The following is a 57,671-nucleotide window of genomic DNA, read 5'->3' as shown; positions in this document are numbered from 1 at the left end:
CAAACAGCTGAGCCTGTTTGACTGGATCTGGGCGGCGGCCCTGCTGTTTGGTGCCGGCTATGCCTGGAACAAATATTCCGCGCTGATGGACAACTACGAGGTCGGCATTCTCTTCGGTACGTCCATCGCCCTGATCGCGCTGGGCTGGTACTGGAAAGCGACCCGGCACCTGATGATTGCCATTGCCGCTATCAGCCTGTTCGCGGTGAGTCTGTATGGTAACGATCTCGGTCAGGCCGAGCAGAACTTCTTTCTTAAATTTCTGATCTCCAGTCAGTCGGCGACCATGTGGATGAGCGCGCTGTTTGTGATGGCCACCGTGACCTATTATGTCTACCTGGCCAAACCCAACGATTTTATCGGCAAGGTGGCCACCTCCATGGTCTGGGTCGCCACCACCATGGGCTTTGTCGGCCTGATGGTGCGCTGGCGCGAATCCTATCTCATCAGCCATGACGTCGGTCATATTCCGGTCAGCAATCTGTACGAAGTCTTTATCCTGTTTGCGATCATTACCGCCCTGATTTACCTGTTTTACGAGGCGCGCACCCGCGCCAAGGGCATGGGGGCCTTTGCCCTGACGATCATCTCCGCCTCGATTGCATTCCTGCTCTGGTACCACTTTGAAAAAGGCGCACACGAGATCGAGCCACTGGTGCCGGCCCTGCAAAGTTACTGGATGAAGATTCACGTGCCGGCCAACTTCGTCGGCTACGGCGCCTTTGCGCTGGCCGCGATGCTCGGTGTGGCCTATCTGCTGGTGGAGCGGGCGCAAAACCGCAATCCGCAGAGCGGGTTTGTGGCGCGCATGCCGAGTCTGGACATGCTCGATGACATCATGCACAAGACTATTGCGCTGGGCTTTGCCTTCTTTACCGTGGCGACGGTACTGGGTGCCATGTGGGCGGCCGAGGCCTGGGGTGGTTACTGGTCCTGGGACCCGAAAGAAACCTGGGCCCTGATCGTCTGGCTGAATTACGCCGCCTGGCTGCACCTGCGCCTGACCAAGGGCTGGCGCGGTGCCCCCCTGGCCTGGTGGGCGATCATCGGCCTGTTCGTCACCACCTTCGCCTTCCTGGGTGTGAATATGTTCCTCTCCGGCCTGCACTCCTACGGCGAGCTGTGAGGAGCCATTGTTCGAAGTTTCTAGATCGCAAAGGCGCAAAGAACGCAAAGGAAATAATTTGATGATTTCTTGTGAGGCTCAGGCCCCGGGCCAGGGCTCCAGTTTGCGCGCAAATCGCGTCGTTCAGGTCTGGAGCCCAACACAAAGAAAATAATAGTTTTTCTTGGCGTCCTCCGCGTCTTTGCGTCCTTTGCGTTCCTTCCACCAACCTGGAGAAGAGGCTAGCGGATGGGTCCGTTGCCGTACATGTACTGGTTGAAGCTGGCAATATCCATACTTAGTCTGCGGAACAGGTGGTCCAGGCTGATGATGGTGTGTTCGACGAGGTTGACGGCGATGAAGGGGTGCTCAACTCGCAGCCGGTTGTACATGATGCGGGTCAGTTTGAGCAGGCGGGTATCGCCGACGCTGGCGCGAATCCGGGCGGAGCGCGCCTGGCGGTCGAAAAACGACATTTCCCCCATCACCTCGCCTTCCTTCAGGCGACCGATTTCCACGTCCTTGCCGTGATCTTCGAAAAACAGGACGACTTCACCCTTTATAATAAAGAACAGGGCCTCGCCGATCTCGCCGATATCGGCGATCACCTCATTCTTTTTGAAGAAGACCGGCTCGGTGAATTCCATCAGAGTCTGGACCTCGTTCAGCGTGAGTGATTCGCACAGGTGTTGCTGGTTCAGGAAGTCGGCAATGTCGATTTGTTTGGCAGCTTTTCTGGTTGGCATGGCTATCTCCTCAGTGTGCAGGGCGTAGCTTATCGGATGCCGGGACGAGGGGGAATCGGGGGGCGTGGCTTGCTTCGAGCAGTGAGTTTGAATAGTCTGAGAATAACCGAATATCAGGAGTCATTGATGAAGACGATTTTGCGTATATTGGCCCCACTGCTAGCGCTGGCGGTGCTGTTCCCGGCCCCGGTCCAGGCGGAGTATGCCGAGGGCATTGAATACCGGCGCATTACGCCGGCTGTCGAAAAGCTGACCGATAAGCCCCGCGAAGTGGTCGAGCTGTTCTGGTACGGCTGTCCCCATTGTTACCGTTTTGAGCCGAAACTGGAAACCTGGGTCGAGAACAAACCGGACGATGTTGGCTTCGAACGCGTGCCGGCGGTCTTCGTTCATCCGCAGACTGGCCGCCCGAATCCGAAGTGGGCGTTGCATGCCAAACTGTTTTATACCGCGGAATTACTGGAGATCCGGGACAAGATTCATGCCCCCCTGTTCAAGCGTATCCACGCCGGCGGTAAGCATATCCATACCAGTGATCAGGCCGAGGCCTTTTTTGCCGAGTTCGGCGTTGACGCGGAGACGTTCCGCAACACGATCAATTCCTTTGCCGTCGACGGCAAGCTGCGCCGCGCCATTGAACTGACCAAGCGTTATGGCGCCGAGGGTGTTCCGGCGCTGGTCATCGATGGTCGCTATATTACCGACGGCCCCATGTCAGGCGGGCACGATGCCATGCTGGGCGTGGTGCAGCAGCTGCTCGCAACGGATCCCGAATAATCTGTCTACAGGCATATCAACAGCATTGACCAGCAGGAGATGAATGAATGAAAGCCGCCGAACTTTTCGTGCGCTGCCTCGAAAATGAAGAAGTGGAATATATCTTTGGCATCCCCGGGGAAGAGAACCTGGATGTGATGGATGCCCTGCTGGATTCGGATATTGAGTTTGTCACCACCCGGCATGAGCAGGGCGCGGCGTTCATGGCTGATGTCTACGGGCGATTGACCGGCAAGGCAGGGGTCTGCCTGGGAACACTGGGACCGGGCGCCACCAACCTGTTCACCGGGGTGGCCGATGCCAATATGGATCATGCCCCGCTGGTGGCCGTGGCCGGACAGGCCAGCACCCATCGTCTGCACAAGGAATCGCATCAGGTACTGGATCTCGAGGAGATCTTTCGCGCGATCACCAAGTATTCCTCACGTCTGTTGACCCCGGACATTATTCCCGAGGTCGTACGCAAGGCGTTCAAGGTGGCGCAGACGGAGAAGACCGGCGCCTGTTTCATCGAGTTTCCGGAAAATATCGCCGAGATGGAGATCGACGATCAGCCCCTGCCGGTCAAGTATCCCTATCCGCCGGAGCCGCCGGGCGAGAAGGTGGATCGGGCAGCCGATATTATCTCGCGCGCGAAAAACCCGATCATACTGGCCGGCAACGGGGTCATACGCAGCCACGCCTGGAAGCAGCTGGCCGAATTCGCCGAGCAATTGCGCATACCAGTGGCCAATACCTTCATGGCCAAGGGCGTGGTGCCCTTCAAGCATTCGATGGCCCTGGGCAGTGCCGGGTTACAGGCCAACGATTATGTCAGCTGCGGTTTCAGCCGGGCCGATGTGATCATTTGTGTCGGTTATGATCTGGTCGAGTACCATCCTTATTTATGGCATCCGACCAAGGATCGAACCATTATTCATATCGATAATTCGCCCGCGGAAGTTGATGCCTATTACCCGGTAGAAGTTGGCGTCGTCGGCGATATCAAGCATTCCCTGTTGCGCATTATGAATCTGGCCAGTCCGCATACCGGCACGGCCATGAAAAGTCTGCGTAAGGCGCTGATCGAGGATATGAATCAGCACAAGGATGATACGGCCCTGCCGCTCAAGCCACAGAAGATCATCTGGGATCTGCGTACCGCGATGAACCTTGAAGACATTGCCCTGTGTGATGTCGGGGCACATAAAATGTGGATGGCGCGCATGTTCCGCTGCGAATATCCCAACACCTGCTTGATCTCCAACGGGTTTGCCAGCATGGGCATTGCCCTGCCCGGCGCCATCGCCGCCAAACTGGCGTATCCAGACCGTAACGTGGTGGCCGTAACCGGCGATGCCGGCTTTTTGATGAATTCCCAGGAGATCGAGACCGCCATGCGCATGAAAACGCCCATCGTGATCCTGGTCTGGAATGATAATGGCTACGGGTTGATCGAATGGAAACAGATCAACAGTTTCGGCCGCAAGTCACACGTGGATTTCAACAATCCGGATTTTATCAAATACGCCGAATCATTCGGCGCCAAAGGCTATCGAATCGAAAAAGGCGAGGATCTGCTGCCGACGCTGAAAACCGCGCTGGCCGATAATACCGTGAGTATTATCGATTGCCCGGTGGATTACAGCGAGAACCTCAAGCTGACCCAGAAGCTGGGTGAAATGATCTGTCCGATCTGAACTGACGATGATGTCGCAACAGACCGCTACCGACGACAGGGCACAAACGCTGAAAATACTCAGCTACAACGTCCAGGTCGGGATCAAGACCAGTCGTCCGTATCAATACCTCACCGGCAGCTGGCGGCATGTCCTGCCCTGTGCCCGGCGTCTCGGCAATCTGGACCTGGCGGCGGAGATGATGAAGGAATATGACATCGTAGGTGTCCAGGAAGTCGATGCCGGCAGTCTGCGCAGTAACTTCATTAATCTGACCGAATATCTGGCGGAGCGGGGTGAATTTCCTTACTGGCATCATCAGGTAAACCGTAAATTTGGTCGTATCGCGCAGCACAGTAACGGTTTGTTGAGCCATTTTCATCCTGCCGAGATACAGGACCTGCGTCTACCGGGCCTGATCCCCGGTCGCCAGGCCATACTTGCCCGTTACGATGCCGGCGAAGATACGCTGGCGGTCATCGTTGTGCATCTGGCCCTGAGTCGACGGGCCAGACTGCTGCAAATGGATTATCTCGCCGATGTGGTGAACAGTTTTCCGCATGCGATCGTGATGGGGGACATGAACTGTCGGCATGACAGTCGCGAGATGCAGCACCTGATCACACGCACCCGCCTGCATGAGCCGATCGAGGGTGTGCACACCTTTCCCAGCTGGCGCCCGCAACATAATATCGATCATATCCTGGCAACATCCGAATTAACCATCAACAAGTTTTGCGAACTCGAGAATTTCGGTTCCGATCATCTGCCGTTAATGATGGAAGTCAGACTGCCGCCGGGCATGCAGTTTCACCGCTACCAGCGCAACAAGTCACAAACCCTGAATGACTATCTGCAGAATCTGGATGGCTGAGTATGGCGAACGAGACCGGTAAAAGCAGCCGTGAGGCCGATCACTGGAAGAAAAAATATTACGACAGCCTGGATGAGCTGGACGAACGGCAACGCGAATGGGCGCAGCTGGAAAAACAGCTGAGACTACTGGTCTCCCGTCTTAGCCTGATTGCCGAAACCGACGACGCCCAGTTGGGCAAGCAACTCGAGAAGCTGCGTGGCCAGATCCGTGACAGCAGTGATTTGTCTCGCCTGGAATCGCTGTTCAGCGACATCAATACAGCAATCGGCCGCCTGCCGGAACGCACAGGTAATAAAGAGGGACAATCAAATCCGGCCCACGCCTTGCAACTGCTTCTGGATGAACTGCCGATTCCGGAGGATCTGGCCCGCCAGGAAAAATATGTCAGAAAAAAACTGGCGCGTGTCGCGGGCGTCAGCGAGCTGTCCGATGCGGTCAAAATCCTGGCAGAATTGTTGAGCCTGACGATTGAACAAGGCCTGCCGCCCGGTGCCGCACAGTCAAAAGGTTCCGCAGAAGCAAAAGAAGACAGAACAGGTCTTTTGAGTTCACTGTTTCGTCGTGGTGCCAGGGAAAAGACTGATACCGCCGATGCGCCGCAAAGGCAGCAACCTGTATCGATTGAAGTCGACTCGGGTCAGCCGGAAGCTGATGTGACAAAGTCAGAAATAGTGACCGATGACGAAGGGATTGCCTGCGCCCTGGCCGGGGAAATTCTGATTCAATTGCTCGAGCGCATCGATTTTTCCGACGATCTGGCGGTGGAGTCGGAACTGGTACGTAAAAAACTCGAGCCCTGTGAAGACGTGGCGACATTAACCCGGGGCCTGGATGATACCGTCAAACTGATCGCCGATCTGCAATCACGGGTAAGGTCGGAAAAACAGGATCTGGAAAACTTCCTGCTGCAACTGACCGATCGACTGCAGGAGCTGGACAAGGACATACAGCAAACCGCACGCCTGCGGGATGCCGCGTTGAGTGAATCACGTGAAATGAACCAGATGGTCAATTCGCAAGTCAGTTCGATCGAGCAGACCGTGGACGAGGCGCTGGATCTCGATTCATTAAAAACCGCGATCCAGTCGCGGGTGGTGATTATCCGAAATCATGTGGATCGTTTTCTCGAGCAGGAAGAAGGTCGCGGTGGTGAATCACATGAAATTATCCAGCGCCTGGAAAACCAGTTACGGGCGACGGAAGCCGAGTCGGACAAACTGCGCCAGCAGGTGAAAAAAGCCCAGAACAAGGCCGAAACGGACGCGTTAACCGGCATTCCCAATCGCATGGCCTACGACCGGCGACTGGAGGAGGAAATCGCACGGCATCGGCGCTATAACACCGATTTTGTGCTGATGTTGTGGGATATCGACCATTTCAAGGAAATCAACGATACCTACGGGCATGCTGCCGGTGACAAGGTTCTGAAGGTGATTGCCGGTGTGATGCAGCAACAGTTGCGCGAAACCGATTTTCTGGCCCGTTACGGCGGTGAAGAGTTTGCGATCATTCTGGTTGAATCGGATATCGCTGCCGCGAAAGTCGTGGGTGAAAAACTGCGCCAGGCGATCGAGGCGCTGGAATTTCACTTTCGCGGGAGTCGTGTCCTGGTTACCGCGTCCTGTGGCCTTGCCCGGGCCGAAGAGGGGGATGCTGAACAGCTGTTCGAACGGGCCGACAATGCACTTTACAGTGCCAAGGATAAGGGGCGAAACCGGATTGAAAGTGCCGAAGCCTGAGTTCGAGTTATTAACCAGTTCGAGCCAGGACAAGATCACCAGCTAGTCGCGCAGGTCATACTGGCAATAGCAAGTGTAACACCACTTTGGCTCTGCCCTGGTATATGGCGGCAGCCATCCTAGTTCAGGCTCTCTGGAAAATAACGCAGAGGACGCTGGCCCTTCGGGCAGTGCCGAGGGACGAGTAACGAGGTACGAGGATTAGCTTGTCATTCCGGCGAAAGCCGGAATCCATAAGAGAACCCAGGCTGAATCTACGGCTAAGGCCAGGCCGCTTTTTAGATTCTCTGGAAAATAACGCGGAGGACGCAGAGGGTCACTCCCGGCATCCTGCCTCCAGCGACACTTGTACATCCCTGTACATCGCGCAACAAAGGCGCGGAGAAACAATAATGATGTCCCAATGTGTATGGCATACATTTTAGATCCTCTGCGACTCCGCGTCTCTGCGTCCTCTGCGTTATAAATCCGTTATCTAAACAGGGTCCGCTTCCTCTCCAGCTTCGTCACTGTGGGTAAATGGTTGCGCAGGCTTCACCACAGTGGCTCACAGACTTCACCAGGGCAGGGCCGGTCCGGGAGTGTTCCGGGTTATCCTCTCCCTCGTTCATAAATCTGTCATCACACGTTCAATCAGCTTACATAATCGCAGTGCAGGCTTGATCCCGTTTGAATTGTTCAGGATCAGGCCATGGCAGTTGCAACGCTCAATAACAAACCCTGTAACCCTTTTTCACTCGACGAGGTTTTTGGCAAGCATGTACGTTATCGGCCGTTCCGGCTGATGAAAAATACGCTTGAGTCACTGTTCGGTTTGCGTGAACTGGCGCGGCGTTATGCCGATCTGGAACCCACCGCCGACCCGCAAGCATTTGTTCAGCAAGCGTTTGAGAACCTGGACATTGATTATGTCATCGAAGCGGGTCGGCTTGAGAATATCCCGCAAACCGGTCCGGCCATTGTGGTGGCCAATCACCCGTTCGGTGCCCTCGAAGGCATGTTACTGGTCGATCTGTTAAGCCAGCGGCGTGCGGATATCAAGATTATGGCCAATGGCCTGCTAAACCGGATCCCGGAGCTGGCACCGGTGTTTCTGGGTGTGAATCCTTATGGACACAAAGCGGCAACGCGACAGAATGTCACGGCGATGCGCGAAGCTAGCCGCTGGTTGAAACAGGGTGGTTTGCTGGTCATGTTTCCGGCCGGCGATGTAGCGTCACGACGTTGGGCAAATCTGTCGATCAGCGAAGGGCCCTGGGATGCGTCGGTGGCGCGTCTCGCCCGTCTGTGTGATGCCAGTGTGGTTCCAATCCAGTTCGCCGGACACAACAGTCACCTGTTTTGCCTGGCCGGGCTATTACCCCCGATATGCAAGACGCTGTTACTGCCACGCGAACTGCTTAATAAATCACACGGCACGGTAAGTTTACGCATCGGCAAGCCGTTCGATAAAAAAAGGCTGGTCGGATTCGAGAGGATGCCGGATCTGGCGGGGTATTTGCGTATGCGAACCTGTCTTTTGTCGCAAAGTGAAGGCGGAATTAACAGTGATCGGTCAATATTGGGGGATGATGCGCTGGCATCGATTCTGCCGCCGATGGATGCTGTGCAGCTTGAAAAGGAATTGAGCACGCTGCCACAAGAGCAGCGGCTGGATACCTCGGGTGAGTTACAGGTCTGGTATGCCAGGGCCGCGCAAATCCCCCTGTTATTACAGGAGATTGGTCGTCAGCGCGAGATCAGCTTCAGATCGGTGGGAGAGGGCACCGGCAAGAGTAGTGATATCGATCTGTATGACCGTTTTTATCTGCATTTGTTTGTCTGGGACAGCCGGCAGAAGCAGGTGGTCGGGGGCTATCGACTGGGGCTGGTTGATGAGATTTTGCGCAATTACGGGCGTCGTGGTTTGTATAGTCATTCACTGTTTCGCTACAGTCGCCATTTCCTGCAACAGATCAGTCCGGCTATGGAGCTGGGGCGTTCCTTCGTGCGACCCGAATACCAGCGCAATTTTTCACCATTGATGTTGTTATGGAAAGGGATAGGCCATTATGTGGCGAAAAATCCGCGGTATGCCAATCTGTTCGGCCCCGTCAGCATCAGTAATGATTACAGCGGAATGTCCCAGCGCCTGTTGATCCGGTTTTTGAAACAGAACCTGTTCGACGGGACACTGGGTCGACACGTGAAACCGCGTTATCCCTATCGAACCGCCTGGAAAGACGGCTGGAATACGATGTTGCGCGAAGATATCAGCGTGGATGAACTATCGACATTGATCGCCGAGATCGAGGAGGATGACAAGGGCGTACCGGTGCTGATTCGACAATATCTGAAGCTGGGGGGCGGTTGCTGGGCTTCAATGTGGATCCCCGGTTCCAGTACTGTGTCGATGGCCTGATTCGGGTGGACCTGCGCCAGGCCGATCCCAGGCTGTTGAAAAAATACCTGGGTGCGGAGGGAGCCGCCACGTTTCTGGCCTATCATGATGCGGATCAACAACAGGCGGGTTGAATAGCGTCTCCCGGGCATGCTTCGATCAGATGGAAGCCGTAGTGAGTGCGCCTCCGGGGGACCTGATACCCGGGTAATCGTATAAAGAAATAGACGCTGGTCCACAGGCGATCTATCTTTAACGGTGTCAGTCAGCCTTGAAGGGATCCCCTGTATCATGTCCGAACCCCGTACTTTGACTATCGACGGTAATCAGGCCGCCGCCACCGTCGCACACAAGCTCAATGAAGTCGTCGCCATTTATCCCATTACGCCGGCCTCGCCGATGGGCGAATGGGCGGACGAGTGGTCGTCGCGCGGCCAGGTCAATCTGTGGGGCACAGTACCCCATATCGTTGAGATGCAAAGTGAAGGCGGCGCCGCCGGCGCGATTCACGGCGCGTTGCAGGCCGGTGCCCTGACCACGACGTTCACCGCCTCGCAAGGGCTGTTGTTGATGATCCCCAACATGTACAAGATCGCCGGGGAGCTGACCCCGACGGTCTTTCATGTGGCCGCCCGTTCGCTGGCCTGTCAGGCCCTGTCGATCTTCGGCGATCACAGTGATGTGATGAGCGCGCGCATGACCGGTTTCGGCTTTCTGTGCGCCAACTCACCCCAGGAGGTCATGGATATGGCCCTGATCGCCCAGGCGGCCAGCCTGGAGGGACAGGTGCCGATGGTGCACTTCTTCGACGGTTTTCGCACCTCGCACGAGGTGGCCAAGCTGCAGGGCCTCGACGATGAGGTGCTGGCGGCGATGATCCGCCCCGAATGGGTGCAGCGACACCGCAATAATGCCCTCTCGCCCGAACACCCCGTGTTGCGCGGCAGCTCGCAGAACCCGGACGTCTATTTTCAGGCGCGGGAAACCGTCAACCCCTTTTATGAAAAACTGCCCGGTATTGTGCAGCAGGCGATGGACCGCTTTGCCGAACAGACCGGTCGCCAGTATCGGCTGTTCGATTATGTCGGCAGCGAGGAGGCCGAGCGGGTCATGATCCTGATGGGCTCGGGCGCCGAGGCGGCCCAGGAAACGGTGGCGTATCTCAATCATCAGGGTGAAAAAGTCGGATTGCTCAAGGTCCGGCTCTATCGGCCTTTTGAGGCCGACGCCCTGATTCACGCGCTGCCGACAAGTGTTAAAAAAATCGCGGTGCTGGATCGCACCAAGGAACCGGGTGCCGACGGTGAGCCCCTGTACAAGGATGTGGTCACGGCGCTGGCCCAGCATTACTGCAGCGGCGAATGCCGGTTTGACGGAATGCCGACCGTGATTGGCGGCCGTTACGGGCTTTCTTCCAAGGAGTTCACGCCGGGGATGATCAAGGCGGTGTTCGACGAGCTGCGCGGGGATAAACCGAAAAATCACTTTACCATCGGAATTCACGACGATGTCACGCATACCAGCCTGGAATGGGATCCGGCTTTTCGTACCGACGCCCATGCACAGACATTCCAGGCCATGTTCTACGGACTGGGCAGCGACGGGACGGTCAGTGCCAACAAGAACAGCATCAAGATCATCGGTGAATCGACCGACCTGTATGCCCAGGGCTATTTCGTCTATGACTCGAAAAAAGCCGGGGCGGTTACGGTATCGCATCTGCGTTTTGGTTCTCAGCCGATCCGCTCCACCTATCTGATCGGTGACAACGACGCCGATTTTGTTGCCTGCCATCAGCCGGTATTTCTCGAGCGTTTCAACATGCTCGACAAGGCAAAGCAAAACGCCGTGTTTCTGCTCAACTCGCCGGAGCCGGCTGACCGGGTATGGCAAAGCCTGCCACGTAAAATGCAGCAACAGATCATCGACAAACAGGTTCGTTTTTATACCGTCGACGCCTATGCCATTGCCGAGCAGGCGGGGATGGGCAAGCGTATCAATACCGTCATGCAGACCTGTTTTTTCGCCATCTCCGGTATCCTGCCGCAGGAACAAGCTATCAAATCGATCAAGGATGCGGTGGAAAAGACCTATGGCAAAAAAGGCCGGCGGATTGTCGAGATTAATTTCAAGGCGATTGATGAAACGCTGGCGCGCCTGCATGAGGTGACTATTCCCGGCCAGGTGGATAGCGAGTTCGATGTCGCGCGGCCGGTACCGGCGAAGGCGCCCGACTTCGTGCAACAGGTGACCGGCGAGATTATTGCCGGCCACGGTGATGATGTGCCGGTCAGCCGGTTACCGGCCAATGGCAGTTATCCGCTGGGGACCGCGCGGTATGAAAAGCGCAACCTGGCGCTGGAGATCCCGGTTTGGGAGCCTGAGCTGTGTACCCAGTGCGGTAAGTGTCCGCTGGTCTGTCCGCATGCGGCGATCCGCAGCAAGATATTCAGTGAGACAGAACTGAAAAGCGCACCGTCAGATTTCAAGGCCCATTCGATGCTGGGCAAGGACTTTCCCGCAGGCATGATGATCAGCTATCAGGTGGCACCGGAGGATTGTACCGGTTGCGGCCTGTGCGTGGATATCTGTCCGATTCACGACAAATCCAACGCCAGTCGCAAGGCGCTGAACATGGCGCCGCAACCGCCGTTGCGTGAGCAGGAACGGGAGAACTTTGATTTCTTTCTGGAACTTCCGGAATATGATCGGCGCGAGCTGAAGGTGACCACGCTCAAGGGCTCCATGGTGATGGAGCCGCTGTTCGAGTTTTCCAGTGCCTGTGTCGGTTGCGGCGAGACGCCGTACCTGAAACTGGCCAGCCAGCTGTTTGGCGATCGCATGCTGGTGGCCAATGCCACCGGCTGCTCCTCCATCTACGGCGGCAACCTGCCCACCACACCGTGGTCCACCAACCGGGAAGGGCGCGGCCCGGCCTGGAACAACTCGCTGTTCGAGGACAACGCCGAATTTGGCCTGGGGATGCGCATTGCGGTCGACAAGCAGCGCGAGCAGGCGCGCGAATTGATTCAGGCATTGCGCGATCAGCTGGATAACGAACTGGTCGAGGCGATTTTAAACGCCGATCAGTCAAGCGAATCCGGCATTCATGATCAACGCCAGCGGGTCGCACAGTTGCGCGAGCAACTGGCAAAACTCAAGGATGCGCGGGCGCAGACCCTGCAGGAGCTTGCCGAAAATCTGATACGCAAGAGTGTCTGGATTATCGGTGGCGATGGCTGGGCCTACGACATCGGTTATGGCGGGCTGGATCACGTGCTGGCCACAGGCGCCGACGTGAATATCCTGGTGCTGGATACCGAGGTCTATTCCAACACCGGCGGCCAGACCTCCAAGGCGACACCGCGCGGCGCTGTCGCCAAGTTCTCCGCCGGCGGCAAACCGACCGGTAAAAAGGACCTGGCCTTGCTGGCCATGGATTATGAAAACGTGTATGTGGCGCATGTGGCCTACGGAGCCAAGGATGTCCAGACCCTGCGCGCGTTTCTCGAAGCCGAGGCCCACGCCGGTCCGTCGCTGATCATCGCCTATTCGCCCTGTATCGCCCACGGCGTGGATCTGTCCAATAACCATCGCCAGCAAAACCTGGCGGTCGACAGCGGTCACTGGCCCCTGTTCCGATTTGATCCGGCGCGCGCTACCCAGGGCAAGAACCCGCTGCATCTCGATTCCGGTGAACCGTCGATTCCCTACCGGGAATTTGTGCAAACCGAAACCCGCTTCAGCATGTTGTGGCATACCCATCCGCAGGACGCCGAGCGGTTCCTGGCCGAGGCCCAGCAGGAGGTGCAACATCGCTACCATTATTACAAGCAGCTGTCCGAGCTGGAGTGGGACGGGGCAACCCGGGTTTCGGCCGTCAAGGCAAAGCTGAAACAGGATAACAACAAATCGACGGAGGACGCGTAGATGGTGGATATGACGACCGAGTATCTTGGCCTGAAGCTCGCCAACCCGCTGGTGCCTTCATCCTCGCCACTGACCGGTGATCGTGATTCGGTGATGCGATTGCGCGAGGCCGGTGCCCCGGCGATTGTTCTGCCATCGTTGTTTGAGGAAAAAATCGATCAGGAAGAACAGGAACTGGATCGTTTTATTCATCACCAGTCGATCGGCTTTGGTGAGATGGAAAGTTTTCATCCGGTACCGGATGACTTCAAGACCTGCCAGGACGAGTACCTGGAGTACCTGCAGAGGATAAAACAGGAACTGGATATCCCCGTCATTGCCAGCCTTAACGGTACCACCGCCGGCGGCTGGCTGGAATACGGGCAACAGTTGCAACAGGCCGGCGCCGATGCGCTGGAGCTGAACGTCTATTATATCGCCGGCAATGGCGAGGAAAGCGGTAATGACGTGGAGCAGCGTTATATCGATCTGCTGGAATCGTTGCAACAACACGTTACGATTCCGATTACTCTGAAACTTTCCCCCCAGTTCAGCTCGCCGGTCCATTTTATCAGTCGCCTGGAACAGGCCGGGGCGGCCGGGGTGGCGCTGTTTAACCGCTTTTATCTGCCGGACATCGATCCGGAGCAACTGATGGTCGAGCCGGCATTGCAACTGTCCATGCCGTATGAGTCGTTAATGCGAATCCGCTGGGCGGCCCTGTTGCATGGACGGGTTAACCTGTCGCTGGCGATGACCGGCGGTTTTCATAACGCACGCGATGGCATCAAGGCGTTGCTGGCAGGAGCCGACGTGGTGCATTTATGCAGTGTGCTGTTACAGCAAGGGCCGGAGTATCTGTCCGTGATTCTGGGCGAAATGCATCACTGGCTGGAAGAATACGAGTACGACTCGGTCAGCCAGATCAAGGGCAGCATGAGTTACCATAACGCGCCCGATCCCGGTGCCTATGAGCGGGTTAATTATATTACCGTCCTGGATAACTATACCTCGCCCAGAGGTGTATTGCGCTGAGAGACAATACAGTCCGGGAATTAAATAAAAGTTTCCGACACCCGATCACCCCGCGCAGGATGGATCAAGTGGCAGGCCGGACACAGCAATGCGGTGTCCGGCAATCGGCTGTCCAGATTCATTTTCTTGATCAGGATCAATCGCCACCGTTACCGCGAACGCTAGGCTAGGCGTTTGTCTGTCCCCGGAGGGTGAGCCATGCCGATCCCGCTACAACCCCTGTCGCTGGCTTTTCGCCTCACGCCGGCCGCGCTGCAAACAGAACTACTTTCACGCCTGTTCAATCATTTACTCCGGGGACAGACGATTGCCGGACAACTCGAAGCGCTTGAGGGCAAGCGGCTGGCTATCGAGATCACCGACAGCGCCACGCTACTGAATTTTACCCTCCGGCGCGGACGCCTCTATCGCACCGGCAATGTCGGCCGGGAGGACCGGGATGTCTGCATCCGCGGAAGGCTGGAACATTTCTGGCAACTGGCCGCCCGCCAGGAAGATCCCGATACCCTGTTTTTCAACCGGCAACTGGAGATCGAGGGGGAGACCGAAACCGGTCTTTACATCAAGAACCTGCTGGACAGTCTCGACTATGACTGGGAGGCCCATTTTCAGGCGGTGCTGGGCAAGCGTCTTGCCAAACTGCCATTGGCCGTTTGGCAGGGCCGAAGGCCGAGGATAAGATCCTGAAAGCCTTACCACGAAGACACCAAGGCACAAAGTCTGTTATCAATGATTTCTTCGTGTCCTGGTGTCTTCGTGGTGAATAATTTCCTCGTCCCTGTTTGAAGTGAGTAGGCCGGACTGAGCGCAGCGGTGTCCGGCAATCCGCAGGGTGCCCGATACCGCTGCGCTAAATCGGGCCTACATGCTCGCCAAACTGCCGTTGGCAGTTTGGCAGGTCCGAGGGACGAGGACAAGATCCTGAAAGCCTTACCACGAAGACACCAAGGCACAAAGTCTGTTATTAATGACTTCTTCGTGTCCGGGTGTCTTCGTGGTGAATAATTTCCTACGCTCACTCAGCTCACTCAGTCACTCCTGGCCCGAAGGGCTGAGGCTGTTCGATCCATCGCATGCCGGGGCTGTCGTGCCAGTAGCCGTTGGCCGGGGCGCCGCAGGTCAGTGTGTTAATCCGGTGTTCGGCTTCATGGGGATCGAGCCTGTTTTGCAGCACCCGGGAGTAGAGGGCGACGATCTCTTGCATGTGTTGTGACTGGGGCGAGAGTCGCAGGACATCGGTTTGCAGTTCACGCAGGGCCGGGATCGCCCGCACCAGGTTGCAGGTGGTGGCGGACTGGGTCTGGATGCCGTTAATAACCAGAAAGGCCTCCTGCTCCCGGGTGTTCATAGCCAGCCCGTCGGGATACTCACCGCAGCGCAGCTGACAGTGATCCTTGGGCAGGTGGCAGGCGCGGGCGGTGAAGCAGCGCGCCGAAAATGCCAGTGGCAGGCGTCCGAAGACAAAGACCTCGGTCTCCATCTGCCGTGGTTTGTTGAGCTGCATCTGTCGCAGGGTCTGTTGTGATAACTCCACCGGCATCACCCAGCGGGTTGCGCCCAGTTGGTGGTGGAGCGAGAGCGAGGCAGGATTGTAGATGTTGAGATGCGGGCCGGCGATATAATGTTGTCCCTTGAGTTGCTGCACGGCCGCCATGTCGTTGGCTTCGACGGGAAACTCGCCGTTGTGCACAATACGGCGCAAGCCGGCCAGTTCCGACTCGGCCTCGATCAGCGCGAGGGTGGAAAGGATCACCTCTTTGCCGGCATCGCGCAGCTGGCGGGCGATGCGCAGCCAGTCATTCAGCCGCAGCTCGCGCCGCTTGGCACAGACCGTTTCACCAAGATAGACAATATCCACCGGCCAGTCGGCAACCTGGCGATAGAAGGCCTCGACCCGTTCGCGGGGCCAGAAATAGAGCAGAGGGCCAAGCGCGAGTTTCATTGCCATTGCCGATCCAGCGCGCCGAGGGTATGCGTGCTGCCTTCGGCCAGTTTATCCAGTTGTTGCACCCATTCGTCGCGAACGCGATAGGACTCGGGATCCTGTTGCGCGGCGTCCAGCGCCTGGCGCAGAACGCTGACGACCTGGGCGACATAGGCCGGACTGCGCTGGCGCCCCTCGATCTTGATGGCACTGACGCCACTGCGAACCAGCTGCGGCAGAATATCGAGCACCGACAGACTGGTCGGTTCCTCGATGGCGTAACCCAGTTCATCGTTGACCTCAAAACGACCCTTGCACAGCACGGGATACCCGGCACTCTCGCCGGATTGATAACGGTCGATCAATACGCCATTGAGCCGCACCTCGCGGCCCTGTGGTGTCTCATGCCACTGCACGGACCTCGCCGGCGAGCAGGCGCCACAGGTGTTCGGTGATTCGCCGGTCACGTAGGAGGAAAGATAACAACGCCCCTCGGCCATGACACACAGCGAGCCGAAGGCAAAGGTTTCGATCTCCACATCGGTCTGTTCGATGATGCGTTTGACCTGGCTGAATGACAGCACCCGCGGCAGAACGACCCGCTGAATAGCGAACTCATCCCGATAAAAAGCAATTGCCTCATGCGTGGTGGCCGAGCCCTGCACCGACAGGTGCAGACGCAGATCGGGATGCTGTTGCCGGGCATAGTGCAGCAGGCCGGTATCGGCGATGATCAGGGCATCCACCCCCAGTTCCGCCGCCTGATCGACGGCCCGGGTCCAGTTGGACCAGCTCGCGGGCTGGGGATAGGTGTTGAGTGCCAGCATGATCTTGCAACCGTGGCGGTGCGCGTATGCGACCGCATCGCCGGCGGTCGTATTATCAAAGTTCAGACCGGGAAAGTTGCGCGCGTTGGTGGCATCGCGAAAACCGAAATAGATTGCATCGGCGCCACTGTCGACCGCCTTGCGCAGGGCCGGGAAACTGCCTGCCGGTGCCACCAGTTCGATCCGATTCGTCATTGCCCGGTTCATCATGGCAGGGCCACCTGCGGGGAGTGCTGGCCCTGGCGAGTGCCGCGGCGCGCCAGTTCCTGCTCGATCCCGTTGAGGACTTTCCATTTCCAGTTGCACCACTCGGGCGCCAGCAGAATGTGGCTGGCGGCGGTCCCGGTCAGCCGATGGTAGACAATCTCGACCGGGGTCATTTCCACCAGATCGGCCACCGTCCCGATATAGGTCTGCAGGGACCAGGGCCGGTATTCATCGCGTCGCCATTGATTGGCCAACAGGGTGCCCTTGACCACATGCAGGGGATGCAACTTCAACCCATCGACACCTTCTTCCAGTACCCGGTGTAATGAGAGACGGGCATGTTCGGGATCCTCCCCCGGCAGGCCGAGAATCAGATGGGTGCAGACCGGCAGTCCCCGCTGGCGGGCGGCGCGCACCGCCGTTTGATATTCCGCAAAACCGTGGCCGCGGTTGACCCGTTGCAGGGAGTGATCGAAGGCCGATTGCAGGCCCAGCTCCAGCCAGATCTCGTAGCCTTGATCGTGATAGTCCTGTAACAGATCCAGCACCTTCTCGGGTGCGCAGTCCGGACGGGTGCCGATGGCCAGGCCGATGACATCGGGTTGTGACAGGGCCGTATCGTAACGCTGTTTCAGTACTGCCACATCATCGTAGGTGTTGGTATAGGCCTGAAAGTAGGCGAGAAATTTTTTTGCCCCGGTGCGTTTGGCGAGCACACGCCGACCACTTTCCAGTTGCGCGTTAACCGGATCGGGCTGCCGGCCGTTGGGACTGAAGGACACGTTATTGCAAAAGGTGCAGCCACCGCGACCCAGGGTACCGTCGCGATTGGGACAGGTAAAACCGGCATCGATGGCCAGCTTGTGGACCCGCTCGTGATAGCGGTTCAGCATCATCTGGCCGAAGGTATTGACGTATTCGCAGAGGGTCATGCCGGGCTCAAAACAACGGTTGTTTTAACAGAACCATGCAGGCTACTGGAGAAGCCGGAGAGCTCAATTGATCCAGGTCAACGAATGAAAACAGTGGACGGCTAAACTCGATGAATTGAGCGACAGAGGAGAGTGGGAACGATGCAGGGTACAAAACAGGTGCTGGAGCAGCCGCCACAGACACTGGCCTATCGCCTGCACGGGAATTGTTATCTGAACATTACCTGGCACTGCACACTGCGCTGCCGGTTTTGTCCCAAGTTCAACGGTAGCTGGGAGGTACAGGGATACGATCTCTGGTTGCAGAATGAGCCGGACGTCGACCAGATCCTGGCGGCGATTGGCGATCCCGCCGGCTATAACGAGATCGTTTTTTGTGGTTACGGCGAGCCGACCCTGCGCCTGGATGTTCTGCTGGCGGTCGCCGACGCCCTCAAACAGCAAGGAGCGAGAATTCGGGTTAATACAGACGGGCTGGCCAACCTGGTCCATGGTTGTGATGTGACGCCGCGCCTGGCACAGGTGGTGGATGCGGTGTCGATCTCCCTCAATGCCCACGACGAACAACTCTACGATTACCATTGTCGTCCCAAACGCCATGGCGCTTTCCTGGCTTTGCAGAACTTCGCCCGTCGTGCCCGTGAGCAAGGGATTGACGTGACTCTTACGGCCATCGAGGGGCTCGACGAGGTCAGCATCCCGGCGTGTGAGAAAATCGCCAGCGAGCTGGGGGTGCAGTTTCGTCCCCGTTACCTGGACCAGGTTGGCTGAATTTCGGCGACCTTGTTTTCCTGTTTTACCGATTCGGTTATTCTCCTTCCACGAACCACAGGAAGAAGGAATAACAGGATGTTTTTACAACCGTTTTCCATCCGTACCGGTGTCTTTTTGTTGGCCGGGCTTATCATTGTGCCGGCCCAGGCGCAATTGTTTGATGAGCGGGCAAACTGGGCCAGTCGCGACCGACAGGCCGAGGCGTATGTGAGTGCCGGCGTGGCGCAGGGCAAGGCCAACGAGCTGGTCTACGGGCAGCCTTCCAGCTGGCCGACGGATTACAAGCTGAGTCAGCTTATCTGGGAGACCCGCCAGTTGCCGATGCTGAGCGCCGGGGTCAGCGCCCGTTTCGGCCTGGTGACGCTCAACCTGCAGGGGCGCCTGGGGATCACTGCCGGTGACGCCGTGATGGACGATTATGACTGGGTCTATACCAACAGGGACTGGTCGCACTGGTCGCATCACGAGGATACCGATGTCACCGAGGCCTGGGCCTGGGATATCAGCCTGGATTTTGAACTGACTGGCAGTGAGTCCATGGAACTGGCCGGCGTGCTGGGTTACAAGCAGGAGCTGTGGGCCTGGGAAAGCTACGGGGGCAGCTATATCTATTCAAGCAGCGGCAATTTCCGGGACGACAGCGGCAGCTTTACACCCGGCCAGCCGGTGATCAGTTATGAGCAGCGCTTCAGGGTACCCTATATCGGACTCAGGTTCACCGGCGAAACCCTCAACTGGCGCTTTGGGGCCCGCTACCTTTACAGCAATCAGGTCGATGTCGCGGCCATCGATCATCATTATCTGCGCGATCTGATCTTCGAAGACAGCTTCAGTCCCGGCGAGATGAGCAGTTATGAGATCAGCATCGAATACCGCCTGAGCAGACAACTCGGCCTGCTGGCGCGCTATGACGTGCAGGATTATGCGGAGGTGCGCGGGGATACGCTCTACCGGGATTCGAATACCGGCGCCGTCACCGGTTATTGCACCAACTGCGCCGGAGCCGACAATCGTAGCGAGCTGGTGTCAGTCGGGTTAAGTTACCGTTTTTAAAGCCAAAATTCCGAAACCGTGGACCCTGTGGAAAATACTGGTACCATTAAGGGAAAACCCCAATCTGCCGATAACACTAAACAAATATTAAAAAAGAGTGTACAGGATGCATTTTCCCCGGGCCGGTAGCTTCCTGCCGATACTGTTTGTTTTGTTGCTGCTGTCACTGGAAGACACTCCTGTTTGGGCCGGGGAAGGCCTGTTCGAAGAGATGCCGGTGGTACTCTCCGCCACCCGCCTGCGCCAGTCGGTGCGCGATGCCCCCATTTCCATGACCGTCATCGATCGCCAGATGATCGAGGCCTCCGGTTTTACCGAAATTCCCGACCTCATGCGCCTGGTGCCCGGCTTCGTCGTTGATTACGATAGCGGCCATCTGCCGGTGACCGGCTATCACATGTTGCACGATCGCTATGTGCGTCATCAGCAGGTACTGATCGATGGGCGTTCGGTCTATACCCCGATTCTCGGCGGTGTGCCCTGGGTCGATCTGCCAATTACCCTGGATGATATCGAACGCATCGAGGTGGTCCGCGGTCCCAACGCGGCCAGTTACGGTTCCAATTCCTTTATGGGGGTGATCAATATTATTACCCGCGATTCGGCGCTGGATCGCGGCACCAGTGTCAAAACCAACATTGGCGATAATGGCCTGCGCGAGGGATTTTTGCGTTATGGCAACAATCTGGGGGATATGGATTATGTGTTTTCATTCGGTTATCGGGAAGATCACGGCTTCAAGAAGCGTCACGACAGTAAAGAAGTGAAAATGGTGACTTTCCGGGGCGATTACCAGGTCAATAACCGGGATTCATTAATATTTCAGATGGGTTATAACGGCGGAACACGCCAGGAAGATAATTCGATAAGACCGGATGAATATCCGGATTACGAGCGTCAGGTCAATTCCCAATATCAGCAAGTCCGCTGGATCAGAGCCCTGCCGGATTACGGGGAGTTGCGACTGCAGTACTATCGCACCGCCATCAATGAGGAAAAGGATTACATCACCAACGATCAGAACTATGACACCGAACGCCATGACCTTGAGTTACAGCATACCTTTAATGTCGGCGAGAAAGTCAGAGTGGCCTGGGGTGGCAGTTATCGTCGGGACCGGTCCGAGAGCGATTACTTTGTCATCGAACAGGCGCCGGAATATATCAATATCGGGCGCGTGTTTGCCAATATGGAATATCGTCACTCACGCAATCTGGTCATTAACGGCGGATTGATGATTGAAGATAACGATCTGGCCGGCGTGGATTACCTGCCCCGGCTGGGTATCAATTATCACCTTTCTCCACGCGATACGGTACGGGCCAGCGTCTCGCGTGCCACGCGCGAGCCGGTGCTGACCGAGGAGTATCCCTATCTTGATGACATATTACCCGGTGGCTTTTACTGGGAAAACGATGTCGAGCCGGAATACATTACCGCTTATGAGCTCGGTTATCTGACAGAAACCAGAGACGGGGCAATCAATGCTGATTTAAAGCTGTTCTATGAGGATGTCACTGATCTGATTCTATACGATGATAGCGCCCCGGACGGTACCTATTGGTTTAACAACTTTGACGATGTTGCTATAAAAGGACTTGAAGCTCAGATTACGCTGCGGCCATCAGACCGCGCCCGGGTTCATATTGCTTTTTCCCGAACAAGTATTGATTCCACGAATGTTGCCAAGGCGAGTGCCTATGACCGCGCGGCGCCGCGTAATTCCCTGAGTATTCTGGGAATGTGGCAATTCAAAAACAACTATTCCGGAAGCCTCGGGTTTTACAAAAAAGACGGGCACAAGAATCTCGCGGTCGAAAATGATACGTATAAACCCTACAAACGGGTAGATATGCGGCTGGCGAAAAAATTCGGGGCCCGTTCCCGTCAGCAGGAACTGGCAGTGGTAGTCCAAAATGTGTTTGACGAGGTGCAGGAAAGCCGGCTGCATAACTTTCCCGAGCGACGTTTTTATGTTTCTTATAAACTGGATTTTGAATAATTCAGTTCGCTTTTGAGGGCAGCAGGATGCTTCTTGCGTTGTGATAAGCCAGCTGTTTCGCAACATCCGGCGGCAATTGTTCAAGCCAGCTGCGAATCGTTCGGGTTGTATCGCCGTATTTGTGCCATTGTTCGCTGCTGAAAGTATCCACCCCGACCAGAAACCTGTCCGGAAAACGAATCAATAATTCGTACCACGCTTCATCCAGCTTGCCATCCGGGGCAATTCGCTCATTGCGTACCGATAGATCGATATACAGATTCGGATAACGGTTCAGATAATCCGCCAGCAGATCCGGATAGGGATAGGCGCCGGCATGGGCCCAGATAACACTGACCCCGGTCCCAATCTCATAAATGGTATCGATGACGGCCGGGTCGGTGTGCATCAGCAGCGGTAATCCTTGCTGCATGGCCAGTTGCACCAGTTGGCGTAAAACCGGGCTATGGCGATTTTCAGCAAAGATATGCAGTTCGCCAATCCCGCGCCAATTGCCGGATTCCAGCTGGCTGGCAACCCGGGCCGGCACGCTCGTGTCCCGATGCCAGTTCTGTTTGTCGGCGAACTGTTCATAGACCCCGAGAAACGGGATGATCCGATCCGGCGCTCGCTCGTACAGCGTTTGCACCAGTTGAGGAGGGCGGCTGGTGACCAGGGCACGGCTGATATGGTTACGCTGCAGTATCCGGATAATCGCCTGCGGGGTGAATTCTTGCGCATGGTTTTCGTTATAGTGCAGATGCGCGTCGAACAGGGGTAACTCCGCATTGACGACGGACGTGAACGGGAAAACAAGCAGCAATAGCGCGGTACGGAGCATGGCTGAAAGAATAGCATCCCCGGCGGTCCGAAAATGCAAAAGGGTCTTCCCAAGGAAGACCCTTTTGCATTTTATGGCGCGCCCGACAGGATTATTCGCCGCACAGCGGCTCACCCCTTCGGGGCCGCCGTTGCTGACGCGCCGGCGTTCTGCGCAACCTCCGGTTGCTTGTCGAACCTGTTTCACAGGTTCTCATCCTGTGGGCGAAAAGCAAAAAGCCCATACTACATAGTATGGGCTTTTATTTATTTGGCGCGCCCGACAGGATTATTCGCCGCACAGCGGCTCACCCCTTCGGGGCCGCCGTTGCTGACGCGCCGGCGTTCTGCGCAACCTCCGGTTGCTTGTCGAACCTGTTTCACAGGTTCTCATCCTGTGGGCGTAAAGCAAAAAGCCCATACTATGTAGTATGGGCTTTTATTTATTTGGCGCGCCCGACAGGATTCGAACCTGTGACCTTCGGTGTCGGAGACCGATACTCTATCCAGCTGAGCTACGGGCGCGTTATCTGTATAACCCAGTGAAACTCTTGGTTTTTTGGGTAAGGACAGCGCGTAGCTTAACGTTCCCGCGGGTTTTCGTCCACACGGGAATCAGACAGGTTCGGGGGCGGTGGTGGCGCGGGTGCTTTACGATTATAATCGGCGCAAAATTTGACATCGGTCGGGCGCGTTGCAGGCGCCGGCCACAGGCTAGCTAACGTAGAGGGGAGCAACGTGGACCAAAAAGACACGGATTTTATGAAGGTTTTTGTGGGGATTCTGATTGGCCTGCTGGTATTCATGGTGCTGGCCATCATCGGCGCCAATGCCATCAGCGGCAAGGATTCCGTGGATGTCCAGAATGATCCGCGGGTGCAGGCGGCCATCGAGGAGCGGATCGCGCCCATCGGCCAGGTGAACACGGCCGAGGTCAAGCAGGAAACCGCTGGCGGCGGGGGCGGGGCTGACGGCAAGTCAGTCTATGATTCGGCCTGTATGGCCTGCCACGCTACCGGTGCGGCCGGCGCGCCGATACTGGGTAACAAGGGGGCCTGGGCGGATCGTATCGCCAAGGGTAACGACACCCTGTTCGACCACGCCATCAACGGCTTCAAGGGCATGCCGCCCAAAGGCGGTAACGCCGGCCTGAGCGACGAGGAAGTCAAGGCCGCCGTGGAATATATGGTCGCGAAAGCAAATAGGCCTGCGGCTGTGACGAGGGACGAGTGACGAGGGACGAGGCAAAGAAAAAGTCGGGCGATGCCCGGCTTTTTCTTATTACTTCCTCGTCCCTCGTCCCTCGTCACATCCAGCATGCTGCGCATGCTGGATCTGGGAGGGGCTTTTCGCCGCGACCTTGCGAATCCCAACAGGGTCGCTGATGCGTCGCTCTCGGCAGTCGCTTCGACCCTCCCTGGTCTCTCGCGACACTTGTACTTCCTGTACATCGTCCTGCCTCACGCGACATTATCGCCAGGGATGGCGTGTATCCCGAGCTCTGTCAGGAACAGAGCCGGGGTAGTACGTCCTTGTACGTCAATCGCCTCCCACCATTTCAGGCAAAAGCCTGCTCAACTACCCTCAGCACTCAGCACTCAGCACTCAGCACTCAGCACTCAGCACTATCCATCGCTCCCTGTCAGCATGCTGCGCAGGTTGGCCAGATGGGCCTGGCCGCGCTCCTGGCGCTCCTCGGGATCCATCTGTACCCCTTCGCCGGACCATTTGAGATCCTCGTCCGGTAACTCGTCGATGAAGCGGCTCGGGCTGCATTCCTGCATCTCGCCGTGGCGCTTGCGCTGGTTGGCGTAGGTCAGGGTCAGGGTTTTCTGGGCGCGGGTGATGCCGACATAGGCGAGGCGGCGCTCTTCTTCGAGGTTTTCTTCCTCGATACTGCTGCGATGCGGCAGCAACATCTCTTCCATGCCGACCAGGTAGACATGGGGAAACTCCAGCCCCTTGGCGGCATGCAGGGTCATCAGGTGGACCCGGTTGCCGCGCTCGTCTTCCTCGTTGCGATCCAGGGTGTCGAGCAGGGTCAGTTTGGCCACCAGTTCGTTGAGTGAGGCGTCCGGATTGGCTTTGGCCAGGCGCTCGATCCAGTTGGCCAGCTCGTTGACGTTTTCCAGCTTGCGCTCGGCGATGATCTCGTCGCGACTGTTATCCAGCAGATAGCGCTCGTAATCGATATCGACGATCAGCCGTTTGACCACCGAGGCGGGTGCGTCACCTTCCGCCTGATGTTGCAGATCCAGGATCCAGTGACAGAAACGCTGCAGCTTTTCGGCAGCCCGCTCACTGAGCACCTGGCTCAGGCCAAACTCCATGGCGGACACAAACAGGCTGTGGCCGCGGCCCATGGCATATTCGGTCAGTTTCTCCAGCGTGGCGGGGCCGAGCTCGCGGCGCGGAGTGTTGATAATCCGGCGAAAGGCGTTGTCGTCGTCCGGATTGGTGATCAGCTTGAGATAGGACATGATGTCCTTGATCTCGGTATAGGCGAAAAACGAGGTGCCGCCGCTCAGGTAATAGGGAATATCGTGTTCGCGCAGGGCCTGTTCGAACAGCCGGGACTGGTGATTGCCGCGATAGAGAATCGCGTAATCGGCATACTGGGTGCGCTGCACGAACATGTGATGCATGATCTCCGAGATCACCTGTTCCGCCTCGTGCTGATCGTGGCGGGTACAAATCACCCGGATCGGATCGCCGTAACCCAGCTCACTCCATAATCGTTTTTCGAAGACATGCGGGTTGCTGGCGATCAGCCGGTTGGCGGCCTTGAGGATACAGCCGGTGGAACGGTAATTCTGCTCCAGTTTGATCACCTTCAGTCTGGGATAGTCCTGTTGCAACAGCGACAGGTTCTCCGGCTGGGCGCCGCGCCAGGCATAGATGGACTGATCGTCATCGCCCACCACGGTCAGGTTGCCGCGCACACCGCACAATTGCTTGACCAGTTCGTACTGGGTGGAGTTGGTGTCCTGGTATTCATCCACCAGCAGGTGACGAATCCGGTTTTGCCAGCGTTCGAGAATCTCCGGGTGTTCGCGAAACAGGATCACCGGCAGCATGATCAGATCGTCGAAGTCGACCGCGTTGTAGGTCTTCAGATAATGACGATACTGTTCGTACAGCAGGGCCGCGGCGGTTTTATTCGCATCCCCGTCGGCCAGTTGCAGAGCCTGTTCGGGCAGAACGAACTCGCTTTTCCAGCGCGAAATCTGCCACAGCATGCGCTCGGCCTGGCCGCCGTCATCGCCGAAGGAACGTTTCATCAACTCCTTGAGCAGGTGCGTGCTGTCGGCACTGTCGTAGATGGAAAAACCGGATTTGAACTCCAGCGCCTTGTATTCGCGACGCAGAATATCCAGCCCCAGGGTATGGAAGGTGGAGACCCGCAGCCCCTTGCCGGCGTCGCCGCGCAGCAGCTTGCCGACCCGCTCTTTCATCTCCCGTGCCGCCTTGTTGGTAAAGGTGACCGCGGCGATGTGCCGGGCGTCGATGGCGCACTCCTGGATCAGGTAGGCGATCTTGTGGGTGATGACCCGGGTCTTGCCGCTGCCGGCCCCGGCCAGCACCAGGCACGGCCCGTCGATGTGGCGCACGGCCTGGTTTTGTCGGGGATTGAGAATCGTGGACATGAACGACTTGATGACTCCTGCTAAGGCGGATCATTGTAGTAGGCGCAGGTGCGCTGCAGGTCGATATTGACATTCGAGCCGCGGATGGCGCAGCGTCGCCGGCATCGGCGTTAAGAGCCAAGTTATTGTTTAATAAGGGATTGTTATGCCAGGGTCGGTCGTTGTTCCAGCCAGATCGCACGATGTTACTATGTGAACAGACTGTATTACATATAGTCAGCCTGTCTGTCGGCTGGCCGCATCTCGCCGGCATCACAATCTGTCATTCGTCCTCTTTGTCAGCCCTGCCCCGCGGGGCTGCTTCGTGTCATGGGCGACGACGCAGATTAACTTGGATCTGGAGTAATGCGATGACCCGCGTAATGCCATTGCTCAAACAGCAGGAGTTTGCCGAAGAGCGCATTCGAGCCGACGTCCGCTTTCAGGTGTATACCGAGCGACATCTGGACAGGATCGCGCCGTTGAGACAGCTTGAGCGAGACCAGCAGCGCTTTGAAATGCGCGTGGTCGCCAGCGTGCTGCCGTTTCGCGTCAACCAGTATGTCATTGATGAACTCATCGACTGGAACAACATCCCGAACGACCCGATGTTCCAGCTCACCTTCCCGCAGCGTGGCATGCTCGCTGAAGCCGACTTCGAGCGCATGGCCGAAGCGTTGCGCAGCGAAGATAAGGCCACGATTCAGGCCGTGGCCAGCGACATTCGCGCCGGGCTCAATCCCCATCCGGCCGGCCAGCAGCTGCTCAATGTCCCGCAGACTGGACGCGCAGACCCTGGACGGCATTCAGCACAAGTATCGTGAGACCATCCTGTTTTTCCCCAGCCAGGGCCAGGTCTGCCATAGCTATTGTTCCTTCTGCTTCCGCTGGGCCCAGTTTATCGGCGACAAGGCGCTGCGCTTCTCCGCCAAAGAAGCCGACCATCTGCATGCCTATCTGAAACAGCACCCGAACATCAGCGATCTGCTGATCACCGGCGGCGATCCCATGGTGATGAAAACCCAGCATCTGGTGAACTATCTCGAGCCGCTGATGCAGCCGCAGTTCGAGCACATCCAGACCATTCGTATCGGCACCAAGTCACTGACCTTCTGGCCGCAACGTTATGTTACCGACGAGGATGCCGACGCACTGCTGGATTTGCTGTCACGGCTGACCCGGGCGGGGAAACACGTCGCCCTGATGGCTCATTTCAATCACCGGCGGGAAATGGATACCGATATTGCGCGCGAAGCGATCCACCGGATCCGCGAAACCGGCGCGGTGATCCGCACCCAGGCACCGCTGTTACGTCACATCAACGACGATTCGCAGATCTGGGCCGATATGTGGCGCGAGCAGGTCCGGCTGGGACTGGTGCCCTATTATCTGTTCGTCGAACGCGATACCGGGGCGAAGCAGTACTTCGAAGTCCCGCTGGCCCGTGCCTGGGAGATCTACCGCGAGGCCATGCAGCAGGTCTCCGGCCTCGGGCGCACCGCCCGCGGGCCTTCCATGAGCGCCGGTCCCGGCAAGGTGGAGATCCAGGGAGTGAGCGAGATCCACGGCGAGAAAGTGTTCGTCCTGCGCTTCATCCAGGCCCGCAACCCCGACTGGGTCCAGCGCCCCTTCTTCGCGCAGTATGATGAAAATGCCACCTGGCTCGATCAGCTCAAGCCGGCCTTCGGCGAGGAGAAATTCTTCTTCGAGGACGAATACCAGGCCATGCTCTCAGGCGAAATCAGTCCTCAGGGTCGTCTGACCACCCGGCCCGAAGGGCCGGGGAGTGCCGAGGGACGAGGTACGAGTGACGAGGAAATAATTTCTCCATGCCAGTTTTATTAATGCCTCGTCACTCGGCCCTCGTAACTCGTCCCTGTTAGTTGGGATGACTGAAGTGCCCGTGCCGGGCGCCGTGCATCATGTAGCGAAAATCATCACCGGACACGTGGACCAGTTCGGCGTGATCGCCGGCTTCGAAGTAGACGTCAGGGAAGGCTTCCAGGGTTTCGTCCACGGCGGCCTCGTAACCGAAGGCCTCGGCGACGGGCGGGACCGCGCCTTTGGAGCAGTCGTCGAACAGTCTGGCGATCTCCTTTTCGCTTGCCAGGCTCAGCTTGCGGTGCAGATCGCGGTTGAGTTCGCTCCAGGTCCAGCTTGTGCGAGGCGGGGATCACCGCGACCAGATAGCCCTGTTCGTCTTTCAATACCACCGGTTTGGCAATCTGGCGGCCCGGAATGTGGGCCATGGCCGCGGTGCGCAGGCTGCCGGTGACAAAGGCGTGATGCAGCAGCTCGTAATCGACGCTTTTCCATTCCAGGTATTCGAGTAACCTTAAAGACATGGTCATGATGAATCCTCCTGATCATCAGTGCATTGATAGAAGAGACTGATTGCTCCGGTTTTGCAGGCGTGGCGCGGGAGCAAACCGGAATGTCGCAAAAAACGCGTCAGGCTCTGTATAACTATAGTCGACAATCGCCGGCTGCAAAGCGGTTATAGGCATGATAAAACTGGTTACACAAATGCCAATAAAAACGATTCAGTATGCCGAGTGAAGAACTGCGTTATCTCACCGCCGCCGACGGGGTGCGGCTGGGCTACAAACGGGTCAGCCAGGGGCCGCAGGCACCGACCCTGGTGATGCTGCACGGGTTAGCGAGCAATCACAGCCGCTGGAGCGAGTTTGTCGCCAATACCGAATCTGCGCCGCGACTGGAACCTGCTGCGCCCGGATCTGCGCGGCCACAGCTATTCGATGACCCGCAAGACCTATCACCGCGAGCACTGGTGCGAGGATCTGGCCGCGGTCCTGCGGCAGGAAGGAGCGCACAACGCGGTCATTCTCGGTCACAGTCTCGGCGCCCAGATCGCCATGGACTTCGCGCTGCGTTACCCGGCATTGTGCGGCGGGCTGATTCTGCTGGATCCGGTTTTCCCCGAACTGCTGCATGGGCGGCTGGGCAAGGCGCGCCGTTTTCGACCGTTGTTGTGGCTGATCGTCAGGTTATTACGCCTGGGGTACGCGCTGGGCCTGGGCAAGCGGGAATTTCCGATTCGCGATCTGTACGCGCTGGATGTCAAAACCCGCGAGCTGCTCAAGCAGACCTCGGCTTCGGAGATCGCCCGCCTGTATACCAACCCGCGGGTGGACCTGGAGTTCATCCCGCTGGCCAACTATCTGCAGGATGTGCTGGAGGTGGTACGCCCGCTACCCGACTATGCCCGGATCACCCAGCCGGTGTGGGTGCTGCTCTCCACCGGGACCACCCTGACGGATCACCGCGCGCTGGAGGAGAGGATCGCCCGCATTCCCCACAGCGATATCGTGCCGGTGCACTGCAACCACTGGCCCATGACCGAAAAGCCCGAAGAGGTGCGCGAGATCATCGAGACTACCTGCCGCCAGTGGCAGGCGCAAGTCCCTGCAGCGGGAGTCGATAACCTGCAGCTTTAACCGGCGATCCGAATATCCGCAGCGGTGCGAGGCGCCCTGCCTTTCAGAACCGTCGGCCGTGCAGGGAGGTATTCACAACATCTTCTGGCAGGGACGGACAGCTCGCAAAGTTTACTCTGTTCGGGGATGCGGAACTTTCATTTAGTATCGCCCGGGTTCGGTGGCCTGGAGGAGGGGGCGATCCAGCCGCCGATAGGCGATCGCCTCGCTGATGTGGGCGTCGGTGATCTGTTCGGCACCGGCCAGATCGGCGATGGTGCGTGCCAGTTTCAGCACCCGGTGATAGGCTCGCGCCGACAGACCGAGACGGGCGATCGCCGTTTGCAGTAACCGCGCCGGCGCCTCGTCCAGCCGGCAGATCGCTTCCAGGCGGGGGTTATCGAGCTGGGCGTTGGCGACGCCGCTGCGCGCCAGCTGCACCGCCCGGGCCGCCTCGACCCGCCGGCGTACCGTGGCGCTGTCCTCTTCACGGTTGCCGCTCTCCTGATGGATCACTTCCAGCGAGACACTGGGAACCTCGACGTGCATGTCGATCCGATCCAGCAAGGGCCCCGAGAGTTTGGCGCGATAGCGGGCGACCTGATCCGGAGTACAGCGGCAACGTCCGCTGGCATCACCGTAATAACCGCACGGGCAGGGATTCATGGCGGCGATCAGCTGAAAACGGGCCGGAAAGTCGGCCTGGCGGGTCGCCCGGGAGATAGTGATCATGCCACTCTCCAGCGGCTCGCGCAGCACCTCCAGCACCCGGCGATCGAACTCGGGCAGCTCGTCCAGAAACATCACTCCGTGATGGGCCAGGGAGATTTCGCCCGGCCGCGGGTGACTGCCGCCGCCCACCAGGGCCACCGCTGAAGCGGTGTGATGGGGTGCGCGAAACGGGCGCACCTTCCAGCGGGCGCAATCGAAGCCCTGATGGCTGATGGATTGGACCGCGGCGCTCTCCATCGCCTCCTCGTCACTCATGGTCGGCAGGATGCCTGGCAGGCGCCGGGCCAGCATCGACTTGCCGGTCCCGGGTGGGCCGACCAGCAACAGGCTGTGGCCGCCGGCGGCGGCGATCTCCAGCGCCCGGCGGGCCTGATGCTGGGCGCGAACCTCGGCCAGATCCGGTTCGCGTTCGGGGGCGTGTGCGCTGATGGGGGACTGCTCGGGCAGGGCGAGCCGTTGCTGTCCCACCAGATGGGCGCAGACCTCGCTCAGGTGGGCGGCCGCCAGGACCTCGGCCTCCTGGATCAGGGTGGCCTCGGCCAGATTCTCCGCCGGCAGGATCAGACAGCGCTGGGCCCGGCGGCTGTGGATGCTGGCGGGCAGGGCGCCGCGTACCGGGCGCAGGGCGCCGCCGAGGGCCAGTTCGCCGAGAAACTCATAGCGGGCGAGCGCGTCGACCGGCAGCTGTCCGGAGGCGGCCAGGATGCCCAGAGCGATGGCGAGATCGAAGCGGCCGCCCTCCTTGGGCAGATCGGCGGGAGCCAGATTGACCGTGATGCGCCGGGCGGGGTACTCGAAGCGGCTGTTCAGCAACGCGGCCCGCACCCGGTCCTTGCTCTCCTTCACCTCGGTCTCAGGCAACCCCACGATAGACAGACCGGGCAGGCCGTTGGAGAGATGGGTTTCCACGCTGACCAGCGGGGCGTCGACGCCACACTGGGCGCGGGTGTAGACCACTGCGAGATTCATGACAGTTTCCCTTGTCTGTGGCACAGGCCGGGAGCGGCCTGCCGGATTCCATTGTCGTGTTTCGATTTTTATACGAACTGCCGGCCGATGCAACCGCCTGGCAGGGAATCTCACCATCAGGGCACGAAGACACCAAGAAAATCATAATCCTCTGGATAAGCCAGGTACCTTGATGCCGATTTACCTTCTTTTTCCTGGTGTCTTCGTGCCCTGGTGGTTAATTTTGTTCAGTTGGAGGTGATTGCTGCTGAAGGGCCTGCTCGAGGGCGGCGACCTGCTGCTCCAGGGCCTCGAGTTTGCTGCGGGTACGCAGCAGCACCTCGCTCTGGATGTCGAACTCTTCACGGGTTACGAGATCCATCTGGGAGAGGGTACGCTGCAGGGCGGCGCGCATCTGTTGATCGGCCTCCTGCTTCATCTCCTGCAAACCCTGGGGCAGGGCGTTCATGATACGGTCGACCAGTTGTTCGATATCCGGAGTCTGCATTGGGGCTCGCCTGTGCGGGATAGTGAATGAGACTATCATTATAATAGTTCAGTCCGGCGGGTAAACGCGCGGCCAGCTAAATAATGACAATTCGGGAGAGAGATTATGAAACATCTTGCAAGCATCCTGCTGCTGGCCGCGGGCCTGCCGGCGACCGCCTCGGGCCAGGGCGAACTGACCGGTAATCTGGGCGTTACATCCAACTACATCTGGCGAGGCGTGACCCAGACCGATGACGATGCGTCGGTGCAGGGCGGTATCGACTATACTCACGAGACCAATCTCTATGCCGGCGTCTGGACTTCCAATTACGGTAATGGCAATGGCTATGAACTGGATTTGTACGGCGGTTATCGCGGGACCGTCTCGGAAATACCCTTTGATGCCGGTATCATCATGTATCAGTACCCGGTTGCCAATACGGGTGATGATGCGACCGAAATCTACGGCCGTTTTGATTTTCATCTGCTCACCGCGACGGCGGCATTTACTATCGACAAAGACGGGACCTCTCAGGACAACGATCTCTATCTGAGTATCAGCAGTGACGTGGATCTGGGTGAGGATCGGTCTCTGACACTGCTGTTGGGGATGTATGAATTTGATGACCCTGCCCTGGAAGATTACAAACACTTTCATGCCGCGTTGAAAAAGGACGAGTTTGTCTTTGCCCTGGACAAGAATGATCTGGATGTCGGGAATGACCTTGATGAAATGCGTGTCTCGGTCTCCTGGCAGCGGAACTTTGATCTCTGAATGACAGCAGGGAAAAGTTAACCACCGGTAAGCCGGATCAATGTGTTCGGTATAGTCGGGGGCACTTTTATCCGGCGGCACTTCAACCGGTAAACTTGCTGGCTATACGGCTTGTCTTGTCTTTTCGCACCGCAATGGTGCGACCACCCGCCCCATGATCGCTTTCTGCGCACAAACAGAGTGCGTCGCCAATCGAGTATTTCTGCAAGTCTCTGTTTTTAATAACAAATTAAACTTGGCACGCCCTTCGCAATACCCTGTACAGCAATCACTTTCTTTTAACACTCTCAACTGTATGGGGATGAGATAAATGAAAAACGTTAAAGTATTACTCGTAGGTTCCGCCCTGGCTGCATCAACAGTCGCGAGCCCAATGGTGATGGCGGAGACCTCCGTATCTGCCAATGTGGGTTATACCTCGGACTACTTTTTCCGTGGTGTTTACCAGGCTGAATCTTCCGCCTCGGCAGGACTGGATGTTGAGTTCGGTCCAGGATTCTATGCGGGCACCTGGCTGGCCGACGTGAATGACGGCGTGGAGTATGACTTGTATGCCGGTTATGCCGGTGAGTACCAGGGTTTTAGCTATGACCTGGGCTATGTCACCTATAACTACTCCGACGACTGGGATGATACCTATTCTGAAGTTGCGGCCAGTCTTGGTTATGGACCGATCAGCGTGGCTTACGCTGTCGGTGAATGGGACGGTTTTGGTACACCGGCTGATTACACTTTCCTGAGCGTGAGCGCCGAATACAAGGGTGCCTATATCACCTTTGGTTCCTGGGGTGATGAGTTCGAAGGTGACTATACCGAGCTGGGCTACAGCAAAACGGTCAGCGACGTTGATTACAGCGTTGCTCTGATCAACAACGATAAGAACCTCGATCTGCGCTCAAGCGCCAGTGACGGTTCTGTCGGCGAAACGGCCCTGACTTTCAGCATCGGTTACGCATGGGATCTGTAAGTACCGGACTTCGGATCAGTTCAATACAACTGTCCACCTTCGGGTGGGCGTCTATTAAGGAGGCAAGACCATGAAAATGGTTATGGCAATCATCAAGCCCTTCAAGCTGGATGATGTGCGCGAAGCGCTTTCCGAGATCGGGGTACAGGGTATTACCGTGACGGAAGTGAAAGGCTTCGGCCGTCAGAAAGGGCATACCGAGTTGTATCGCGGGGCGGAATACGTCGTGGACTTTCTGCCCAAGGTGAAGATCGAGGCTGCAGTCGATGATGGTCTGGTGGACCAGGTCATCGAAGGCATTTCCAAGGCCGCCAATTCCGGCAAGATCGGTGATGGCAAGATCTTCGTTTCTGAAATTGAACAGACAGTTCGTATCCGTACCGGTGAAACCGGCGCAGATGCGCTGTAAGACTAGAGGAGAGGCTTGAAATGGAAAACCAAATTTTCCAATTGCAGTATGCCATCGATACCTTCTACTTCCTGGTCTGTGGTGCGCTGGTTATGTGGATGGCCGCCGGGTTCTCGATGCTCGAGGCCGGTCTGGTGCGTTCCAAGAACACCACGGAAATATTGACCAAGAATGTATCGTTGTTCGCAATTTCATGCACTATGTACATGATTTGCGGTTATGCCATTATGTATGGCGGCGGCTGGTTCCTGTCGGGTATCGCCGGTGGTGAGACACTGGTTGCGGATGCACTGAGTTCCTCTGCCGAGAACGGGTTTGACGGTGGTTCAGTTTATGCCGCGCCGTCGGACTTTTTCTTCCAGGTGGTGTTCGTGGCCACCGCCATGTCGATTGTTTCCGGCGCGGTAGCTGAACGCATGAAGCTGTGGGCGTTTATGCTGTTTGCCGTGGTCATGACAGGTTTCATCTATCCGATGGAAGGTCTGTGGACCTGGGGCGGGGGCGATGTGTTCGGCATGTACAACCTGGGTGATCTCGGCTTCGCCGACTTCGCCGGTTCCGGGATTGTGCACATGGCCGGTGCGGCGGCGGCATTGGCCGGGGTGCTGGTGCTCGGTCCGCGTAAGGGCAAGTACACCGCCGATGGCAAGATCAACGCCATCCCCGGTGCCAACCTGCCGCTGGCCACCCTGGGAACTTTCATCCTGTGGATGGGCTGGTTCGGATTCAATGGCGGTTCCGTGTTGAAGCTGGGTGATATGGCCAGTGCCAATGATGTGGCCATGGTGTTCCTGAACACCAATGCCGCCGCGGCCGGTGGCGTGATCGCCGCGCTGATTGTCGCACGCATGCTGTTCGGCAAGGCCGATCTGACCATGGCGCTCAACGGTGCACTGGCCGGTCTGGTGGCCATTACCGCCGGTCCGGATACCCCGACGCCGTTACTGGCGACAATCATCGGTGGTATCGGTGGTGCCCTGGTGGTGTTCTCCATCGTGACCCTGGACAAGCTGAAGATCGACGATCCGGTCGGTGCCATCTCGGTCCACGGTGTGGTCGGTATCTGGGGACTGTTGGCGGTACCGATTACCGGTAGTGCAACACTCTCCGGCCAGATCATCGGTGCTCTGACGATCTTCGTCTGGGTCTTTGCCGTCAGCCTGATCGTCTGGCTGGTGATCAAGGCCATCATGGGGGTTCGGGTCAGCGAAGAGCAGGAATACGAAGGGCTGGATCTCGCCGAATGCGGCATGGAAGCCTATCCCGAGTTCACCGGCACACGGGGTTCCGGCAGATAAACCTCACGGCAGGAAGCCAAAACCAAAAGGGCGCCCTCGGGCGCCCTTTTTTTATTCTCTTTTCAGAAGCTCAGGAAGAAACGCAGAGGACGCGGAGGCGCAGAGGCGCGGAGAAGAAAAATATATTTGTTCCACAGTCGGCGTAGCGTCGCTTTATTCCAACGAAACCTTAAATTTAATATGAATAAAATTTTTACTCTGCGGCTCTGCGCCTCCGCGAACTCCGCGTTACTTACACGCATCAAGAGAAATGAACCAGGCCTGATAGCCTGTTAAAGTTTCTCGTGTGTCCCGTCGCAGTAGGGTTTGTCGCCGGTGTGTTTGCAGCCGCACAGGTGAACGGTCTTTTTCTCGTCGAGGGTGAATTTGACCGGCGCGAAGTCGGTATCCTTGTGCGAGCCGTCGCAAAACGGTTGATTGGCGGAGCGGCCGCAGGCGCACCAGAAATAGTCGCCGGGCTCGAGTTCCACGGCATAGGGGCCTTTTTGAGCAATAACCGGTTCGGACATGGGCTTCTCCTTGTCGTTATAATTGCTATGCATCATAACAATGCTGCGGCAAAATAAAACAACCAATGGTTCAGGGGGCTTTATCGGTGTCGGGTGTGGGGAAACAGGATTGAGTGAACTGGGGATCGAGGCGCTGCAGGTGCAGCAGGTGACACTCGATGTGACGATCGGCGAGTCCGAGATCGTCTGTCTGGGGGGGCCTTCCGGCAGCGGCAAGAGTCTGTTACTGCGGGCCATTGCCGATCTGATTCCTCACCGGGGCCGGGTGCGGCTGGGCGAGCGCTGGTGTGATGCCATGCCGGCGCATGAATGGCGCCGCCGGGTGACCCTGCTGCCGGCCGAATCGCAGTGGTGGCGGGATCGGGTCGGGGATCATTTTTCCGAGGTCGAACCCGACTGGTTCGAGCAACTCGGTTTTTCCATGCAGGTGCTCGACTGGGAGCTGGCCCGTTGTTCCACCGGTGAAAAGCAGCGTCTTTCCATACTGCGCCTGTTGTGCCAGCGGCCACAGGCGTTACTGCTGGATGAGCCCACGGCCAGCCTGGATCCGGACAGCGTCAGCCGGGTCGAAAATCTGTTAACGCAGTACGTGCGCAGCAACCGGGTGCCGGCCCTCTGGGTCAGTCATGATCAGGCGCAACAGCAGCGTATCGCCCGGCGCCGGCTGCTAATTCACGCCGAACGGGTGGTGGAGGAGCGCCTGTGAGTATTATCAGTCTGACACCGCTGGATCTGGGACTGGCCGCGTTGCTGGTGGTCGCGCTGGCCGGGATATCGCTGTGGCTGAAGCTGGGGGTGACGCAACGACTGCTGATTGCCGCCCTGCGCACGACGCTGCAGCTGTTGCTGGTCGGCCTGATTCTCAAGGTGTTGTTCGAGAACGTTACCTTGCTGTGGGTGACACTGATCGCCTCGGTCATGGTGCTGATCGCCGGACGCGAGGTGATGGCGCGACAGCAGCGGCCGTTTCGCGGCAGCTGGGGCTATGCGCTGGGTACCCTGTCGATGTTTGTTTCGGCCTTTGCCACCACGCTGTTTGCATTGCTGATTATTATCAATAACGATCCCTGGTATCAGCCCCAGTATTCGATTCCCTTGCTCGGCATGATGCTGGGCAATACCATGACCGGCGTGGCCCTGTCGCTGGATCGCCTGACCAACAATGCCTGGCAGCAACGCGCGGTGATCGAAACCCGCCTGGCGCTGGGGCAGCGCTGGCAGGATGCCTTGCGCGAAACGATTCGTGAAAGCGTACGGGTCGGATTGATTCCGATCATCAATGCGATGGCGGCAGCGGGTATTGTCAGCCTGCCGGGCATGATGACTGGACAGATCCTGTCCGGAACAGCGCCGGTGGAGGCGGTCAAATATCAGATCCTGATCATGTTCATGATCGCCGCCGGCACCGGCTTTGCGATCCTGATCGCCAGTTGGATGGGAGCACGGCGATTGTTCGATGAGCGGCAGCGATTGCGGCTGGATCGTCTGAGGGAGGCAAAACAATGAAATGGAATATTCAACAGCTTGTCAGTGGCCTGTTACTCGCCAGCCTGCTGAGCGTATCCATGGCGGCCGAAGTCTATAAATGGACCGACGAACAGGGACGGGTGCATTACGGCGATCGCCCACCTGAGGAGGGTGCCAGCTCCGTGGATGTGGACCCCGGCCCCGCCAGCGGCAGCCCGATACCCGGTGACGCCGAGCGACGCGAAAAAACCCGTCGCCTGTTACGCGCCTATGAAGAAGAGCGACGTGTCAAACAACAGCGGGAACAACGCCAGGAAGCCGAAGCCGCCGAACGGCACAAGCGTTGCGCCTGGGCCCGGGATCGACTGCGCCGCTATAAGCAGGCCGGTCGGCTGTACGACCTGGATGAAGCGGGTAACCGACGGATACTCGCTGACAGCCAGCGCCAGCAGGCCGAAGCGCAGGCTGCCCGGGACGTCGAGAAATGGTGTGATTAATCCATCATCAGGCGTGCCCAGAGCCGGCCGCAGCGGTTTGACGCTGTCTGGCAGGAGTCAGGTGCGACCCGGTCCCTGGTTCAGTGTGAATGCACCGGTTCTTCGCCGTTGTTACCCGTTGTTATCGTGGCCACCATTTCCAGAGTAATGTCATCGAAGCGGACGAGTTCCCCGCCGTGTTGTTCGCTAAAGTTTTCGGCGGCTGACTTTTCGGCGAAGGAGGCGAGTGTCGGCCCCATGGCGCCGGTCATGGGATGATTGATGACATACCACGCCTGCCGGGCATCGGTGAAGGCTGCGTTCGACGGGGCTTCCCATCCGGTAGAACCCATGTCATGTGTATAGATCTGCGTGATTCGCGAGCGAACTTCCGGCTGCAGGATATGACTGAACAGATCCCGGGTGGAACAGTATTTAAAGGGTGTCGCGTTATCACGAATAAAAGCCTGACCTTTGGGGCCGGGGTGGTTGTTGATCGTCATGCCGCAGACATGACACTCGTCCCCGTCACTGATCGGTACAGGCGCGTGGGTTTGGGCTGATTCATCGCCGCGATCACAACCGCTCAACACTAGCAGGGCGGCGAAAACCGGGATAAAAAACCAATAGTGTCTTTTCGTCATTCAGGAGATCCTCTTGTGAAATAACCAGGCGGCCACCGAGAAAGGGACGATGACCCAGATTAGCAATATCCCGGCCAGCAGGGCGGGTTGAAACAGGCGCGCCGAGGCGATCGAAACCAGACCGGAGTAGGCCTGGGTCGCCTCGAAGCCGGCCAGGTTGGCGAGCCGAAACACGTCCGTCGGGTTAAGTAACAGCAGGTACGGAAACAGTTCCGAGGAAACCGCCCCGTCGGAGGCAACCAGCAGGCCCAGCAATCCCAGATCGAAGACCAGGACAAACAGAAACCAGACGATCAGGGCCAGGCCGGCGGCCCGGGATTTTTCACTGACCAGGGTGCTGATCAGATAGGCAATGGCGATAAAGACCCAGCCGAGCAGGACAGAGGTCAGAATAAACCAGCCCAGTGAGGACCACAGATCAAGCGCGGAAAAATCACTGCTCAACGCGGCGATCACAATCCCGGCCAGACCGAAACCGGCGATGGTCGACACCGCCAGCGCGGCGGCATGTCCCAGAAACTTGCCACCGAGCAATTGCAGATGTGTGAGCGGATAACTGAGCAGCAGCAGCAGGGTGCCCTGCTCTTCCTCGCCCACGACACTGTGATAGGCGAGTAGCAGCGCAATCAGTGGAATAATATAAATCGCCAGGCTGGCCAGGCTGACGATCGTGGTATCCAGCGACACGAAGCCGACCTGCCCGGCGGTCGCGGCACCGAAGTAGGCCAGTCCCAGGGCAAACAGCGTCAGCACCACCGTAATGGCCAGAATCCAGCGATTGCGCAGGCTATCGCGAAATTCCTTGCGGGCAACGGTCAATGTCTCATGCATGATCGTTGTTGTCCTTGTTGTTGTAATAGGTATACAGCGTCTCCAGCGACGGGGCCTGCACATCGATATCTTCAATTCGGTTATCGGCCAGAAGTTCGCGCATGATTGCCAGTTTGCTCTCGCGTTCGATGGTCAGGGTCAGGGTATTGTCCGAGTACTGGTATGAGCTGATTCCGGAGCGGGGTAAATGATCCGGATCAAACCCGTCGGGCCAGTTGCCGCGGGCACGGATCGTCAGGGGCAGGGCCGCCTCGTCTCGCAGCTCATCGAGTGTGCCCCAGGCACGCAGGTTGCCCGAATCGAGAATTGCGACGCGATCCACGTATTGTTCGATCCCGGGCAGCACATGCGAGGAGAGCACAATGGTGGTGCCCTGCCGGCGCAGTTCATCCAGGATCAGGAAAAAATCCCGCGTGGCGATCGGATCCAGACCGACGGTCGGCTCGTCCAGCAACAACAGCTTTGGCGAGCTGAGCAGGGCCTGGGCCAGGCCCAGTCGCTGGCGCATGCCTTTTGAATAGGTTTTGACCCGGCGATCGGCGGCAAACGAGAGGTTGAACTGCTCGAGCAATTGCCGGGTGCGGGCGCGATCGATCCGTTTGAGACGGGCAAAGTATTCCAGCACTTCCCGGCCGGTCAGCTGCTCGTAAAAGCCGACGCTTTCAGGCAGATAACCCCATTGTAGGCGCAGGGACTTGCTCTGGTTGCCCCGTGGCGAATGACCCAGAACGGTCACGCTGCCGCGCGTCGGCGCGATCACACCGAGGATCAGCTTGATGGTGGTGGTTTTGCCGGCGCCGTTGTGACCCAGCAGGCCGACGATCTCGCCGCGTTCGATGGTCAGCGACAGTTCGTCGAGTGCGGTGACACCGGCGTAGCTTTTGCCAACCCGGTTCAGTTCGATGCAGGCGCTCATTGCAGGTCCTCGGAGAGTGAAGCGGGATTCATTCGTGGATAGCTGTCCTTGACACCCGGCGGACGCAGCACGGGAAACTGCTCCTGCACCCAGCGCAGGGTCTGAATGGCCGGGCTGTTTAACAGAATCTTGGCGGCAGGGTATTTCCATAAAACATGGTCAACCCCGTCATTGGGCTGATAGGGCCGGTCGCCAACGCCGTCCGCATCGAGATCCCAGCCCAGATAATCGGTCCAGTAATTGCCCCTGCCGTCCTTCGACCATTCCTGGGTGTTGGTCGCGACATACTTGACCTGGGTTCTGTTTTTCATAAAGTTGTTGTTGTAGATCTGGTTGTTCACGGAGCCGGCGGTGAGATGAATGCCGATGCCACTGTTGGCAAAGGTATTGTTGTGGATCTCATTGTGTTGTGAGTTGTAGACAAACAACGCTTTGCCCTCGCCACCGGGGATGGCTTTGTTGTCTTTGCCTGTGGATGACCCATGAGATATGTCAGATACAAGATTATCTGAAATTGTACTGTAGAGAATATAGTTCATCAGAATCCCGTAGTTCTTGTCATTCTCTGTGCGATTACCGGTCACGGTAAGGTATTTGGATTGCATAAGCGCGTAGCCGGTTCGCGTATTGTGGGTGCGATTTCCGATTATGTCATTGTGATAGGAATACATGTAGTGTATTCCATAACGCAGATGGTGCATATTGTTGTCGCGAAGGACGTTGTGGTTGCTGGTGTCGATATAAATCCCATCACGGGTGTTCCATATGGTATTACCGATAACTTTTGTGCGACGTGTATTGAAAAGGTGAATCCCGTTGCCGCGATCCTGGGAACGAATGGCCGGGTCGCCCTGGATGCGATTGTTTACAATCATCGCCTCCTCGGTGTTTTGCAGCCAGATGCCGAATGCGCTGCTTTCGATCTTATTGTCCTCGATCGTGGTTCGGTAGGCGGTATCTTCAATAAATACCACGGCGTTCATGTCGGTCAGATTCGCCCCCGAGTTGCGCAGGCGAAGGTTTTTGACAGCCACATCCGCTGATAGAATTCGTAGCACGTCGCCGTGACCACCACCATCGATAATGGCGCCGGACAGGCCCTGCAGGGTCAGTGGCTTTTCGATAAGCAGATTGGCCCGGTATTCGCCGGCCTCGAGTAAAATCGTATCGCCATCGCTCACATTATCGATGACTTCGGCGAGATTGTGGGTCTCGGGGTTGACCCGTAACGTGGCCGCGTAAGTTGCACTATGAATCATCATCGCCAGTATTATAAGCAGGCTTTTAACTACGAAAGGCATGATGAGTCTCATGAGCTGTGAATTGGGTAGATACGGTTTAGGATGGTGTAAGTAACAGGGTATGAGGTTAAAAGCCGCGCATCAACCCGTTTTGTAACGGGTTGATGCGCGGCTTTACATCAGCAGAGAATCGTTCTTGTCTCAGGTTTCGACAATAAAACGGCCGCGCATTTCCATATGCAGGGCATGGCAGAACCACTGGCAGTAGTACCAGAATACCCCGGGTTTATCGGCCGTAAAGGTGACGGATGATGTCTGCTGCGGGCTGACCTCCATCGCAATGCCGTGATTGACCAGGGTGAAGCCGTGACTGACATCCTCGATCTTGTCGAGATTGGTGATCGTGATGGTCACCTCGTCGCCTTTTTTGACACGCATCTCGTTCATGCCATAGTTCGGTGCCACGGAAGTCATGTAGATCCTGACTTTTTTCCCGTCACGGATGATCTTGTTGTCTTTTTCAAGGGTGATGCCATCCTTTTTGGCCATGGCGACGGTTTCGGCAAAATAGGGGTCGTTACGATCCCAGATTTTTTTGGTGTTGAGCTTGCTGCGGTGTATCACTTCGCAGTCATGGGGCTCGGCAAAGGCAGGACCGTCATGGACCAGTTTCATCTCGTCGCCGGAGATGTCGACGAGCTGGTCGTTTTCCGCGTGCAGCGGCCCGCAGGGCAGGAAGCGGTCCTTGGAGAACTTGGACAGGACTACCAGCCATTTGCCGTCGGCCTCCCGGGATTCGCCCATGCTGGTGTGGTTGTGGCCCGGCTGGTAATGGACATCGAGCTTCTGGCGGATATAGTTGACATTTTCACCGTTATAGGAACGGACCGCATCGGCGATGTTCCATTTGGCAACCTGACTGTCGATAAACAGGGTGGTATAGGCATTACCGCGTCCGTCAAAGGCGGTATGCAGCGGGCCCAGTCCCAGTTCGGGCTCACCGGCGACAGCGTCACGCGGGTCCTTGAGCTTGTCAGCAAACAGATCGTCCAGTTTGTCGATGTCGATCAGGGTGACAGTGGGCGAAAGCTTGCCATTGGCAACAAAGTATTTGCCGTCGGGCGAGGTGTTGAGGCCGTGTGGGCTTTTGGGAACGGGGATATAACGGGTCAGTTTCGATCCCTCGCGACCGTCAAGCACCGGGACTTTGGCATCGCCCAGAGTCTGGTAATTCCCGTCCTTGATCGCCTGTTCGATGCGCGGGATGTTGAAGACCACCACCCAGTCGCGCTCGTTCTTCATTGTTTCCTGCAGGGTATAGCCTTCCTCGCTGTTATAGCAGGTCGAGGCGGCATACTTGCCTTTATAGTCGGCGTCCGTGTTATCCAGGTTCCCGTCGACAATGACCTGAAACGCCATTTCCATTTTTTCCGCGTCGATCGCGTTGAACATGGTGTAGTACTTGCTGTCGTCGTCGGAGAAGCGACCGTCGTTGGGGTGCGGGATCCGGAACTCGGCATTGGCGAAGACATATTTCGTTTCGGGGACCTTTTGCAGGCGCATGCCATGCATGGCCTGGACGTTCGGCACTTCGACGATTTTGTCGGTTTTCATGATATCGCAGCGAATGCGGGCAACCCGGGTATTCGCCTTGTCGTTGATAAACACATAGCGCCCGTCATGCTTGCCATCGGTAAAGCTCATGTGCGGATGGTGGGTGTCGCCATTCAGAGGGGCGTTGTCACCGAGAATCCGTTTGGATTCATTGGTCAGACCGTGACCTGTGGCACCGCAGTAGTTGAATACCGGGATCCGCATCAGCTCGCGCATGGACGGTACCCCCAGCACGCGGACCTCGCCACTCTGGCCGCCGCTCCAGAAACCGTAATATTCGTCCAGTTCCCCGGGGCCGACATGGACTTTCAGCCCGTCGCCATCGGAGGCCGCCCAGACCTTGTAGGGCAGCACACCCGAGGCGAGACCAACCCCGGCGGCACCGGCCAGACCGGTGGATTTGAGAAAGTTACGGCGGGATACGCCGGGTTCGTTGTCTTTATCACTCATGATAGCTCTCCTTAATGGTGCGTTGTTTTAACCAGTGTGACGATAATCCGGACTACTTATCGTTCTCGCTCGTATTGCCGGCAGGCAGCGGGGCTGCCTTCATGCCGGTTTGGGTGTCAGAAGCCTTTTCCATCCACTGGGCTTGCTGACGGGTTCGGGCCGCCTTTTCATGCTTGCGGCGTCTGTCCACCAGAGGCGGACATTTATGGCTGTCCCAATAGGTGACCTGGCAATCCAGACAGAAGTGACATTCGTTGACGTTGATCTCGCCGGTGTCATGAATCGCCTGGATTTCACATTCGTTGGCGCAGATCTGGCAGGGGTGGCCGCATTCCTTGCGCCGGCGCAGCCAGTCGAACAGCCGCAAACGGGCGGGTACGGCCAGTGCCGCGCCGAGCGGACACAGATACTTGCAATAGAACTTGCAGTTGAAAGCGGATATCACGACCAGACCGAAGGCGTACAGGAAGAACGGCCACTGGCGATCGAAGCGCAGGGTAATCGCGGTCTTGAAGGGCTCGACTTCGGCGTAGTATTCGGCCGTGCTCAAGGAGCCCAGCGAGATGCCAAACAGCGCCAGCAGGATGATGTATTTCACCGCCCAGAGACGGTCGTGTACCAGGCTGGGAAAGTTGTACTGCGGCACCTTGAATTTGACCGCGACCTGATTGACCAGCTTTTGCAGGGCACCGAAAGGACAGAGCCAGCCACAATAGATCCCACGGCCCCACAGCAGCAGGGTCACGGCAACAAAGCTCCAGAGAATGAACATCACCGGATCGATGAGGAAGGACTCCCAGCTGAAGCCGCTGATCAATGAGCTGACAAAGGTCAGCACATTGACGATGGACAGCTGCCCCAGCATGTACCAGCCGATGACAAACAGGGTATAGAGCAGGAAGCCGGTACGCAGATAACCCACCAGCCGCGGATAACGCACCAGCCAGTCTTGCAGGAACAGGATAAGGGTCAGGACAACCAGGCCGATGGCGAGTATGACAATCTGGAAGGTCCGGTCATACCAGACCTCCACCCACATGGGCTCTTCTTCGGCGGCCTCGGCCGGCGGCGGCTGGGTGACATACTTGGGCGGGATCTCATAACTGGCGGTAAAGTCGGTAAAGGTGCTGTCCAGCGGACCGGTGGCGCGTCGCACCAGCAGTGAAATGCTCCACTCCTCGCCCGGATCGAAGGCATACTGATCGCGAATGATAAAGATGGCTTTTTCCGACAGTTCCGGCGCGCCTTCCAGATAGACATCTTGCAGGCGATAGTAATCGAGATCCCGGAAGCTGATCTGCTGATCGCCCTGGGCCAGGTTGATGCGATCGAAAATCCCGCCCCGGACATAACCGGAACCCTTGAAGGAATAGTTGCCGTTGGCCATGACGGCGATGGCGTGTTCGCTGGGTTTGAGTTCGGCCATCAGCCGGTTGTACTGGCTCTCGCCCAGCAGGTTGCGGCCGATGGTGGGAGCGTTCAGGTAGGTATAATAAAGATCAATGAAGATATCGCAGCGTTCGCCTGTCGGCACAGCGGTACAGATGCTTTTAACGTTACCGCGGTCTTCGGCTTCCGTTCCCTTGAAAGCCTCCTCGACATCCTCGTTGCTCAGCAGCATCCGGCGGATGGCGCCGTTGCCGGTCAGGTAGGTCCAGTCGGCCTGCTCGAACACCTCCTCGCGAACTTTGGCCGGCTCGTGAGCAGCGCTTCTTCTCGGGCTGGTAATGCCTCTGGATTCGGACACCTTGCGTGCCGATCGCAAAATGGTCCGGTTGATAACGATGACCGTGACCGTGGCGCCGGTGATCGCATCGACATGGGTGCGGCCTTCGCGTTCCCGTCCGCCGACCTTGATGCGCTCGGTGACCGAGTGGCCGATGTATTGATCGGCAAAGCGATCCAGAGATTCTTCTGGGATACCGACCAGCAGTATCGGCTCGTGATGTTCGATAACCCGGGTACCGGTAATCAGTCCTTGCATGTCGATGCCGATGAGCAGATTGACCGGCTTGCCGGAGTAGGCGGGGATTTTGACACTGTCGGAAGACTCGAAAACATAGCCGATGACTTCGTCGTCTTTATAGACGGCGGCGGCCGGCGGCTCGCCTTCCAGCTCGCCAAATCGATCCGCTTCGGGGAACATGTCCCGTATCTGGGGATATTTGTCATCAAAGCCCGCCAGGGCGGAAAGGGGCAAGATCAGTAGCAGGGCGATGGTTACCAGCGAGAGTAACCCACGGCGGATCAGGTTGTCGTATTGAGGAATCTGTCCGAGCGTCATCAGGTTGTGCGAACCTTGTTTATCCTGGTCAGCCGGCTGAATCCGTGTCGGGAGACAGAAGGCGAGCCACCGTCGAGGTTGTATAGAACAATCCGGTGCGCAGACGGCGCACGAACTCATCAGAGGCAACAATGTTGCTCGCAGGACCCAAACACGCCCCGTCAGAAAAGCCGGGGTGTCTGATATAAGCCACAGACTGTCTGATATGCTACAAAAGTAGCATACGCAAGGATTCTTTCCACTTGACTGAGATCAAAACCCGGGAGCAATCACAAATCTGATTACCGCACCTGGATTATTGGGTATCCGAAGAGGGGCAGATGGTGACTAAATCACCACAATTGGTCGATAAGTCATCAGCCGGCGTCAGATAACTGGCAAAATCGTGTAACAGGCGAAAAAGTTATCTGTGAACCCCGGAGGTTGCGGGTTACCCGTATTGTCTGTAAATGTTGTGTGGAGTTAAATGCCAAGATGCTGTTGCAGAAAGGTCGGCAGGGCAAAGGCCGCCCGGTGAATCTCGGGGTTGTAATAACGGGTCTCGAAGGGTCGCTGTGCGGCATCCTGCTCGCGGAAGCGGCTCAGATCCTTGACCTTGCCGGCCAGGGTGCAGCTCCACCAGCCGCTGGGGTAGACCGGCTGCGGGAAGCCAAGGGTGTTGACACGGGTAAAGCCGGCATCGGCCATGGCGGTATGCATCGCTTTTAACAGGCGTTGATGGATCAGCGGGGATTCACTCTGCTGTACCAGCAGGCCGTCCGCCCCCAGTGCGCGGTGACAATCGCGATAGAATTGTTCGGTAAACAGGCCTTCGGCCGGGCCGATGGGATCGGTGCTGTCGACGATGATCACATCATAATAAGCGGTTTCGGCATCCTTGACCCACTGAATGCCGTCGACAAAATGGAATGCGGCGCGCGGATCGTCGTTGGCGGTGCACAGGTCAGGAAAGTATTGTTCAGATAACCGGGTGACCTGTTCGTCGATCTCCACCTGTTCGCAGCTGTTGACACCGGGATGTTGCAGCACTTCGCGCAAGGTGCCGCAGTCGCCGCCGCCGATCACCAGCACCCGTTTGGGATCCGGGTGGGTAAACAGCACCGGGTGGGTCATCATCTCGTGATACAGAAAGTTGTCCCGATCGGTGAGCATGATAAAGCCATCGATGACCATCAGCCGCCCCCACTTCTCGGTTTCGAAGATCTCGATTTTCTGAAACCCGGTCTGCACCTCGGCCAGCTTTTCCTTTATTTTGAAAGAAAAGGCAGAGCCGGATTCAGCGCAGATCTCGGTAAACCATTCTGTGTCGGATAACATAACACCACTCCGGAAAATGCTTGGCATGAGCAGGGAAACTGCCATTATACTTGAAACCCCGGCCCCGAATAAAACAACATCAGGTGATCATGTCAGACTGGAGCATACAACAGGCGCTTGCCACCTACAGCGTGGCCTACTGGGGAGAAGGTTACTTCGGGATCGACGAGCAGGGGCATATGCTGGCCCATCCTGATCGTCAGGCACAGAATCCGGGAATCGATCTCTATCAGCTGGCCGCCGACGCCGTACGCGAACATAACGTGACCCTGCCGATCGTGGTCCGTTTTACCGATATCCTGAACAATCGTCTGGATACCCTCTGTCAGAGTTTCCACGAGGCCATGGCCAGTGATGCCTATCGCGGTCAGTACACCGCGGTCTATCCGGTCAAGGTCAATCAGCAGGCCAGCGTGATCCGGCAAATGGTCGAGCACGGCCAGGAACGGGTCGGGCTGGAGGCCGGCAGCAAGCCGGAGTTGATGGCGGTGCTGGGATTGTCCCGCCCGGGCGGGGTGATCGTCTGCAACGGTTACAAGGATCGCGAATATATCCGGCTGGCTTTGATCGGCCGCAAGCTCGGACATCAGGTCTATATCGTGATCGAAAAAGTGTCTGAGCTGGAGCTGGTGATCAGCGAGTCGCAGGCGCTGGGTATTGAGCCGTTACTCGGTGTGCGGGTGCGGCTGGCTTCCATCGGTGCCGGCAAATGGCAGAACACCGGCGGCGAAAAAGCCAAGTTCGGCCTTTCCGCCGCGCAGGTGATCTGGGTGATCGAGCGGCTGCGCGAGGCCGGCATAAGTGACAGCCTGCAGATGCTGCATTTTCATCTCGGCTCGCAGATCGCCAACATCCGGGATATCCAGCGCGGCATGCTCGAATGCGCGCGCTATTTTGTCGAGCTGCATCGCATGGGGATTAACATTCGGTGTGTGGATGTCGGCGGTGGACTGGGGGTCGATTACGAAGGTTCGCGCTCGCGCAGCTTTTGCTCCATGAACTACAGCGTGCAGTCCTACGCCAACAATATCGTACGTGTGCTGTGGGAGGCCTGCGAGGAACATGGCCTGGCACATCCGGCTATCTTTACCGAGTCAGGGCGCGCGATGACGGCGCATCATGCGGTATTGATCACCAATATTATCGACACCGAGCAGGTCCCCGACGCCAGTGCCATGCTCGACCCACAAAGCGACGATCCGCTGGTGTTGCAGGATATGTGGCAATGCTACGAGGCGATCCAGAACGAGACCTCCAGCCGCTCCGCTATGGAGATCTATCATGATATCAAGCACTGGCTGAGCGAAGCGCAAAGCATGTATACCCATGGCGTACTGGCACTCGATCAACGTGCCTATGCCGAGGAGCTGTATTACGTCACCTGTCAGCGCGTGCACGAACTGTTATCCGCCAGCAACCGGGTGCATCGTGAGGTACTGGACGAGCTGCATGACAAGCTGGCGGACAAGTATTTCGCCAATTTTTCTCTGTTTCAGTCGATCCCCGATGTCTGGGCCATTGATCAGATCTTTCCGGTAGTGCCAGTGCACCGGCTTGATGAAAAGCCGACCCGCCGGGGGGTGATCGAGGATATTACCTGTGACTCGGACGGCCGAATCGATTATTACGTCGACGGCGAAGGTGTCGAGAGCAGCTTGCCGCTGCACCATCTGAAACCGAATGAACCCTACCTGATCGGGATATTCATGGTCGGTGCATATCAGGAGATACTGGGGGACATGCATAACCTGTTCGGCGACACCGACTCGATCAATGTCTCCCTTCTAGGGGACGGCAGTTATCATGTCGATCAGGTGCTCTATGGCGACACGGTGGATTCAGTGCTCGATTATGTGCATATCAGTGCCCAAGCACTGCTTGAAAGCTACCAGAACAAGGTGGCGCAGGCCGGGCTTGCTGAGAGTGAACGCGAAGAATATTTGCGCCAGCTTGAGTCCGGGCTTAATGGCTATACCTATCTGGAAGATGAATAACGCCCGGTAATCTGATTTGCCGGGCAGGTTTTGTAACAGCAATGAATGTAAATAAGGTGATAACAATGCAGATTCTGGTAGAACGCAATCCTTCACCGGCCAAGCTGGACGTTATGGGCGTGTACGACTGGCCGATCTGGGAAAAAGAGGAGTCAGCCTTCCCCTGGAAATACGATCGTCAGGAAACCTGCTATCTGCTGGAGGGCGATGTCATTGTCACTCCTGAGGAGGGTGAACCGGTGCAGATCCAGCGCGGCGATCTGGTCACTTTCCCCGCCGGTATGAGCTGCACCTGGGAAATCCGCAAAGCGGTCAAAAAGCATTACGACTTTGAATAGCAGCTAGTCACTAGCTGCTAGTTTCCTTGTTTTAAAAGAGGTACTGGATCCCGGCGGAGAGATGAGAGATGTCGGATTCGATAATGGTGTATTCGGCGATCAGATCCATCTGCTGGTTGAGATTATAAGTGGCACCGAAGCCGACACTCAGTTCGAAACCGTCATCGGAGCCATAGGGTCCCCCCGCGCCGGAGAAATCGGCATCATAATAGATCATCCCGGCACGACCGCGCAGCTTGGCATACTGGTTTAGCGGCAGGGAATAAACACCATAGGCGCCCAGTGTAAAATAGGAGACCTCGACACTGTTGCCGGCAATAGTGGCATCCGGATCGGCGATAGTGGTGGTGAACTCGCCTTCGACGGAAAAGTTCTCATGCACATTCGGCACCGGCCGGCCAAACGTACCGATGGCGGCCAGGCCATTGCTAAACCCGTCAACATCGCTGATCCCCAGTTGCAGGTTCATGTAGTCGCCGGACTCGGCGTAACTGACGCCTGTCACTGCCAGCAGGCTGGCGGCAGTTAATGTTTTCAGGGTTTTCATATCGCACCTCAATATAGAGTCAGTGGGTTGTTTATTTGGTGGCGGCAATAGTAGAGAGTCGCAAAGCGGTAAACCATGAACACCATCACAATATACTCAGAACTCGGAACTCGGAACTAAAATCACCGTCGCAGGATGGCGATCCAGCGTCCCAGGCTGAGCAGGCTCGACAGAGAGGCCGCAACATAAGTGAGGGCGGCAGCACGCAGAAGACGTCTGACCTTGGGCAGATCCCCGGGCCGGACATACCCCTCGCGCAGAATCGGCAGCGCCTTGCCGAAGCTGGCATCGAATTCCACCGGCAGGGTAATCAGGTGTACCAGGGTAGCGAGCAGCATGGTGCCCAGGCCAAAAATAATTTGCAGCGCGATGACCGAAGGGGCGCGGGATAACAGCGCCACCACCGGCGCCAGCAGGATTACCGCGGCACCGACTTTTTGTGCGGTATGCGCGGTTTTCGCCAGTCGGGTGCGCAGCTTGAGTTTATGTTCGCCGCGATGATGCTGAATGGCATGTCCGACTTCGTGGGCGGCGACCGCCACTGCCGTCAGCGACGTACCCGAATAGTTGTCCTCGCTGAGTCGTACCGTTTCGCTGGCGGGGTCAAAATGATCGCCCTCTCCACCGGCGATCTCCACCTGGTAGCTATTCATACCGAAGCGATCCAGCAGATGCCGGGCGAGTTCGCCGCCGGTACCGGGGATATCCTTGCGCGGTTTACTGTAACGTTTGAAAGTATAGCGGGCCCACAGACCGGGACCGAAGAACAGGCCCAGCAATAACAGCAGAATCAGCACATAAGGCATGATGGCGGTTGCCGTGTCAGCTTTTATCCTTGACCACGATAGTGGCGATGCCGTTGTCCTGCAGGCGCTTGCGGGTACGATTCAACTTGTCGAGATCGCTCAAGGGGCCGATCCGTACCCGGTGCCAGGTATCGTTGTCGTTGATCTCCACGGTCTGGATCGATGCCTCGATCCCCTGCAATGCCAGCTGGGCCTTGAGACGATCGGCCTGCTCCAGACTGCGGAAGGATCCGGCCTGGATCATATAGCGTACCGGGCCCGACTCATCCGTTCCGGTAGTTGGTGTGTCACTGCGGGGTTGCGCCGGAGTGGCGGACAGGGTGTCATCCTGTTGTTTGCCGAACAGATCGTGTTCCGGAATCACAACCTCCAGTTCCGGCAGGATGGTATAAAAATCAAAGCGCGGTTTGTCTTCTTTTTGTTCTCCCGGCGGTGGTGGCGCCTGCTTTTTATCGGTCCGGACTTCGCGTGTGTCTTTGCGGGTATCCTGAAACTTGCCGATCAGTTCGTTAACCGAACCGCTGATCCCCGCTTCGGGATCGGAGCCGGCGTTATCGGCAAGATAGATCAAAAAGGCGACAAACAGGCCGATAAACAGTCCGCCCAGCAACCATACCCAGCCGGGCAGGGAGTGCGGATGTTTGGGTTTCGGAGTTTTGGCGTAGTCGCGCGGCATTTGGCAAGCCTATCACTGAAAGCGCGGCGGATACAGCACCGCCAGGGTATAGGTTCCTACATGGATTCGGGCGCAGTCACACCGAGCAGGCCGAGACCGTTGGCGATCACCTGGCGGGTCGCCTGACTCAGCGCCAGCCGCGCATTACGCAGCGGTGCTTCGTCCACCAGGATCTTGTGCTCGTTGTAATAGGTATGAAAGTCATTGGCCAGCTCGCGCAGATAGTGGCACAACTGATGCGGCTCATGGGCCAGGGCCGCTGACTCGATCACTTCGGGGTAACGGGACAGACTGGTTAACAGCGACAGCTCGTGGTCGGTGTTGAGTAACGCCAGTTGCTGCAGGCCCAGATCCTGATCGTATTGCCAGCCCTTTTCCTCCAGCTTGCGCAGTGCGCTGCAAACCCGGGCATGGGCATACTGTATATAATAGATCGGGTTGTCTTTCGATTCGGACCTGGCCAGATCCAGATCGAAGTCCATGTGCTGCTCGCACTTGCGCATGACATAAAAGAAGCGCGCCGCATCGCTGCCCACCTCCTTGCGCAACTGGCGCAGGGTGACGAACTCGCCGGAGCGGGTCGACATCTGCAGCTTTTCCCCGCCGCGATACAAAATGGCAAACTGCACCAGCAATACATCCAGCCGGGCCGGATCATCACCCAGCGCCCGCAGTGCCGCCCGCACCCGCGGTACATAGCCGTGATGATCGGCGCCCCACACATCGATCACCCGATCGAAGCCGCGTTCCAGCTTGTCCATGTGATAGGCAATGTCCGAGGCGAAGTAGGTGGTCTGGCCATTGTCGCGCACCAGCACCCGATCCTTCTCATCGCCGTAGTCGGAAGAGCGGAACCAGAGCGCGCCTTCTTTTTCATAAGTATGACCGCTCTCTTTGAGACGTTGCAGTGCCCTGTCCACGGCACCGGTTTCGGTCAGCGAACGTTCCGAGAACCATTCCTCATAGGCGATACCGAACTGGGCCAGATCGTCGCGAATGTCCGCGAGGATATAATTGAGGCCGGTATCGAACACGAAGCGGTACGCGTCCTCGCCCAGCAGTTGACGGGCGCGTTCGATCAGCGCATCGATATAGCGTTCCTTGTCACCGCCCCGGGGTTCATCGGCGGGCAGTTCCGCGCTGATCGTGGCCCAGGGGTGACGAAAGCGATCGCCGTGTTCGCGATGCAAGGTGGCGGCGATGTCCCAGACATAATCGCCCTTGTAACCATTGGCGGGGAATTCCAATTCTTCGCCGGCCAGCTCCAGATAACGCAGCCAGACACTGGCGGCGAGGATATCCATCTGCCGCCCGGCGTCGTTGACATAATATTCGCGGTGCACGGCAAAGCCGGCGGCGGCCAGCAGATCGGCCACCGCCGCACCGTAGGCGGCGCCGCGACCGTGACCCACATGCAGCGGCCCGGTCGGATTGGCCGACACAAACTCCACCTGCACCCGCTGGTCGTTGCCGATGGTCGAATGGCCGTAGGCTTCACCGGCCTCGAGGATCTGCGGGATCACCGCGTGAAAGGCGTCGTCGCTCAAAAAGAAATTAATAAACCCCGGTCCGGCGATCTCGACTTTGCTGACACCGGGATCCGCGGGTAACGCGGCGACGATCTTCTCCGCCAGATCTCGCGGTTTGGCTTTGGCCGGTTTGGCCAGCAGCATGGCGACATTACAGGCCAGATCCCCGTGGCCTGGGTCGCGGGTACGTTCGATCTGGATGGCGGGGTCGACATCGGCGGGCAGCGTACCGTCGCCCCGCAGGGCCGCGACGGCCTGCGCGATCAGGGCCTGAAGCTGGTTTTTCATGAAAAATTCAAGTCGCTTGCGTGAATGGTTATCGGGGCGCTGATTGTAAACCACTGACCCGCCTGCGCCTAGCGCAGGCGCGATGCGCAGGGACGAGGGCCGAGTGACGAGTAACGAGGTTTTTGCCGGGACTGATTTTGTATCACCCCTCCCTAGCCCTCCCCTTCCAGGGGAGGGAATATAAATAAACCTCGTCCCTCGTCACTCGGCCCTCGTCCCTGTGTCGTCAGAACATCTCCAGCGGATCGACATCCACGGACCAACGCACCTTGCGCGCAGTGGGCAGAGCCTCGATACGGACGAGCCAGTGCTGCAGGAAGCGTTGCAGGGTCTGGCGGTCGGCGGCCTGCAACAGCAGCTGGGCGCGATAGCGGCCGGCGCGGCGTTCCATGGGCGAGGGCACGGGGCCGAGCAGTAAGGGTTGATCGGCGCCGGTGGGGCCGGCGGCCTCGCGGGCGGCCTGCAGAAAGTCGAGCGCGGCGCGCGGATCGGGCGCTTCGGCGCGCACCAGAGCCAGGCTGGCGTAGGGCGGCAGTTCGGCCTGGGCCCGTTCGGTGAGCAGGGTCTCGGCGAAGGCGGGGTAGTCGTGGGCGGCCAGTTGCGCCAGCAGGGGATTGTCGGGATGGTGGGTCTGGATCATCACCTCGCCGGGGCGCTCGGCGCGCCCGGCGCGGCCGGCCACCTGCAAAATCAGCTGGCCCATGCGTTCGCTGGCGCGAAAGTCGGCACTGTAAAGACCGTAGTCGGCATCCAGCAGTCCGACCAGCGTCACCTCGGGAAAGTGATGCCCCTTGGCCAGCATCTGGGTGCCGAGCAGGATGTCGACTTCGCCGGCGTGAATCTGGCGCAGCAGCTCCTGCAGCGCGCCCTTGCGCCGGGTGGTGTCGCGATCGATGCGCACAATGCGGGCGTCGGGGAACTGTTCCTGCAGCGCGGTTTCGACCCGTTCGGTGCCCAGCCCCATGGGCAGCAGTTCTCCGGCCTGGCATTCGGGGCAGGTCTCGGGCAGGGCCTGTTCGCTGCCGCAATGGTGGCAGCGCAGTTTGTGCTGGCGCCGGTGCACGGTCAGATGGGCATCGCAGCGGGCGCAACGGGCATGCCAGCCACATTCATGGCACATCAACACCGGCGCGAAACCGCGGCGGTTGAGAAACAGCAGCACCTGGCTGCCCTGCGCCAGATGCTGTTGCATGCGCGCCAGCAGCTGGGCGGACAGGCCGTGCTCCAGTTTCTGGCCGCGGACGTCCTGGATAAGGAATCGCGGAAAAACCGCCGCGCCCGCCCGTTCGGGCAAATGTAAATGGTGGTAACGGCCCTGGCGCGCGTTGTGCAATGTTTCCAGTGACGGCGTGGCCGAACCGAGCAGGATCGGAATGTCCAGTTTCTGCGCGCGCAGAATCGCCAGATCCCGCGCCGAATAGCGAAAGCCCTCCTGCTGCTTGAAAGAGAGATCGTGCTCTTCGTCGATGATGATCAGACCCGGCGCGGGCAGCGGCGAGAACAGCGCCGAACGGGTCCCGATGATTACCCCCGCCTCGCCCTCGCGGGCCGCCAGCCAGGCGTTATAGCGTTCCTGATCGTTGAGCGCCGAATGCAGTACGGCCACCGGGGTGTTCAGTCGCGCCCGGAAGCGTTCCACCAGTTGCGGTGTCAGGCCGATCTCCGGCACCAGCACCAGGGCCTGGCGGCCGGCGGCGATGACCCGTTCGATCAACTGCAGATAAACCTCGGTCTTGCCGCTGCCGGTCACGCCGTCGAGCAGGGTGCAGTGGAAGCGGTCGCGCTGCTGCAGCAATTGTTCCACGGCGGTGTGTTGCGCCGCGCTCAGGGTCGGGGCCGTCTGACGCTGTTCGGCCGGCGGCGGCAGGGTGGCGCGCAGGCTCATTTCGACCCAGCCCTTGTCGATCAGTTTTTTCAGCACCGGGCGCCAGTTGACGTGCTCGGTCTCCAGTTCGGCGGCGTTGGCGCCTTCCGGTCGCGCCTGCAGGCTGGCCAGCAAGGCCGCCTGTTTCGGCGCGCGGTTGAGGGTTTGTTCCAGTGCCGCGTGCCCGGCCGCGGTGAGCTGCCAGTGTTCGCTGCCGCGCCGGGCCGGTTGTGCCTCGCGACGCAGCAGGACCGGCAGGGCATGTAGCACCACCTCGCCGATGGGATGTTGATAATACCGACTGGCCCAGCCCAGCAACTCGAGCAGTTCGGGGCTGACCACCGGCATGGCATCGAGCAGGGCCGTGGCGCGCTTGAGTTTATGCGGCGGTACGTCGGTGCTGTCGGCGACGTCCAGCAGCAGGCCGATGACCCGGCGCCGGCCAAAGGGGACTTCGACCCGGATGCCCGGCTGCAGGCTGGCGGGATCGATCCCGGCCGGCGGGCGGTAATCGAAATGCCGGCGCAATGGCGTCGGGATGGCAATCTGCAAGACCGGCTCGCTCATGGCTGTCGGGCGGCCGGATCGGGGGGATAAATCATGTCAGTTAGCGGCATACGTTCAGATCGATTCTAGGTTAAATCACCTAAGTGCCTGAGGTGTTTTAAGAATGGCCGTTATCCACAGTTTCTGTGGATAACTGTGTGGATGAAATGGGGTAAACAGGGCCAACTGCCCGGCACTGTTACACTATTGTTAAATTGAGCACATTTTGTACGCATGGAAAATTAAATATAAATCAGCAAGTTATATTATTTTTGCAGCTTCTGACCCGGCCGGTTAACAGGCGCTTCGCCCTAACACGTTGTTATTGCAGGGCCTGTGCATAAAGTCAGGCGCCGGGTCGCCGATCCGCGTCGTCCCCGGCCCGAAAACAGGGCAAAAACTCACCGGGATTCGTCCAGCGCGGGGCTCGGCAGGCCGTCGATACTGCGCCGATTATGCTTGTCACGGAACTGGCGAATCCCCTCGGGCCCCTTTTTCTCGGTCCAGCGGACCAGCGTCTCCCGCTGGCCGACCAGATCCATCAGCGGCACGCCATAGCCGCAGGAGGTCTGCACCCGTTCCACCCGCAGGCGGAAGATTTGCCGCACCCCGGGCAGGCGCTCATCGAACCGGCTGCGCAGATCCGCCCAGTCGGGACTGGCCGGCAGGATCACTTCGCCCTGCCCGTACAGGCGCAGTATGCGCGGCGGCCCGCTGAAGGCACAGAACATCAGGGTCATGCGCCCGTTTTCACTGAGATGGGCGGCGGTTTCGTTGCCGCTGCCGGTCAGATCGAGAATGGCCACCGTGTTGGGGTCCACAATCCGCAACGTATCGAGCCCGCGCGGCGAGAGGTTGACGTGTCCCTCGCCGTCCAGCGGCGCGCTGGCGTTGAAAAACAGCGGCTGCTTGCCGATCCACTCGGCGAACTCGGGGCTGATATGATCGAAGACTTTCATACTGGCAACTTGCACTCCACGACAGGAACTGCAAGTGTAATGCGCCCAGGCTTTTAACGCAGCAGGATTGATGTTTATGAACCAGGAAACGCTGGCCCGGGCGATTGGTGAGGCCCTGGGCGAACCGTTTGAGATAGAACAGAGTCGCAATATTGGCGGCGGCTGTATCAGCAGCGCCATGCGCCTGGACGGTAACGGCCACCGTTATTTCGTCAAATTCAACCGCGCCGATCTGCTCGAGATGTTCGAGGCCGAGGCCGACGGGCTGCAGGCGATGGCCGAGGCCAGGGCGGTACGGGTGCCGCAGCCGCTGACCACCGGCGTCAGCGACGGCCAGGCCTATCTGGTCATGGAATACCTGGAGACCGGCGGCAGCGGCGATATGTCGCACTTTGGTGCGCAACTGGCGCAGATGCATCGCCATACCCGCGAGCAATTCGGCTGGCATCGCGACAACACCATCGGCTCCACCCCCCAGCCCAATGGCTGGCACAACGACTGGGTGCGTTTCTGGCAGGAGCAGCGTCTCGGCTTTCAGCTGGATCTGGCACGGCGCAACGGCGCCGGTAGTGCGCTGTACGAGCGCGGTCAGCAGCTCAAGGAACAGGTTGCCGATTTCTTTACCGATTACCAACCGGTCGCCTCGGTACTGCACGGCGATCTCTGGTCCGGCAACTACGCCTTCACCCGCGACGGTGAGGCGGTGATCTTCGACCCGGCCGTCTACTTCGGCGATCGCGAGGCCGATCTGGCCATGACCGAACTGTTCGGCGGCTTCTCGCGCTCATTCTACAGCGGCTACGACGCCACCTGGCCCATCGACCCCGGCTACGCGATCCGCAAGACCTTCTACAACCTCTATCACATCCTCAACCACTACAACCTCTTCGGCGGCGGCTACGCCAGCCAGGCCCAGCGCATGATCGATCAGTTGCTCAGTGAAGTGAGATA

Annotated in this window: 49 protein-coding genes, 1 tRNA gene and 1 pseudogene (1 of these 51 running past the window's edge); 26 read left to right on the top strand and 25 right to left on the bottom strand. The window is 57.9% G+C overall.

The features are described from left to right. Positions 1–1,126, top strand: the 3' portion of a protein-coding gene (gene ccsB, locus U5J94_RS03115; RefSeq protein WP_322564175.1) for a c-type cytochrome biogenesis protein CcsB. It extends 53 nt beyond the left edge of the window; only the last 1,126 of its 1,179 coding nucleotides appear in the window; its start codon lies off the left edge, out of view; it ends in the stop codon at positions 1,124–1,126. Positions 1,127–1,347: 221 nt separating this feature from the next. On the opposite strand, the gene U5J94_RS03110 is transcribed toward ccsB, so the two are convergent. Continuing rightward, on the bottom strand, positions 1,348–1,851 hold the full coding sequence (locus tag U5J94_RS03110) for a cyclic nucleotide-binding domain-containing protein (protein WP_322564174.1): 504 nt from the start codon (positions 1,849–1,851) through the stop codon (positions 1,348–1,350). A 126-nt stretch (positions 1,852–1,977) separates the two neighbouring features. Between U5J94_RS03110 and U5J94_RS03105 the strand changes: the two genes are divergently transcribed. The 9 genes from U5J94_RS03105 to ubiT all read left to right on the top strand — a co-directional run bounded on the left by U5J94_RS03105 (position 1,978) and on the right by ubiT (position 14,913). Continuing rightward, positions 1,978–2,628 (top strand): thiol:disulfide interchange protein DsbA/DsbL, encoded by a 651-nt coding sequence (locus U5J94_RS03105; RefSeq protein ID WP_322564173.1) that lies wholly within the window; start codon positions 1,978–1,980, stop codon positions 2,626–2,628. A 47-nt stretch (positions 2,629–2,675) separates the two neighbouring features. Next, positions 2,676–4,307, top strand: a complete 1,632-nt coding sequence (locus tag U5J94_RS03100; RefSeq protein ID WP_322564172.1) for an acetolactate synthase large subunit — start codon at positions 2,676–2,678, stop codon at positions 4,305–4,307. Between the two features lie 7 nt (positions 4,308–4,314). Further along, the gene (locus U5J94_RS03095) at positions 4,315–5,160 is read left to right on the top strand and encodes an endonuclease/exonuclease/phosphatase family protein (protein WP_322564171.1); all 846 of its coding nucleotides are present in this window, start codon (positions 4,315–4,317) and stop codon (positions 5,158–5,160) included. Positions 5,161–5,162: 2 nt separating this feature from the next. Beyond that, complete coding sequence (locus tag U5J94_RS03090) at positions 5,163–6,902, top strand: diguanylate cyclase (RefSeq protein ID WP_322564170.1); 1,740 nt, start codon at positions 5,163–5,165, stop codon at positions 6,900–6,902. A gap of 691 nt (positions 6,903–7,593) precedes the next feature. Next, positions 7,594–9,303 (top strand): lysophospholipid acyltransferase family protein, encoded by a 1,710-nt coding sequence (locus U5J94_RS03085; protein ID WP_322564169.1) that lies wholly within the window; start codon positions 7,594–7,596, stop codon positions 9,301–9,303. Beyond that, positions 9,267–9,416: a hypothetical protein gene (locus tag U5J94_RS03080; protein ID WP_322564168.1), complete on the top strand. Its 150-nt coding sequence runs from the start codon at positions 9,267–9,269 to the stop codon at positions 9,414–9,416. The genes U5J94_RS03085 and U5J94_RS03080 overlap by 37 nt, the downstream gene beginning before the upstream one ends. Positions 9,417–9,573: 157 nt before the next feature. Then, complete coding sequence (gene nifJ / locus U5J94_RS03075; protein ID WP_322564167.1) at positions 9,574–13,212, top strand: pyruvate:ferredoxin (flavodoxin) oxidoreductase; 3,639 nt, start codon at positions 9,574–9,576, stop codon at positions 13,210–13,212. Then, positions 13,213–14,226 carry a dihydroorotate dehydrogenase-like protein gene (locus U5J94_RS03070; protein ID WP_322564166.1) on the top strand — a complete coding sequence of 338 codons (1,014 nt, stop codon included), beginning with the start codon at positions 13,213–13,215 and terminating at the stop codon, positions 14,224–14,226. 198 nt (positions 14,227–14,424) lie between these two features. Beyond that, entirely contained in the window at positions 14,425–14,913 is a 489-nt protein-coding gene (ubiT, locus tag U5J94_RS03065; protein ID WP_322564165.1) for a ubiquinone anaerobic biosynthesis accessory factor UbiT, read from the top strand. A 337-nt stretch (positions 14,914–15,250) separates the two neighbouring features. On the opposite strand, the gene ubiV is transcribed toward ubiT, so the two are convergent. From ubiV to U5J94_RS03050, 3 genes are read right to left on the bottom strand one after another with little or no spacing between them, the layout of a single operon-like run. Then, positions 15,251–16,174, bottom strand: a complete 924-nt coding sequence (ubiV, locus tag U5J94_RS03060; RefSeq protein ID WP_322564164.1) for a ubiquinone anaerobic biosynthesis protein UbiV — start codon at positions 16,172–16,174, stop codon at positions 15,251–15,253. Further along, a complete protein-coding gene (ubiU, locus tag U5J94_RS03055; protein WP_416224015.1) occupies positions 16,165–17,187 on the bottom strand; it encodes a ubiquinone anaerobic biosynthesis protein UbiU in 1,023 nt (340 codons plus the stop codon). Before ubiU ends, ubiV begins: the two co-directional genes overlap by 10 nt. Further along, positions 17,184–18,116, bottom strand: coding sequence for a TIGR01212 family radical SAM protein (locus tag U5J94_RS03050; protein ID WP_322564163.1), 933 nt, complete (start codon positions 18,114–18,116; stop codon positions 17,184–17,186). The genes ubiU and U5J94_RS03050 overlap by 4 nt, the downstream gene beginning before the upstream one ends. Positions 18,117–18,257: 141 nt before the next feature. On the opposite strand from U5J94_RS03050, the gene U5J94_RS03045 reads away from it, so the two are divergent. The 3 genes from U5J94_RS03045 (at position 18,258) to U5J94_RS03035 (ending at position 21,945) form a co-directional block, all read left to right on the top strand. Beyond that, positions 18,258–18,887 (top strand): TatD family nuclease-associated radical SAM protein, encoded by a 630-nt coding sequence (locus U5J94_RS03045; RefSeq protein ID WP_322564162.1) that lies wholly within the window; start codon positions 18,258–18,260, stop codon positions 18,885–18,887. Positions 18,888–18,965: 78 nt separating this feature from the next. After that, positions 18,966–19,943 carry an omptin family outer membrane protease gene (locus U5J94_RS03040; RefSeq protein WP_322564161.1) on the top strand — a complete coding sequence of 326 codons (978 nt, stop codon included), beginning with the start codon at positions 18,966–18,968 and terminating at the stop codon, positions 19,941–19,943. A gap of 106 nt (positions 19,944–20,049) precedes the next feature. After that, positions 20,050–21,945 (top strand): TonB-dependent receptor plug domain-containing protein, encoded by a 1,896-nt coding sequence (locus U5J94_RS03035; protein ID WP_322564160.1) that lies wholly within the window; start codon positions 20,050–20,052, stop codon positions 21,943–21,945. A gap of 1 nt (position 21,946) precedes the next feature. Here the strand turns inward: U5J94_RS03035 and U5J94_RS03030 are convergent, their stop codons facing one another. Beyond that, positions 21,947–22,765, bottom strand: coding sequence for an amidohydrolase family protein (locus U5J94_RS03030; RefSeq protein ID WP_322564159.1), 819 nt, complete (start codon positions 22,763–22,765; stop codon positions 21,947–21,949). A 426-nt stretch (positions 22,766–23,191) separates the two neighbouring features. Continuing rightward, positions 23,192–23,268, bottom strand: a tRNA-Arg gene (locus tag U5J94_RS03025). A 237-nt stretch (positions 23,269–23,505) separates the two neighbouring features. On the opposite strand from U5J94_RS03025, the gene U5J94_RS03020 reads away from it, so the two are divergent. Continuing rightward, positions 23,506–23,976 carry a c-type cytochrome gene (locus tag U5J94_RS03020; protein ID WP_322564158.1) on the top strand — a complete coding sequence of 157 codons (471 nt, stop codon included), beginning with the start codon at positions 23,506–23,508 and terminating at the stop codon, positions 23,974–23,976. 392 nt (positions 23,977–24,368) lie between these two features. On the opposite strand, the gene rep is transcribed toward U5J94_RS03020, so the two are convergent. Then, a complete protein-coding gene (rep, locus tag U5J94_RS03015; protein ID WP_322564157.1) occupies positions 24,369–26,390 on the bottom strand; it encodes a DNA helicase Rep in 2,022 nt (673 codons plus the stop codon). Positions 26,391–26,752: 362 nt separating this feature from the next. Here rep and U5J94_RS03005 point away from each other — a divergent pair. Next, a pseudogene (locus tag U5J94_RS03005) lies at positions 26,753–28,097 on the top strand (KamA family radical SAM protein); the annotation flags it as partial. Between the two features lie 151 nt (positions 28,098–28,248). Here the strand turns inward: U5J94_RS03005 and U5J94_RS03000 are convergent. Both U5J94_RS03000 and U5J94_RS02995 read right to left on the bottom strand, forming a co-directional pair. Next, a complete protein-coding gene (locus tag U5J94_RS03000) occupies positions 28,249–28,461 on the bottom strand; it encodes a YbaK/EbsC family protein (RefSeq protein WP_322566461.1) in 213 nt (70 codons plus the stop codon). Next, a complete protein-coding gene (locus tag U5J94_RS02995; protein ID WP_322564154.1) occupies positions 28,358–28,720 on the bottom strand; it encodes a hypothetical protein in 363 nt (120 codons plus the stop codon). Before U5J94_RS02995 ends, U5J94_RS03000 begins: the two co-directional genes overlap by 104 nt. 336 nt (positions 28,721–29,056) lie before the next feature. Between U5J94_RS02995 and U5J94_RS02990 the strand changes: the two genes are divergently transcribed. Then, the gene (locus tag U5J94_RS02990) at positions 29,057–29,827 is read left to right on the top strand and encodes an alpha/beta hydrolase (protein ID WP_322564153.1); all 771 of its coding nucleotides are present in this window, start codon (positions 29,057–29,059) and stop codon (positions 29,825–29,827) included. Between the two features lie 141 nt (positions 29,828–29,968). Here the strand turns inward: U5J94_RS02990 and U5J94_RS02985 are convergent, their stop codons facing one another. Continuing rightward, the gene (locus U5J94_RS02985) at positions 29,969–31,507 is read right to left on the bottom strand and encodes a YifB family Mg chelatase-like AAA ATPase (protein WP_322563618.1); all 1,539 of its coding nucleotides are present in this window, start codon (positions 31,505–31,507) and stop codon (positions 29,969–29,971) included. 217 nt (positions 31,508–31,724) lie between these two features. Next, positions 31,725–31,994: an accessory factor UbiK family protein gene (locus U5J94_RS02980; RefSeq protein ID WP_322563619.1), complete on the bottom strand. Its 270-nt coding sequence runs from the start codon at positions 31,992–31,994 to the stop codon at positions 31,725–31,727. Positions 31,995–32,099: 105 nt separating this feature from the next. Here U5J94_RS02980 and U5J94_RS02975 point away from each other — a divergent pair, with 105 nt between their 5' ends. The 4 genes from U5J94_RS02975 to U5J94_RS02960 all read left to right on the top strand — a co-directional run bounded on the left by U5J94_RS02975 (position 32,100) and on the right by U5J94_RS02960 (position 35,424). Next, positions 32,100–32,750: a TorF family putative porin gene (locus U5J94_RS02975; RefSeq protein ID WP_322563620.1), complete on the top strand. Its 651-nt coding sequence runs from the start codon at positions 32,100–32,102 to the stop codon at positions 32,748–32,750. 310 nt (positions 32,751–33,060) lie between these two features. After that, positions 33,061–33,717 (top strand): TorF family putative porin, encoded by a 657-nt coding sequence (locus U5J94_RS02970; RefSeq protein WP_322563621.1) that lies wholly within the window; start codon positions 33,061–33,063, stop codon positions 33,715–33,717. A 70-nt stretch (positions 33,718–33,787) separates the two neighbouring features. Continuing rightward, positions 33,788–34,126, top strand: coding sequence for a P-II family nitrogen regulator (locus U5J94_RS02965; protein WP_322563622.1), 339 nt, complete (start codon positions 33,788–33,790; stop codon positions 34,124–34,126). Between the two features lie 20 nt (positions 34,127–34,146). Beyond that, positions 34,147–35,424, top strand: a complete 1,278-nt coding sequence (locus tag U5J94_RS02960) for an ammonium transporter (protein ID WP_322563623.1) — start codon at positions 34,147–34,149, stop codon at positions 35,422–35,424. 272 nt (positions 35,425–35,696) lie between these two features. On the opposite strand, the gene U5J94_RS02955 is transcribed toward U5J94_RS02960, so the two are convergent. Beyond that, positions 35,697–35,933: a CDGSH iron-sulfur domain-containing protein gene (locus U5J94_RS02955; protein WP_416224183.1), complete on the bottom strand. Its 237-nt coding sequence runs from the start codon at positions 35,931–35,933 to the stop codon at positions 35,697–35,699. Between the two features lie 109 nt (positions 35,934–36,042). On the opposite strand from U5J94_RS02955, the gene U5J94_RS02950 reads away from it, so the two are divergent. Genes U5J94_RS02950 through U5J94_RS02940 form a run of 3 tightly spaced genes read left to right on the top strand, consistent with a single transcriptional unit; the run spans position 36,043 to position 37,897 of the window. Continuing rightward, positions 36,043–36,639 (top strand): ABC transporter ATP-binding protein, encoded by a 597-nt coding sequence (locus U5J94_RS02950; RefSeq protein WP_322564151.1) that lies wholly within the window; start codon positions 36,043–36,045, stop codon positions 36,637–36,639. Then, positions 36,636–37,439 carry an ABC transporter permease gene (locus U5J94_RS02945; protein ID WP_322564150.1) on the top strand — a complete coding sequence of 268 codons (804 nt, stop codon included), beginning with the start codon at positions 36,636–36,638 and terminating at the stop codon, positions 37,437–37,439. The genes U5J94_RS02950 and U5J94_RS02945 overlap by 4 nt, the downstream gene beginning before the upstream one ends. Further along, positions 37,436–37,897 (top strand): DUF4124 domain-containing protein, encoded by a 462-nt coding sequence (locus tag U5J94_RS02940; RefSeq protein WP_322564149.1) that lies wholly within the window; start codon positions 37,436–37,438, stop codon positions 37,895–37,897. Before U5J94_RS02945 ends, U5J94_RS02940 begins: the two co-directional genes overlap by 4 nt. 80 nt (positions 37,898–37,977) lie before the next feature. On the opposite strand, the gene U5J94_RS02935 is transcribed toward U5J94_RS02940, so the two are convergent. The 7 genes from U5J94_RS02935 to speE form a co-directional block, all read right to left on the bottom strand. Next, the gene (locus tag U5J94_RS02935) at positions 37,978–38,520 is read right to left on the bottom strand and encodes a nitrous oxide reductase accessory protein NosL (protein WP_322564148.1); all 543 of its coding nucleotides are present in this window, start codon (positions 38,518–38,520) and stop codon (positions 37,978–37,980) included. Further along, complete coding sequence (locus tag U5J94_RS02930) at positions 38,521–39,351, bottom strand: ABC transporter permease subunit (protein ID WP_322564147.1); 831 nt, start codon at positions 39,349–39,351, stop codon at positions 38,521–38,523. Beyond that, positions 39,344–40,267 carry an ABC transporter ATP-binding protein gene (locus U5J94_RS02925; protein ID WP_322564146.1) on the bottom strand — a complete coding sequence of 308 codons (924 nt, stop codon included), beginning with the start codon at positions 40,265–40,267 and terminating at the stop codon, positions 39,344–39,346. Before U5J94_RS02925 ends, U5J94_RS02930 begins: the two co-directional genes overlap by 8 nt. Then, entirely contained in the window at positions 40,264–41,568 is a 1,305-nt protein-coding gene (locus U5J94_RS02920) for a nitrous oxide reductase family maturation protein NosD (protein WP_322564145.1), read from the bottom strand. The genes U5J94_RS02925 and U5J94_RS02920 overlap by 4 nt, the downstream gene beginning before the upstream one ends. A 141-nt stretch (positions 41,569–41,709) precedes the next feature. Then, on the bottom strand, positions 41,710–43,572 hold the full coding sequence (gene nosZ, locus U5J94_RS02915) for a TAT-dependent nitrous-oxide reductase (protein ID WP_322564144.1): 1,863 nt from the start codon (positions 43,570–43,572) through the stop codon (positions 41,710–41,712). Between the two features lie 52 nt (positions 43,573–43,624). Next, entirely contained in the window at positions 43,625–45,856 is a 2,232-nt protein-coding gene (nosR, locus tag U5J94_RS02910; protein ID WP_322564143.1) for a transcriptional regulator NosR, read from the bottom strand. A gap of 462 nt (positions 45,857–46,318) precedes the next feature. Beyond that, a complete protein-coding gene (speE, locus tag U5J94_RS02905; protein ID WP_322564142.1) occupies positions 46,319–47,173 on the bottom strand; it encodes a polyamine aminopropyltransferase in 855 nt (284 codons plus the stop codon). 89 nt (positions 47,174–47,262) lie between these two features. On the opposite strand from speE, the gene speA reads away from it, so the two are divergent. Together speA and U5J94_RS02895 are read left to right on the top strand one after the other, a co-directional pair. Then, positions 47,263–49,167, top strand: a complete 1,905-nt coding sequence (gene speA, locus U5J94_RS02900; protein ID WP_322564141.1) for a biosynthetic arginine decarboxylase — start codon at positions 47,263–47,265, stop codon at positions 49,165–49,167. 65 nt (positions 49,168–49,232) lie between these two features. Next, positions 49,233–49,505: a cupin domain-containing protein gene (locus U5J94_RS02895; RefSeq protein WP_322564140.1), complete on the top strand. Its 273-nt coding sequence runs from the start codon at positions 49,233–49,235 to the stop codon at positions 49,503–49,505. A gap of 31 nt (positions 49,506–49,536) precedes the next feature. Here U5J94_RS02895 and U5J94_RS02890 read toward each other — a convergent pair whose 3' ends face one another. The 6 genes from U5J94_RS02890 to U5J94_RS02865 all read right to left on the bottom strand — a co-directional run bounded on the left by U5J94_RS02890 (position 49,537) and on the right by U5J94_RS02865 (position 56,720). Then, on the bottom strand, positions 49,537–50,052 hold the full coding sequence (locus U5J94_RS02890) for an outer membrane beta-barrel protein (protein ID WP_322564139.1): 516 nt from the start codon (positions 50,050–50,052) through the stop codon (positions 49,537–49,539). Positions 50,053–50,174: 122 nt separating this feature from the next. Continuing rightward, on the bottom strand, positions 50,175–50,858 hold the full coding sequence (locus U5J94_RS02885; RefSeq protein WP_322564138.1) for a zinc metallopeptidase: 684 nt from the start codon (positions 50,856–50,858) through the stop codon (positions 50,175–50,177). Between the two features lie 16 nt (positions 50,859–50,874). After that, positions 50,875–51,534, bottom strand: a complete 660-nt coding sequence (locus U5J94_RS02880; RefSeq protein WP_322564137.1) for an SPOR domain-containing protein — start codon at positions 51,532–51,534, stop codon at positions 50,875–50,877. 56 nt (positions 51,535–51,590) lie between these two features. Then, positions 51,591–53,351, bottom strand: a complete 1,761-nt coding sequence (gene argS, locus U5J94_RS02875; protein WP_322564136.1) for an arginine--tRNA ligase — start codon at positions 53,349–53,351, stop codon at positions 51,591–51,593. 226 nt (positions 53,352–53,577) lie between these two features. Then, positions 53,578–55,782 (bottom strand): primosomal protein N', encoded by a 2,205-nt coding sequence (locus U5J94_RS02870; protein ID WP_322564135.1) that lies wholly within the window; start codon positions 55,780–55,782, stop codon positions 53,578–53,580. A 380-nt stretch (positions 55,783–56,162) separates the two neighbouring features. After that, entirely contained in the window at positions 56,163–56,720 is a 558-nt protein-coding gene (locus U5J94_RS02865) for a pyridoxamine 5'-phosphate oxidase family protein (protein ID WP_322564134.1), read from the bottom strand. 76 nt (positions 56,721–56,796) lie between these two features. Between U5J94_RS02865 and U5J94_RS02860 the strand changes: the two genes are divergently transcribed. Further along, the coding region (locus U5J94_RS02860; protein ID WP_322564133.1) for a fructosamine kinase family protein at positions 56,797–57,671 on the top strand (875 nt) is incomplete at its 3' end.

It is taken from the genome of Thiohalophilus sp., assembly GCF_034522235.1.
Classification (GTDB): Bacteria; Pseudomonadota; Gammaproteobacteria; order UBA6429; family Thiohalophilaceae; genus Thiohalophilus.
This window is presented reverse-complemented; position numbering and strand designations above follow the sequence as displayed.

Excerpts from the sequence above, each read along its gene's own strand:
- U5J94_RS03090 (WP_322564170.1), top strand. The coding sequence starts at position 5,163 with ATGGCGAACGAGACCGGTAAAAGCAGCCGTGAGGCCGATCACTGGAAG.
- U5J94_RS02970 (WP_322563621.1), top strand. The coding sequence starts at position 33,061 with ATGAAAAACGTTAAAGTATTACTCGTAGGTTCCGCCCTGGCTGCATCA.
- U5J94_RS02940 (WP_322564149.1), top strand. The coding sequence starts at position 37,436 with ATGAAATGGAATATTCAACAGCTTGTCAGTGGCCTGTTACTCGCCAGC.
- U5J94_RS02935 (WP_322564148.1), bottom strand. The coding sequence starts at position 38,520 with ATGACGAAAAGACACTATTGGTTTTTTATCCCGGTTTTCGCCGCCCTG.
- U5J94_RS02865 (WP_322564134.1), bottom strand. The coding sequence starts at position 56,720 with ATGAAAGTCTTCGATCATATCAGCCCCGAGTTCGCCGAGTGGATCGGC.
- U5J94_RS02955 (WP_416224183.1), bottom strand. The coding sequence starts at position 35,933 with ATGTCCGAACCGGTTATTGCTCAAAAAGGCCCCTATGCCGTGGAACTC.
- U5J94_RS02880 (WP_322564137.1), bottom strand. The coding sequence starts at position 51,534 with ATGCCGCGCGACTACGCCAAAACTCCGAAACCCAAACATCCGCACTCC.
- U5J94_RS02895 (WP_322564140.1), top strand. The coding sequence starts at position 49,233 with ATGCAGATTCTGGTAGAACGCAATCCTTCACCGGCCAAGCTGGACGTT.
- U5J94_RS03050 (WP_322564163.1), bottom strand. The coding sequence starts at position 18,116 with ATGACCCTCTGCGAATACGTCAATACCTTCGGCCAGATGATGCTGAAC.
- U5J94_RS02920 (WP_322564145.1), bottom strand. The coding sequence starts at position 41,568 with ATGCCTTTCGTAGTTAAAAGCCTGCTTATAATACTGGCGATGATGATT.
- U5J94_RS02930 (WP_322564147.1), bottom strand. The coding sequence starts at position 39,351 with ATGCATGAGACATTGACCGTTGCCCGCAAGGAATTTCGCGATAGCCTG.
- argS (WP_322564136.1), bottom strand. The coding sequence starts at position 53,351 with ATGAAAAACCAGCTTCAGGCCCTGATCGCGCAGGCCGTCGCGGCCCTG.
- speA (WP_322564141.1), top strand. The coding sequence starts at position 47,263 with ATGTCAGACTGGAGCATACAACAGGCGCTTGCCACCTACAGCGTGGCC.
- U5J94_RS03045 (WP_322564162.1), top strand. The coding sequence starts at position 18,258 with ATGCAGGGTACAAAACAGGTGCTGGAGCAGCCGCCACAGACACTGGCC.
- rep (WP_322564157.1), bottom strand. The coding sequence starts at position 26,390 with ATGTCCACGATTCTCAATCCCCGACAAAACCAGGCCGTGCGCCACATC.
- ubiT (WP_322564165.1), top strand. The coding sequence starts at position 14,425 with ATGCCGATCCCGCTACAACCCCTGTCGCTGGCTTTTCGCCTCACGCCG.
- U5J94_RS03030 (WP_322564159.1), bottom strand. The coding sequence starts at position 22,765 with ATGCTCCGTACCGCGCTATTGCTGCTTGTTTTCCCGTTCACGTCCGTC.
- U5J94_RS03020 (WP_322564158.1), top strand. The coding sequence starts at position 23,506 with ATGAAGGTTTTTGTGGGGATTCTGATTGGCCTGCTGGTATTCATGGTG.
- U5J94_RS02975 (WP_322563620.1), top strand. The coding sequence starts at position 32,100 with ATGAAACATCTTGCAAGCATCCTGCTGCTGGCCGCGGGCCTGCCGGCG.
- U5J94_RS02980 (WP_322563619.1), bottom strand. The coding sequence starts at position 31,994 with ATGCAGACTCCGGATATCGAACAACTGGTCGACCGTATCATGAACGCC.
- U5J94_RS02870 (WP_322564135.1), bottom strand. The coding sequence starts at position 55,782 with ATGAGCGAGCCGGTCTTGCAGATTGCCATCCCGACGCCATTGCGCCGG.
- U5J94_RS02995 (WP_322564154.1), bottom strand. The coding sequence starts at position 28,720 with ATGACCATGTCTTTAAGGTTACTCGAATACCTGGAATGGAAAAGCGTC.
- U5J94_RS03095 (WP_322564171.1), top strand. The coding sequence starts at position 4,315 with ATGATGTCGCAACAGACCGCTACCGACGACAGGGCACAAACGCTGAAA.
- U5J94_RS03035 (WP_322564160.1), top strand. The coding sequence starts at position 20,050 with ATGCATTTTCCCCGGGCCGGTAGCTTCCTGCCGATACTGTTTGTTTTG.
- nosZ (WP_322564144.1), bottom strand. The coding sequence starts at position 43,572 with ATGAGTGATAAAGACAACGAACCCGGCGTATCCCGCCGTAACTTTCTC.
- U5J94_RS03085 (WP_322564169.1), top strand. The coding sequence starts at position 7,594 with ATGGCAGTTGCAACGCTCAATAACAAACCCTGTAACCCTTTTTCACTC.
- nosR (WP_322564143.1), bottom strand. The coding sequence starts at position 45,856 with ATGACGCTCGGACAGATTCCTCAATACGACAACCTGATCCGCCGTGGG.
- nifJ (WP_322564167.1), top strand. The coding sequence starts at position 9,574 with ATGTCCGAACCCCGTACTTTGACTATCGACGGTAATCAGGCCGCCGCC.
- U5J94_RS02965 (WP_322563622.1), top strand. The coding sequence starts at position 33,788 with ATGAAAATGGTTATGGCAATCATCAAGCCCTTCAAGCTGGATGATGTG.
- U5J94_RS03110 (WP_322564174.1), bottom strand. The coding sequence starts at position 1,851 with ATGCCAACCAGAAAAGCTGCCAAACAAATCGACATTGCCGACTTCCTG.
- ubiU (WP_416224015.1), bottom strand. The coding sequence starts at position 17,187 with ATGATGAACCGGGCAATGACGAATCGGATCGAACTGGTGGCACCGGCA.
- U5J94_RS03040 (WP_322564161.1), top strand. The coding sequence starts at position 18,966 with ATGTTTTTACAACCGTTTTCCATCCGTACCGGTGTCTTTTTGTTGGCC.
- U5J94_RS02960 (WP_322563623.1), top strand. The coding sequence starts at position 34,147 with ATGGAAAACCAAATTTTCCAATTGCAGTATGCCATCGATACCTTCTAC.
- U5J94_RS02885 (WP_322564138.1), bottom strand. The coding sequence starts at position 50,858 with ATGCCTTATGTGCTGATTCTGCTGTTATTGCTGGGCCTGTTCTTCGGT.
- U5J94_RS03100 (WP_322564172.1), top strand. The coding sequence starts at position 2,676 with ATGAAAGCCGCCGAACTTTTCGTGCGCTGCCTCGAAAATGAAGAAGTG.
- speE (WP_322564142.1), bottom strand. The coding sequence starts at position 47,173 with ATGTTATCCGACACAGAATGGTTTACCGAGATCTGCGCTGAATCCGGC.
- U5J94_RS02890 (WP_322564139.1), bottom strand. The coding sequence starts at position 50,052 with ATGAAAACCCTGAAAACATTAACTGCCGCCAGCCTGCTGGCAGTGACA.
- ubiV (WP_322564164.1), bottom strand. The coding sequence starts at position 16,174 with ATGGCAATGAAACTCGCGCTTGGCCCTCTGCTCTATTTCTGGCCCCGC.
- U5J94_RS03070 (WP_322564166.1), top strand. The coding sequence starts at position 13,213 with ATGGTGGATATGACGACCGAGTATCTTGGCCTGAAGCTCGCCAACCCG.
- U5J94_RS02925 (WP_322564146.1), bottom strand. The coding sequence starts at position 40,267 with ATGAGCGCCTGCATCGAACTGAACCGGGTTGGCAAAAGCTACGCCGGT.
- U5J94_RS02985 (WP_322563618.1), bottom strand. The coding sequence starts at position 31,507 with ATGAATCTCGCAGTGGTCTACACCCGCGCCCAGTGTGGCGTCGACGCC.
- U5J94_RS03105 (WP_322564173.1), top strand. The coding sequence starts at position 1,978 with ATGAAGACGATTTTGCGTATATTGGCCCCACTGCTAGCGCTGGCGGTG.